This window comes from Nitrosomonas sp., from assembly GCF_019752095.1.
Classification (GTDB): Bacteria; Pseudomonadota; Gammaproteobacteria; order Burkholderiales; family Nitrosomonadaceae; genus Nitrosomonas.
In genome coordinates, this window is the sequence record NZ_JAIEMO010000029.1 from 1 (window position 1) to 50,960 (window position 50,960).

Below are 50,960 nucleotides of genomic sequence, written 5' to 3' on the forward strand. Positions count from 1 at the left end.
CGGTGCGCGCATTGGTGGAATCGTCCTCAATGCTGTAATTCTCGAGATTGGATAAGGTAGTAACTGCGCCGTTACCGGCGACCGTGATTTGCTCGCCATTTACGCCGCTGCCTGGCGCGGTGATGGTTCCGGTGAAATTCTGGTGTTGAATGGCGGACATTGTGACATTGTTGATTCCCGTAACACCTGTCGCATCAAAAATTAAATTTGGGAAATTGATAACGGTTGCAAGTGCAATATTGGAGCCATCTTGCACACTCAATGTGTTAGTACCTGTGTCGCCATCCAGTACAACTGCCGTCATTACTAGTGGTGTCCAGGCTGGCGCTGTGGAAATTGACAAAATCTCATCCGCAGCGGTACCTGAGAAAGCTGTCGCATTTGTTGCTAAATAGAATATATTTGTAGACGGAGCAGGGGATCCTCCCCCGGAAGATGGCAATAATAAATGTGCATCAGATTTGCCATCACCATTCACATCGCCCACTTTGGATCCAGCCTTTGTAATTGCGTTGCTGAAAAGGGATCCTGTTGTGCTAATAACCGTACTACTGATATTCCCTTTTGCAGCGCCTGATTTCATTTCTGCTTCGATAGTTTCAGCAACAACTTGTACGGCTGCAATACTTGCTAATGCTTTTAATTTACTGGTATTGGCTCGGGAGATATCAATAATTCCTTGGTTTAAATTCGCGATGGTTTGTGTGGCATCGGTTAATAAACTAGAGGCTTTGAGTAATGTCGCATCGTCTGCGCTCGATAAATAAGCAGTTCCTTTAATGAGTTCTGCAACAATACTTTTAGAAGTTAGAGTAATTCTGCCTACGCTGTTTGCAAGCATTGCAGCCAAAGCATCATAAGCCCAGTCAATAGCTGTTGTTTCATCGGGTACAACACCTGCGCCATTCAATAGAGCAGCGGTTTGACTGACTAGTATCTCGATTTGAACAGAGACACCATGAATAGCGAGTGCAGAATTCGTTGCAGTTAAATTGGAATCTTGACGAATTGTTTCTCTGATGGAGTCAAAATGAAGCAAATCAATGCTTGTATTCAAACCTAGTGTCGCCAGCGCCTTTGTAACCGCACTTTGCGCTGAACAAACACCGTCTTGCATAATTTTGTCAACAAGTGTGGTTAATGGCGTGATGACAGTTGCACCAGCCGGTGCAGTCATAATCCCCTCAAAAGGCTTGCCTGTGGCAATATCAATTCCACCGGATGTGATTAGATTGCCAAATCCATCGATGCTGGGGATGAGAAAGTTGCCAAATGCGTCCGTAATTGAGCTTTTCTCGCCGGAATTAAGCAATCGATCGCCATTGAGATCCGCAAATACAAGTGCCTCTTTAACATAACCATCAATGACTTTGCCTGTAGCGCCAGAGGCTAACAATGTTTTAGTTGCGGTCACGGTGGCGATGTTACTGGTGGTCTCTTCTATTACTCGCTGCAAAACGGATAAGCTTGTGGCTGATCCACCTTGGTTGATAGAATAAAAAGCAGCGACTTCTATTTTATGATGGAATTGTTGGGCAGCTAAACCCCAGTTAGCGTTGGTAAAATCAACTGATGCAAGCGCTGTTGTGGCCCAGTGCAGAACATTTCCACGGCTTTCGCCCGCATCCAGCATTTCTTCAATTTCTGAGGCGGCCCACGCTTTGTTTTCGTTGCTTACCAGTAAGCCAACGGTATTGTTTACAAATTGATAGGCAAAATCGGTACTGGATAATGTGTTTGAATAGAGCGATTGTTTAAATACATCGGTTTGTGCAAGAATACCGGCAAGTTCTTTTGTCGAGCTATCAGTATTGTTAAGAAATGAAACAAATTCGTTTAAATAGCGGGCACCTGGCGCTGCATTAAATAGAGCTACAACTATTTGCACCACTTCCAGTTGCTTATCACCCATAGTTTTCCTCAAAATTTACACTGACAGCACTCGGATGCTGCATATAATAGATTGATTCTACTTGAAGAATGAGTAAATAGATTACCCTAATAAGGTAAATAAATTACCTTATATTATCAGAATGGGAGAAGTCGCTTTAGAAAGGCAATTTAATACCAGGTGGTAAACCTAGTCCGCTACTAAGTTCTGCCATGTTTTCCTGAGTTGTTGCCTCTACGCGCCGCACAGCATCATTAAAGGCTGCCGCAACAAGATCTTCGAGCATTTCTTTGTCGTCACCGACAAGACTGTCATCGATGCTGACTCTTTTGACATCATGACGACAAGTCATAATGACCTTAACCATGCCAGCACCTGATTGTCCTTCCACTTCAATGGTGGCGAGTTTTTCCTGCATTTTCTTCATGTTCTCCTGCACCATTTGGGCTTGTTTCATCATGTTGCCCAGGTTACCTTTCATCATTGCTTATCTCCTTTATCTTGAATGAGTTTAATTGAAGGAACGATTAATTTAGCATCAAATTGCTCGATCAGTTCTTGCACAATGGGATCCTTTTCAATTGCGGCAATCGCTTGTGCCTGTTTTTCTTCTTCAACACGTTGTTGTATCGCTACTGGTGTCAGCCCTGTAATGCTACCAACGAAAAAATTAAGATCCACAGGTTTATTAAAAAAAGTATTCAGTGCAGACTGGATTTTATCCTGATATTTCTTTTCCAGCAGGTGCTTATGTGCTTCCGGAACATAGAGTTCAATCTTATCGGCTGAAAGAATCTTGGTTTCACTATGTTGTGCTAGCATTTTAGCCATGCCTGTTAGCTTTAATTGCTGAACCAATTGTGGCCAAGTAAGATGGGAAGCATCTGCTATTTCGCGCTGGGTTGTATGTTTAGAGACTGAGTGCGGCTTATGCTCGGTTTTTGCGGGTTGCTTGATGTTTGTGGGCGGAGCATGTGGTGGTTGGTTTACTGCAAGATTCTCAGGCATGAAGGTGAGCATACGCATTAATGTCATGGTAAAGCCGGCATATTCATCGGGTGCCAGACTCAGATCGCTGCGCCCGTGCAGTGCGATCTGATAAAACAGTTGAATATCATCAGACGTAAGTATCTTCGCCAGTGCGTTTATGCGGGCATGTTCAGGAATATCCTCGCCAATTGCTTGGGGGATGACTTGTGCCAGCGCAATACGATGCAGGATGGCCGCCAGATCCTGTAATGCGGAATCGAATGAAAGACACTGCATCTCCATTTCATCAGCCAATGATAATAATTTCAGGCCATTTTTTTGTACCAAAGTATCCAATAGGTCAAACAGATAACCTTGATCAATGATACCCAGCATATCTCGCACGCTCGCTTCTTCAATTTTACCTGCGCCAAAAGCAATGGCCTGATCCAATAGACTTAATGCGTCGCGCATACTGCCTTGTGCCGCACGGGCGACGAGCTGCAGTGATATTAGGTCGCACGGGATTTCTTCTTGTACCAATATTCTTTTCAAGTGATCGGTAATTTGTGTTTGCGGAATTTGTTTCAAATTAAATTGCAAACAACGCGATAAGACTGTGATCGGAATTTTCTGCTGATCAGTTGTCGCGAGCACAAATTTGACATGCATCGGCGGTTCTTCCAGTGTTTTTAACATGGCATTGAACGCCGATTTGGAGAGCATATGAACTTCGTCGATGATATAAATCTTATAACGACCACTGGTTGGTGCATACAGTGCATTTTCCAGCAGTTCGCGCATATTATCGACTTGGGTATTTGAGGCTGCATCCAATTCAATCAGGTCGATGAAGCTTCCAGAATCAATTTGTAAGCATGTCGGACAAGTGCCGCAGGGTGTCGCAGTTACACCTTTTTCACAGTTAAGCGATTTGGCCAGGATACGGGCGATAGTTGTTTTGCCAACACCACGTGTTCCGGTTAGCAAGTAGGCATGGTGCAGTCTGTTTTGTTCAAGCGCATTAGTCAGGGCTCTGACTACATGTTCCTGTCCAGTCAGCTCGGTGAAATTTCTTGGGCGCCATTTACGCGCAAGGACTTGTGTTTGAGACACTTTTTAGATTTGGAAAGCGAATTACATCCGATTAAACCAGCCAACGATGCATAAATAGACCAGACAAATGACAATTTCAGTTTACATTGGGTGGCGAGCCAGACCCCCGGCACTCGCAATAAATAGCTGTGGCTGCTTCCTTCCGGACCTGACCAGATTCACCACCTTGCAATGCGGGGAGGCCCGCCATAAAACTTATTAAAAGTGCCGGAAGTATACCAGTAGATGATGGGTTACTCCAATTTGATTGCTAAAGTATTCGGTAGGTGCTCGATAAAAGAGATAAACTCCGAATACGATATGGCCGTTATTTAATTTATTTACTACAAGGCTGAGTGCTATGGCTTATCATCGCGACCTGCTGGCTGACTTAAATAAACCCTTGCCCATGAAGGATAGAGTTGTCAGCATTCATCGTTCTATACAAAAGAAATTTTTATTTGTCTCGCGTATCGCTATTACACTTTATGATTCGGAAACTCAGACTCTGAGAACTTACCTGGATAGTGATGAGGATGACAATCCCCTGGCGCATTTTCAATCTTCTTTGGACGATGCGCCGTCATTAAAGGAGATTCTTGCCAGAGGTTTGCCGCGAGTTGTCGACAATCTGGTTACTTTTGAAAATGGTTTGCATGAGCATACACAACGAATCGGTCGCCATGGATATGCCGCAAGCTATACTATGCCGATTTTTCATGCGGGTGTGTTTGTCGGTTTTTTGTTTTTTAATTCGCATGAAAAGGATGTATTCACCGAGAATGTATTAAGTATTCTTGATATCTACGGTCATTTGATAGCGCTGATGATCATCAATGAATTGTCCACAGTAAAAGTCATGGGCGCCGCGCTGAAAACGACCAGCGGCATGGTTCATCTGCGTGATCCTGAAACGGGTAGTCATCTGGATCGCATGTCACGTTATAGCCGTCTGATTGCGGAATCTCTTGCCGATCAGTATCAACTGGATGATACGTATATTGAACATGTTTTTATGTTTTCTCCCCTGCACGATATTGGAAAAATTTCAATTCCAGACAGTGTCTTGCTAAAACCTGGTCCGCTGAATGCGGAAGAAAGATCCATCATGGATACCCATGCGCGAGCAGGCAGAGAATTGATTGATGATATCGTTGATAATTTTGGTTTTGATAGTATTGATCACATTGATATTTTAAGAAATATTGCTGAATTTCATCATGAAGCTGTTAATGGGAGCGGTTATCCATCTGGTAAGATGGATAATGAAATTCCCCTTGAAGCACGTATCGTCGCGGTAGCTGATGTTTTTGACGCACTGACTTCCTGCCGCCCCTACAAGGATGCTTGGAGCAATGAAAAAGCATTCGATAAGCTGAGACAATTGGCCGGTGAGAAACTGGATGCTGATTGTGTGAATGCTTTGATCGATCATCAGCAGGAAGTCATATCGATTCAACAGCAATTCAAGGAAAATACTTACGGCTAGCGCGTTCGTCTGGCGGGATACATAATACTAAAAGTACCATTGGAGGTAGCGCAATGCGCCTGAGCTAAATCCGCTAAAATGGATTGTTTCATTCTGAGGCTTTTGAATAGAGCCATGATCGTCAAAAAATCTACCCAAACGTTAATCAAACCGAGTGATGCCACTGCATGGATTGCATGTCCCCGGCGTGCATGGCTGGATAAGCACCAACCTACTAAGTATGAGCCCGATGCGTTTAATCAACTACTGAGTGATCTTGGCTTGGAGCATGAGGCAACCATGCTGGCCAAGCTGGAAAATCAGTTTCCAGTAATTCAAGCGACATCCTTTGAGCATACACATGCTTTGATGCAACAGGGTACTCCGATTATCTATCAGGGACGGCTTGTGGATGAGCGCCAAGGGTTGGTGGGCTATCCTGATTTCCTGATTCGACATGAAAGTGGCCAATACCAGCCGGCTGATGCAAAACTTTCGCTCAATGAAAACAAAAAAGCAATTCAGATTCAGTTAGGAATTTATCGCCGGCTAATGGGAAATGGATTACCAGCCATGGTTTTTCTTGGGGATGGCCGTACTGCATTGCTGGGTGATGAAGTTGAATTGCTGGTCGACGAATTTATTACCAGCATGAGAGCTTTGCTTGATCTGCAGCAGCAACCAACGGTACGTTATAGTCACAGTAAATGCCGCATTTGTCCTTATGATGCGCATTGTCGCCCGGAATTTGAAGCACGTGAAGATATCTCGTTGCTATACGGAGTTCATAGCAAAGCTGCCGACTGTTTAACCGAAGCAGGTATTTCGACCATTTCACAGCTCGCCGCAAGTACCATCGAAACCGTACCTGATGTACCTCATCTCAAGGGTAGTAAAAGAAAGCATCGAGCTATTTTGCAAGCCAAATCCTATCTAAGTGGGAAAGTGTATTCACTGAATAAAGCTGTTTTGCCGGAAGGAACCTGGATTCATTTTGATATTGAAGACAATCCGTTAACCCCTGCCCGTGAACGTCATGTGTATTTATGGGGTTTTTTGTTGCCACCATACGCTAAGGAGGATTTTGATTATGTCTGGACTGACGATGAAACAAGTGATTATGAAGGTTGGCTAGGCTTCTTGCAGAAAGTTGAAGCGTATCGTTCATTGTATCCTTCAATAGTGCTTGCACATTATTCGAATCACGAGAAGGCTACTATCCGGAAATACGCCGAACGCTATGCCATGGGAGACCACACCACAGTGACGTGGCTGCTGGGTCAAGATAGCCCTCTGTTTGATATACAAACTCCAGTGCTAGATAGCTTGGTTCTGCCGTTGCAAGGCTATGGCCTAAAGGATATTTGTAAACATCCGGATTTAGTTAACTTTCAATGGGAAAATCAAGAATCCGGATCGCAGTGGTCGGTGGTGCAATTCAATCGTTTTCGCTCAGAAAGCAACTTGCTTGAAAAGCAAAAATTAAAAACGAAAATTCTCGGCTATAATCGTGATGACGTAATCGCCACGCGAAATTTGGAGTTATGGCTGAGAGGCTTATTTTGTTGATTAAAGCCATTTATATTACAGATCAGATTGTTGAGTCCTACTTGTTTGCTTATGAAATGATTCGGCCGTAAGAATCTTCGAATCTTAAGATGTCATCTTCTCCAAGGTAGCTACCTGATTGCACTTCAATTAAATGCAGTGGAATTTTTCCGGGATTCTCGAGGCGGTGCATTTTGCCTAGTGGTATGTAAGTCGATTGGTTTTCGGTAAACAAAGTTTCTGTATCCTCCATTATGACTTTGGCAGTGCCACTGACGACAACCCAGTGTTCCGCACGATGGTGGTGCATTTGCAATGATAGCTTTTCACCGGGCTTGACCATGATTCGTTTGACTTGAAAACGTTCGCCCTTATCAATACCTTCATACCAGCCCCACGGGCGATGGATCCGCAAATGCTCAAGATGTTCCTTGCGTTGATTGAATTCAAGCTGTTGTATCGCTGTCTTTAATTGTTGCGTTTTGCTTTTGTGCATTACCAGTACAGCGTCGGCTGTTTCGATCACAATGATTTCATCGAGTCCGATTACAGTAACCAGACGATTTTCTGCGCGAATATAGCTTTTTTGAGTATCCAGTACGAGTGTATCGCCACTGGTGAAATTGCCATCGTCATCCTTAGGCGCAATTTTCCACAGCGAATCCCAGGAACCGACGTCGTTCCAGCCGAACTGAGCAGGTACAACAATTGCACGGTCGGTTACTTGCATAATGGCATAGTCAATTGAATCTGAAGGTGAAGCCGTAAATGCATCCTTATCAGGCAAGATAAAACCAAGATCCGTGGTTCTTTCTTGCCAGGCTTGATGAACCGCAGTGAAGATGTGCGGCTGATGTCGTTGCAGCTCTTGTAAATAATTTTTAGCTGTAAAAACAAACATACCGCTATTCCACATATAGCCACCTTCCTGCAGATAGGCTGTTGCAGTTTCTAGGTTAGGCTTTTCAAAAAAAGATTGGATGCGGTAAGCGGGTAGAGCAACAGGTGCTGAGAATGTAATCGCATCACCCGTTTTAATATAACCGTAGCCGGTTTCAGGTGCAGAAGGCGTGATGCCAAAAGTCACCAGATAATCTTCCTGAGCTGCTACTTTCGCTGTTTCTACAGCTTGTGCAAAAGCATCCTGATCATCGATGACATGATCGGCAGGAAGAATGAGCATCAAAGCATTCTCGTCAATCTGAGTCAAATGAAATGCAGCGAGTGCAATAGCCGGCGCGGTGTTACGTCCGATCGATTCTAGGTAAACTGCTTCTGGTCTGATATTGATCGTTTCACATTGCTCCTGGATCAGGAATCGATGTTCTGAATTACACACCAATATGGGCGCTTGCGCATTCAGCAATTTTGCAGCTCGACCAAGAGTGACTTGCAGCATGGTCTCTTTACCTACAAGCGGGAGTAGTTGTTTAGGGTAATTGGCCCGTGATAACGGCCACAGTCGGGTGCCGCTACCGCCGGAGAGGATTACGGGGTGAATGTTTGCATTCATTTTTTAGGTTTTTTAGTGTTGAGGTTTGAAAAGATTAAGCCAATATAGATAAAACCGCTGGTTCCCGGTTATTGCAACTCGCCTGTTAAGTTGGTAACAAGTAAAAATCGTAACACGATTACCTATGGGCATGGCATTTTTGGCAAGTAATATATCGATTGTTTCGGCGTTATACTAAAATCTGATTTGCGAAACGTTACAGAATGTCAGTTTAAGCTGAATTTGGAAATCTATTTCTGACAGACTTGGATCTGAGCTATCACAGATCATCAAATATTATTAGTTTAGTTTAGATTCCTGGAAAAATAGTGCATGTTCTGATGAAATCTCTTGCTTAGGTTAAAATATATGCTGTTTTCTTGCTCGGCATGATTTGTCACAAAATGAAACCTCACCCTCAAATAGCTATAAGTCACAGAAAAGGATTTTTCTATGAAATACCAGACCGATGATTTGCGCATTATCGGCGTTCACGAGCTTACCCCACCCGTAGAACTGCATCGCGAATATCCCATGACGGAAATGGCAACTGAAACCGTTTACGCAGCGAGGCAGACGACGCATCAGATTTTGCATGGTGAGGATGATCGGCTACTGGTCGTTGTCGGTCCTTGTTCCATTCACGATGTCGATGCAGCGTTGGAATATGCAGCGCGTTTGAAGCATTTGCGCGAGGTACTGAAGCAGCAGTTGCACATCGTGATGCGAGTGTATTTCGAAAAGCCACGCACAACCATCGGTTGGAAAGGGTTAATCAATGACCCTGATTTAGATAACAGTTTTCATATCAATAAGGGACTTAGGATGGCGCGCCGCTTGTTGTTGGATCTAAACACGATTGGCATGCCTTCAGCAACCGAGTATCTTGATCTTATCAGCCCGCAATATTTATCCGATCTGATCAGTTGGGCAGCCATTGGCGCACGTACCACCGAGAGTCAGGGGCATCGCGAATTGGCTTCCGGTGTATCCTGTCCGATCGGTTTTAAAAATGGCACGTATGGTAATTTAAATATTGCAATTGATGCAATCAGCGCGGCTTCTCGTCCTCATCATTTTCTTTCGGTTACCAAAGAAGGGCACACAGCTATTTTTGCTACCAAGGGCAATGAAGATTGTCATATTATCCTGCGCGGTGGGCGTAAACCAAATTATGATGCAGATAGTCTTGCTTCTGCAGTGGAAGAGTTGCAAAAAGCCAAATTATCTCCACAATTAATGATTGATTTCAGTCACGCGAATAGTCACAAAGATTTCCATCGCCAAACAGAAGTGGCAGCTAATGTAGCAGGGCAAATTGCAGGTGGGAACCGTGCTATTTGCGGTGTGATGATCGAGAGTCATTTGGTTGAAGGCTACCAAAAAGTGGATGGCAAGAAACGCGAAGAATTGATTTATGGGCAAAGTATTACGGATGGTTGCATCAGTTTTGATACGACCGAACAAGTGCTGCATCAGCTTGCCGCAGCGGTAGAAATGCGCAGAAAATAATTGTCGATTTATAGCCTGGTGCTATCGCAAGCAGCTGGCGTTGACTATCAGCTTTTTAGGTGCGATCCAACGATATGGATTTTCTCAATTCATCACTTCAAAGCCCGCATCAACGATAGCTGCTTTAATTTGATCAATATTGATATTGTTCGAATCATATTGGATGATTGCCTGAGCAGGTTCGAGTGTTACTTCTGCTTGAACTACTCCCGATAGATTCTTGAAAACTGCTTTGACGCTGTTAACACAGCCCATGCAGGTCATGCCTTTTATTATGATGGTAACGGTTTGCATCGTACTGTTTCCTAATGAAGATTATTCATGATGGGGCTGCCAGCGTTTCAATAGCAGCGAGTTGCTGACAACCGAAACAGAGCTCATAGCCATGGCGGCGCCGGCAATGACCGGATTGAGCATGCCAATGGCTGCCAATGGAATTCCCAGGATGTTGTAGATAAAAGCAAAAAATAGATTCTGGCGGATTTTTCGAAGTGTGGCACGTGATAGGGAAATGGCGTCGACGACACTCATCAGATCATTGCGAATCAAAGTGATATCAGCTGCTTCGATCGCCACATCCGAACCGGCGCCAATGGCAAAACTAACATCCGCAGCAGCTAGCGCGGGTGCGTCATTAATACCATCGCCGACCATTGCTATAAACTTTCCACTGGTTTTTATTTTGTCTACTTCTGCGGCTTTATCCTGTGGCGATACTTCAGCACGAAATTGCGTAATGCCAGTACGTTTGGCAATTGTCTCTGCGGTTACAGTATTGTCGCCGGTTAACATAATGACTTCAATCCCCAACGACTGCAACTGTTTGATTGCTTCAAGGGAGGTGTCGCGCAGTTGATCTGCAATAGCTAAATAACCAAGTACTTTACCAGCGTTTTGAGCAACGGAGGCAATACCAATAACGGTTTTTCCTTCGGTTTGCAAGCTGGAGATTTGTTGCTCATCAATGGCGATGTCGTACTGTGCTAGAAATTTTGGAGAGCCGAGCAGATATTTTATATCATGTAATCGAGCTGTAATTCCGCTGCCAGTAATCGCGGTAAAGTTGTTGATTGGTTGAAGCTGCAATTGTTCTTTTTGTGCACAATCAAGCACAGCCCGTGCCAGCGGGTGTTCGGAACCTTGCTCCAGGGAAGCTGCAATTTGCAACAAATCCTTCTTGCTAACGGATCCCACCGCTACGATGTCTGTAACTTCCGGTCTGCCCTCGGTAAGCGTGCCGGTTTTGTCAATTATGAGTGTTTGAATTTTCTCGGCATGCTCTAATGCTGCTGCATTTTTCACCAGGACGCCAATCTGCGCACCGCGCCCTGTGCCGACCATAATAGCAGTTGGCGTTGCTAAACCCAATGCGCATGGACAAGCGATGACCAAGACTGCGACTGCATTGATAAGAGCCGTCACAAAGCTGCCAGTTAACCACCAAGTTATTCCCAAAGTTGCGATGCTGATCACCACGACAACAGGTACAAAGATTCCCGAGATGGTATCGGCCATGCGTTGTATCGGTGCTTTAGATCCTTGGGCTTCTTCGACCAGATGGATGATCGCGGCGAGTTGGGTCTGCGTGCCGACACTAGTTGCGCGACATTTAAGCAGACCTTGTTGATTCATCGTGGCGGCAAAAACTTTTGCGCCAACCTGCTTGTCAACGGGCAAACTTTCGCCAGTTAACATGGATTCGTTAATGCTGGAAGATCCTTCGATCACAATCCCATCGACGGGTAAGTTTTCACCGGGGCGTACAATAAAGATATCATTAACCCGCAAGCTGCTTGCGGGGACTTCGAGGATTTCTCCATTGCGTTCAATGCGAGCTGTTTTAGGCTGCAACTTGATCAATGCTTCGATGGCCTCAGATGTCTTTCCTTTGGCGCGCACTTCCATTAATTTACCCAGTAAAACAAGGGTGATTATGGCCGCACTGGCTTCAAAATAAACATGTTGATCCAATCGAAATAGGGTGACTGCAGCGCTAAAAAAATAAGCCATGCTAGTGCCTAATGCCACCAATACATCCATATTGGCGCCGCCGCTACGCAGGGAATGCCAGGCACCGATATAAAAACGGCGTCCAATCCAGAACTGTACCGGAGTAGCCAATAGCCATTGTAGCTCGTGTGGAAGCATGTCCATTTCATGACCTGTAAACATAGCACCCATTTGAAGCACTAATGGCAATGTGAGGATGGCTGAAATCCAGAATAAGCGTAATTCAGCTTGATAGGCAGTCTGGCGTCGTGCTTTTTCTTCGGCATGGCCGGAATCACTGATTTCGTTGGCTTCATAACCTGCTTTGATGACCGCATCAATTAAGTTGTCGACAGTTACCAAGCCTGAGATGAAATTGACTTTGGCGGTTTCTGTTGCGACATTGACAGTGGCCGTGACGCCGGGCAGTTTGTGCAATGCCTTCTCAATATGCCCGGCACAGGCTGCACAGGTCATTTTGTGCAATTGCAGTTGCACCGATCTTGGCGCGATATGAAAACCGGCATGCTCAATAGTATTAATCAGCGTGCCGGCGTTTACTTGGTTTGCATCATAATTTACATGTGCTTTTTCATTGGCAAAATTGACTGAGGCCTGAACTCCCGAGAGTTTATTTAGATTTTTCTCTATACGCGCGGCGCAGGCAGCACATGTCATGCCTTCGATAGGCAATTCAATTTGTCTTGAGGTGGATGTATTCAATATTTTTCCCAGTGAGTTTTGCTATTGGCGATCTAGCACTAATGTTCCGTCAACCCATTTCACTCTATCCCCTTGCTGAAAGCTTACTCCTTCAGGAAGCGCGATAATTGCTTGTCTGCCATCATCTAGAGTGATCCCAATCTGGTACTGATTCTCGGGGTAAGCGATATTTCCTTCATGATTGCTACCGATGACTTGCGGATGATCTGTACCATGCGGATGAGAATGAGGGGTTTGGCGAATGATCTCCCGAGCGATAGTTCCGGCAACAATTCCACCTGCTATCGCATTCATGCTAGATCCTTGTCCGATTTTATTGATGGAATTGATAATTCCGCAATTGATGCACCCCGATACTGGCGGTTGTCGGCGAATAACTCCAGCATCCGTGCTTTTAATACTAATGCTGTTGCGCGGTGCGCTAATTGCTGTGCCAATTCGATGAATAGTTTTTGGCGGTTTGTTTAAATCCGGCGGAGCTGTTGGTAAAGATTGGAGCGTCAGATTTTGAGTTCTTGGTGGCAATGGATAGTTATGCTCAGTATTTGTTGGTTGTGAGAAGACAAAACTAGGGTAGGATGCGCCAGCAACAAGACTCATCGCAATAACCAATGCTTTTAAATCGGCAGCATGGTGTTTGTTTGACATCGCCAATCTCCTTCAAGATGCAGATCACAATCAATTTACAATTTTTAGATTAAACGAGATCGGGATGGTTTCATTTTATTATGATTTCTGTCAGCACATAATGTTTGCTGACATGTGCATTGTCAACCTAATCTTTTGAGCTGTCTTTTTGCTCTGAAGCGGCTTGCTTAGATTCAGGTGAAGTGTCTGAATGAATTACCTTGTTACGCTTCTTGATCATCAATGCTGCGATGAATATTCCTACTTCATAGAGAAGGCACAAGGGTATCGCTAGCATAAATTGTGAAATAACATCAGGGGGGGTGAAAATAGCTGCAATGATAAATGCGCCGACAATTACGTAAGGGCGTATTTCTTTGAGTTTCTCAATAGTGATTACGCCTGCTCTGACTAAAACAATGACAAATACGGGTACTTCAAAGGTGACCCCAAAAGCCATGAACATGGACAAAACAAAACTTAGGTATTTGCTGATGTCTGTCATTACCGCCACACCTTCCGGTGCAAAATAAGTAATAAACTCAAATACCACCGGCAACGCGGCAAAATATGCGAATGCCATACCAGTAAAGAACAATAGACTGGTGCCAATAACTAACGGCAGCGCCATGCGTTTTTCGTTGGAATAGAGCCCAGGAGCAACGAAAGCCCATATTTGATATAAGGTATGCGGCAATGTAATGACAAAGGCCATCATCATGGCAACTTTCATGGGTACAAAAAAAGGTGTTGCTACATCCGTAGCTATCATTTGCCCGCCTTGCGGAAGTTTTTCCAGCAATGGCTGTGCCAGCACGGTATACAGTTCCCGCGCAAAAAAAGCACAGGGGATAAAGCCAATCAAAAGTACACCCAGAATACGTATCATCCTGGTACGTAATTCCACTAAATGAGATAGGAATGAACCTTCAAGCATGGCTTTATATTAAAAATTGTGGAATCAACAATGTGAAAAAGTATCGATGAGTTTCCAATCAATACACTGCAGGTTACTATTTCTTTTTTTGTGCATCAGCAGTGCGCGAAGTTTTATTGTCGTCTAGTTTTGACTGCCGGGATTTTAACTGCGATTGAGGCGCAGCCATGTCTTTGGGTGATTCTTCCTCTGTCTGGACATCATTCGTAATAGTAGTTTTCAGTTGTTCTACGCTTTGTTGAACTGAGCTTTCAAGTGAGTCTACTGTGTCTTGCACAGAGGATTGCATTTTCTTGAGTTCTTCCATGCGCATTTCATTATGAATATCAGTTCTGATGCCATACATAAAATTACGGCAACGGCCGTACAAATGGCCTATTGTTCGAGCAACAACTGGCAGCCGTTCAGGTCCGATCACGATCAATGCAATCATAGAAATGATCAGTAACTCCATGAAGCTAATATCAAACATGTTGTCTCGTTGATAGAAATTGAATGAATAGAAGTTCGATCAAAACCAGACACAGTAGTTAATATACAATTGATTCTTAGGTTTTGGTTTGAGTTTTTTCCTTGAATTCTGCGTCGTCGGTCTGACTATTAACACTCGTTGGCTGCGATGCGTTGCTGCCCATTTCAGCGCCTGATTTATTGTCTTTCATGTTGTTGGAAGCAGTTTCTTTGTTGGTAGTAACCTCTAAAATTGTCTGATTGGCGGATGTGGCTGGATTCTCGGTTTCCGATTCTTTCATTCCTTCTTTGAAGCCTTTCAGGGCGCTTCCCAAATCACCACCCAGATTCCGTAATTTCTTTGTTCCGAATACCAGAACGACAATAGCCAGTACAATAATCCAATGCCAAATGCTAAATGTACCCATTGCTTCCTCCTATTAAATGGAATGGAACTGGTTCAACCTGAGTGAATCATTCCAGGCAAACGATCCCGGCCACCGATGATATGGAAATGTAAATGAAATATTTCTTGCCCACCTGCCGGGCCAGTATTAATGATAGTGCGGAAACCATTTTCACATCCCCGTTCTTTTGCCAGTTGTGGAGCTAATAATAGCATTTTTCCAAGCAAAGTCTGATGAATGTCTTGAACATCGCTGAGCGAGTCTATATGCAGTTTAGGAATTAATAAGAAATGGATAGGAGCAGCAGGGTTGATGTCATTAAAGGCAAGAAGATTTTCGTCTTCGTAGATTTTATCTGAAGGTATTTCTCTTCTTGCAATCTTGCAGAAAATACAATTTTCCATAATTTAGTCCGATGTTCTTGAAGCTTTTTCTTGTATGCCTGATACGCCTTCACGCCTTTCCAATTCTTTTAATACATCGTCGGGTGAGAGTTTGTGGAAAGAGAGTAGTATCATACAATGAAACCATAAATCTGCGGTTTCATAAATAATCTGATCAGTATTGCCATCCTTAGATGCCATGATAGTCTCAGCAGATTCTTCAGCAATTTTCTTGAGTATTTTATCTTGTCCGCCCTGAAACAGCTTAGCTACATAAGAGCTGTTTGTCTCAGCCAATTTGCGCGATTCAATAGTTTGTGCCAAGCGGCTAAGAATAGTTATGTCATTCATTTATTATAAATTTTATCAGGATCTTTGATAACAAGCGCATTAGAAATCCAGCTATTGCCTTCTAATTTCTGAAAGAAACAGCTGTGTCTGCCAGTGTGACAGGCGATTCCGCCGATTTGTTCTACGATAAGAAGTAATACATCTTCGTCACAATCAAGAAAAATATCTTTTATTTTCTGGATGTGACCAGATTCTTCGCCTTTATGCCAGAGTTTTTTGCGTGAACGTGACCAGTATACCGCTTCACCTTTTTCTACCGTCAACTTAAGTGCTTCTCGATTCATCCATGCAACCATAAGAACGGTGCCGCTCTCTACCTCTTGCGCAATGACTGGTATCAATCCGTCCTCGGACCAGTTAATTCTGCTAAGCCAAATATCAGGAGGCATAAAATATGCAATACTTATAATGTTAAATTTATCAAGTCTTTATAATTCTAACATTATAATCGTACTTCTATGCCATGCTGTGCCATATATTGTTTCGCTTGTTGCACGGTGAATTCGCCATAATGAAAAATGCTGGCTGCCAATACGGCATCTGCGTGTCCTTGTAGAATGCCAGCAACCAGATGATCCAGATTGCCGACGCCACCACTGGCGATCACGGGTATATCGATAGCATCGGATACTGCGCGGGTTAAAGAAAGGTCAAAACCGCCACGTGTACCATCATTATCCATGCTAGTAAGTAAAATTTCACCGGCACCGAGAGATTGCATTTTTATGGCCCATTCCACGGCGTCAATGCCTGTTGCTTTGCGTCCTCCATGGCTGAAAACTTCCCAGCGCGGTGGATTATCGGGCAAATTCACTTGTTTGGCGTCAATTGCCACTACGATACATTGAGCGCCGTAATGCTCGGTTGCATCAGCTATCAGTTGCGGATTTAGAATCGCCGATGTATTAATGCTTACTTTATCAGCACCGGCATTTAGCAAGCGGCGCACATCTTCAACCTGTCGTACGCCGCCACCAACTGTCAAAGGAATAAATACTTGCGTGGCGACATCTTCAATAATGTGTAGAATTAGGTCACGATTATCCGAGCTGGCTGTAATATCTAGAAAAGTGAGTTCATCAGCACCTTGCTCATCATAGCGGCGCGAAATTTCCACTGGATCACCTGCGTCACGCAGTTCAACGAAATTAACACCTTTAACCACACGTCCATTGGTTACATCCAAACATGGAATAATACGTTTTGCGAGACTCATCAGTGTAAAAAGCCGATTGTAGGTAAAGAGGTGAAATGCGCGGTATTAATTTTCTAAAGGAGGTTTTTTATGAGATACCGTTATCTTTACTCAATTGGTCAGCCAAAACTTGAGCTTCCTTGAAATTCAGAGAGCCTTCATAGATGGCTCGCCCAGTAATGGCTCCGGTGATTCCTTCGGATTCGATTTCACACAGTTTATGAACATCACTTATATTGGTAATTCCGCCGCTGGCAATAACCGGTATGGTGAGTTCTCTGGCTAATTCGATAGTTGCTTCAATGTTAATGCCGGTGAGCATGCCATCTCTGCCGATATCTGTGTAAATAATTGCTTCTACTCCATAACCTTCAAACTTTTTGGCTAAGTCAATGACGTCATGGCCGGTAATTTTGGACCAGCCATCAACCGCCACTTTGCCATCTCTTGCATCCAGTCCAGCCATAATCTGCCCCGGGAAGGCGTTACAGGCGTCTTGCAGGAAACCGGGTATTTTGATGGCTGCAGTGCCGATAATAATATAGGAGATGCCATCGTCAAGATAACGTTCGATTGTATCAAGATCGCGAATGCCACCGCCCAATTGAATAGGTATTCGACCATCGAGAGACTGAACAATTTCAAGGATCACGGCTTCATTTCTTGGTTTTCCGGCGAATGCACCGTTTAAATCGACAAGATGGAGTCTACGTGCACCTTGGCTTAACCAATGTGCGGCCATTTCGCCAGGTTCTTTGGAAAATACTGTTGCATCTTCCATAACCCCTTGTTTTAGTCGCACACAGTGGCCGTCTTTAAGATCTATTGCAGGAATAATCAGCATAACTTAATCAGAATTAATAGTTGATTAAAAAGGTAAGTTTACTACTTTTGATTTTAGAAATTCGGTGTCCATTTGGTAAAATTACTCAATAGAGTTAATCCCGCTGATTGACTTTTCTCCGGATGAAACTGTACCGCGAAAATATTATCTTGTGCAATGGCACAAGTAAATGGAAACGGATAATTGCTTTGCGCAGCGATTGATGCACCAACAGAGGTGTCGACATAATAACTGTGTACAAAATAAAAACGTGCATCTTCTGCAATACCTTCCCATAATGGATGTTTAATGGCTTGATAAACTTGATTCCACCCCATGTGAGGTACTTTCAGTTTCTGTCCTTTCGATGACGCCATAGCTGCGGCAGGGAAGTGCACGACTTTTCCCGGTAGAATGTTTAAGCCTTTGACATTTCCTTCTTCGCTTTCTTCAAATAGCATTTGTAAACCGAGGCAAATACCGAGGTAGGGTTTATGGGTGGCCGCTTCTATTACAGCTTCTCGTATCCCACGGGCCTCGAGTTCATGGATGCAATTACGCATCGCGCCTTGTCCGGGCACTACGACACGCTTTGCTTTTCGCACGATATCCGGATCGCCCGTTACTGTAATCGATAAAGTAGGAGCAACATGTTCTAATGCTTTGTGAACGGAACGCAGATTCCCCATTCCATAATCTACAATTGCGATATCAGTCATACAATGATTTAGTTGAAAAAAATGCTTACAAAGTGCCTTTGGTGGATGGGATAATTCCGACCGCTGCTGGGTCAAGCTCAATGGCCATACGTAATGCCCGTCCGAACGCTTTAAATGCAGTTTCAGCTTGGTGATGCGCATTTCTTCCAGATATATTGTCGATATGCAAAGTTATCAAGGCATGATTCACTAGTCCTTGGAAAAATTCATGAATCAGATCGACATCAAAATCACCAATATGCGCACGGGTAAAATCAACATTAAATACCAATCCTGGCCGACCTGATAAATCCACTACTACGCGTGTTAATGCCTCATCAAGTGGCACATAGGCGTGACCATAGCGGCGCAACCCTTTTTTATCTCCGATTACTTTTGTCAGTGCCTGGCCTAAAGTAATGCCGATATCTTCAACGGTATGATGTGCATCAATATGTAAATCGCCTTTAGCGACCACTTCAAGGTCGATCATGCCGTGACGAGCTATTTGATCAAGCATATGATCGAGAAATGGCACCCCGGTTTCCAGAGTAGATTTGCCTGTTCCATCCAAATTCAGATTAATGTTGATCTGAGTCTCTAGTGTGTTACGAATAACTTGTGCTCTGCGCATAGGGAGAAAACTTGAGTAAGATAGCGAATTTAAAGTTAATTTTAAACTGTTTTACTCAGTATAGTTTGTAATGTTGAACAAAACTGAGAATTTTCATCTGGTGTACCTATAGTCACACGTAAACAGTTTTCTAATGAAGGATGAGTGCCATCTAAATTTTTGATTAATATTTTGTGTTGTTTTAGTGCTTGAAAAATTTGAGTGGCTGCATGGATTCGAAACAAAATAAAATTAGCTTTCGAAGGATACACCTTAACATTTTCTATTGTAGCGAGAAAAGTACTCATTTTTGTGCGTTCTAATTTGATGGCTTGTGCTTGTTCTGATAAAACTAAAGTATGGTGTAATACTTTTTCAGCGATTATTTGCGTCATTATGCCAATGTTATAAGGTAAGCGCATCTTTTCCAGTTGTATCAACCACTCAGATCTTCCCAGTAATAATCCTAGTCTTAAGCCTGCTAATCCTGATTTGGATAACGTACGCATCAATAATAAATTGGGATAATGGTCTAATTCATTGATAAAGCTTGCGTCAGCAAAAGCTTGATAGGCTTCGTCAATCACTACAATGCCAGAAGTCGCCTGTAGTATGCTTAAGATCTCTGCATAATCAAAAAGATTCCCTGTTGGATTATTAGGATAAGCCAGAAAGATGACAGCAGGCTTATACTTAACAATCGCAGCCAACATGGCATCCATATCTAACGAGAAGTCCTGTTTTAAAGGTACTCCAACATATTGAATATTTGCCAATGTGGCGATCATCCGGAACATCACAAATGAGGGTTCCACGCTGATTAATACCGCACCGGGCTTGGCGACTGCCATCGCAATTATTTGAATGATTTCATCTGATCCATTGCCCAGCAGAATATCGATGTCATCGGAAATCGCCAGAGTCTGACGTAATTTTTCTTTAAGCAAAGCTGCACTAGCGTCGGGATAACGATTTACTGGTGCATTTGCTGTCAGTTGTGCAATCTCGTCACGCAGTTCCGCCGATAATGGGTAAGGGTTTTCCATCGCATCCAATTTAATCATGCCCGCAGCCGGTGGAACATGATAAGCGGAGAGTGCAAGAATTTCCGGTCGGATAATATGTTCGGGAAGATGTGAATTACTCATGGGTGCTTATTTTAACTCAATCTAACGGTAAGATGTGGGAACAACGCGGAATGCAGACAGATCGTTTTTTTAAACGACCAAGTTCTGCATTGGTTTGTGAAACTCACTTTGATATTTACTTAATCGGTTTGGTGCAATTAATGCTTCTAACTCATTCATTTCTTTACTTTTCTCTTGTAATAGGACGTCAGTATAAGAGCAATCATCAGCCGTTCTTTATCGGATTTTCATAACAAGCGGCTCATATCTCTGGTATTAAACCCGATCAGCGGTTCTGTAAATTCTTTTCCAAAAGAGATGACCTTGAATAATTCGCCCATTTCGGCAGGGTTGACCAGTTTCTGCAATTGATTGGATTGTGGCAGGTAGCGAATAGTATCTTCGGCGGATGTTTGTGCAAGAATTTTGGTAATGCCAGAATTGATCAGAAAAGAAGCTTGGGTCGTGTAACCCAGAAGTGTCAGGCCACTATCAACCGCTGCATGTGTGATTGCACTAAAATCAACGTGACTGGTGATATCTTGCAGGCCGGGGAGATAAAATGGATCGTTATGGGCGCGGTGGCGATAATGACACATTAATGTGCCTTGGTTGCGCTGTGGGTGATAGTATTCGTTACGTCCGAATCCATAGTCGATCAATAGAATAACGCCTTGGTGAAGGCATTTTGCTAAGCTGCGCATAAACCCGGTGGCGGCAAGATTAAATTCGCTGACATATTCAAAGTCTGAATGGCTGTCTGGGTTAATTTGTGGCGCTATTTGACTGGAAATTGCATGAAGGTCAGTATTCTGTAAGGGGCGATCTTGCCAGGCGAGTTGATTGTTTTGCCAGACCACGCCACGTTCGAATATGACACCATCATGCCAAGCGACCAAATGCACCGGCATTGCATCCAGTACTTCGTTGGCAAGTATAACGCCATTAAATTGATCGGGTAACTGCTCCAGCCATTCCACACGATGCATGAGGTGAGGTATCTTGCTAGCAAGAAGCATTTGTTGTCGCTGGCGCAGCTCAGCGCTTACTTCCAGAATCAAATATTTTTCCGGTAACTCAGCGGCTTTTTCCAGTTCAATTAATATATCGAGTGCTAGCTTGCCTGATCCTGCGCCGAACTCAAGAATTTCAGCATGTTTAAGATGTTGAGAAATTTGCAATAACTGTAGTGCTAGTGTGCGACCAAATAGCGAAGAAATTTCTGGTGCGGTGACAAAATCTCCGGCACTGCCTAATTTAGTCGCACCACTGCTGTAGTAGCCCATACCAGGTGCATACAGCGCCAGATTCATAAATCGTTCGAAGGAAATCCAACTGCCTGAAGCAAGAATCTGTTCTTTGATCAATGACAATACTGAGTGACTGTGAGCCAGTGCGATTTCATTGGGAGATGGAAAAGCGGTATGTAAAGACATAAGCAAGAAAATTTCTTTGTGGTAAATTGCAAAAGCAAATAGTTTAGCAGTACTTTGAGGGAGGCGTGTGTGCGGGAGAAAGTGATTTTGGTTACCGGAGGGGCGAAGCGGGTAGGCGCTGCCATTTGCCGCAGGTTACATGCACAGGGCGCAAGATTGATTGTACATTATCGGTCATCATTCGAAGAAGCCAAGCTATTGCACGATGAATTGAATCAAGAGCGCACTGATTCAGTAGCTTTGGTGCAGGCCAATTTGCTGGATATTGCAATATTCTCCGAATTGGTAAAAAAAGCAGTTAATCGTTTTGGACAATTGGATGTGCTGATTAACAATGCTTCAAGCTTTTTTCCAACCCTACTCTCTCAATGCACATTGGAAGATTGGAATGATCTTGTCGGCAGTAATCTTCAGGCGCCTCTTTTCTTGACCCAAGCAGTAGCGCCATACTTAAAAGAGCGGCGGGGTTGTGTTGTGAACATTGTGGATATCCATACCGAGCGACCGTTGAAGAATTATGTGATTTATAATGCTGCCAAAGGTGGGTTATTAGCGCTGACCAAGTCGCTGGCGGTGGAAATGGCCCCCGAGGTGCGAGTTAATGGGGTTTCTCCAGGGCCGATTTTATGGCCGCAAGATGGTGAATGGGCGGATGAAGCAGAGCGCCAACAGATAATTGCCAGCACCTTGCTCAAACGCTGTGGTGAGCCGGATGATGTTGCCAAAACCGTACAATTTTTAATTGCTGATGCACCTTATATTACCGGGCAAATTATTGCAGTGGATGGCGGACGCAGTATCTATCTATAGTTCATGAAATGCCTGTAAGTTTAGCCGACAAAATCAAAATTTTTTATCACAGCGCTTAATAATTGTATTTCCCAAATCGGTTGTTAATAACTCTAACTCTTTTTAGCGTTAGTTCAGATGAGCTGACTCGTCCCAAAGGTTTTCATGGGTTATATCATACTGGCATTGAGACTATTGTATAATCCCGTACCAACAATTCTTAGAGCGGCTTTGCCTGATTCCAGTAGTAGTGCAAAATTACTCATCATGCAATTATCCCAATTATTTGTCTTGCCACAATGAATAAAGCCCATCCACTGGCATGGCGTGCTGCATTGACATCTATTCCATATCATTACCGCGTTTGGTTGCAGGATAGTGGATCTTTGACGCGTCGTATCCAGGATCGTTGCGTGAAGTTTTGTGTCAAGCGTGTTTTTCAGTCACTCGGCAGGATTTATGGGGGGGAGCAGAGAGTGATGGGATTGCGTGCCAGTGAATGGGCTATGGTGCGAGAAGTGTATCTCTATTGTGGTAACACGCCAGTGGTGTTTGCGCATTCGGTGGTGGCGCATAAAGACCTGCGTGGTGCATGGCGAGGATTGAGTGGTTTGGGTAATAAATCTTTAGGGACAGTGTTATTTACCAATCCTAAAATCAAACGCACACCGCTGGAATTTAAAAAAATAAGCCGCAGTCATTTTTTGTATGATCGAGCTTGCGCTCGTTTGCCAGAAAAACCCCATAATCTATGGGCAAGACGCTCGTTGTTTACGTTACACGGTCAGTCGATTTTAGTAACGGAGGTGTTTTTGCCAGCTATTTTGGATTTGCCATTGTGAATATTGCTGATCGAATTATAACTTACGCACAATTGATGCGACTCGACAAACCGATTGGAATTTTGCTGTTGTTGTGGCCGATGCTTTGGGGGCTATGGTTTGCAGCAAGAGGGTTACCCGATTGGTATATTTTGTTTGTTTTTGTTCTGGGTGCTGTGCTGATGCGCTCGGCGGGTTGTGTTATCAATGATTTTGCTGATCGTGAAATTGACCCGCATGTCGAACGCACCAAGAATCGCCCGATGGCGACAGGCCGCGTCAATTCAAAAGAAGCTTTGGTGCTGGCGGCAGGACTAAGCTTATGCGCGCTCATACTGATTTTGCCTTTGAATCAACTAACCATCCTGCTGTCTGTGCCGGCGCTTTTTTTGGCCGGATCGTATCCATTTACTAAACGTTTTTTTGCAATGCCGCAGGCTTTTTTAGGAATCGCATTCAGCTTTGGTATTCCAATGGCTTTTGCGGCGCAAACGGATAGCCTGCCTCCGCTTGCCGGAATCTTGATGCTGGCCAATCTATTTTGGGTAATTGCCTATGACACGGCGTACGCGATGGTCGATAAACCGGATGATTTGAGAATAGGAATCAAGACTTCGGCGATTACTTTTGGTCAGTTTGATGTGCTGGGAGTGATGGGGTGCCATGTCTGTTTTATTGCAATTATGGTTGTGATCGGTCAGTGGCAACAGATGAACCTGGCATATTATGCTGGATTACTGGTTGCAGCGGGGTTGATTGCCTATCAATACACGTTGATTCGTAGCCGCGAACGAGCATTGTGTTTTAAAGCATTCTTGCACAATAACTGGGTCGGCATAGTTGTGTTTTCCGGAATCGCACTCGACTTCTTGATTTTTCAGCATTGAGGATTTTTTATGCAATATAAAGACTTGCGCGATTTTCTGGCGCAGCTGGAAGTGATGGGCGAACTGAAACGTATTCAAACTGAAATTGATCCCGTGCTGGAAATGACGGAAATCTGCGATCGTATCCTGAAAGCGCAAGGTCCGGCAATCCTCTTTGAACATCCTAAAGGACATAGCATGCCGGTGCTGGGCAATTTATTCGGTACACCAAAGCGGGTTGCGCTCGGCATGGGGCAAGAATCAGTCGAGGCGTTGCGCGAAGTGGGCAAGTTACTAGCTTACTTAAAAGAACCTGATCCGCCAAAAGGTTTGAAAGACGCTTGGGATAAATTGCCGGTACTTAGGCAAGTGCTGAATATGGCGCCAAAAGAATTGAGTAGCGCACCGTGTCAGGAAATTGTGTGGGAGGGGAATGACGTCGATCTGAGTCGAATACCGATTCAAACTTGTTGGCCGGGCGATGTCGCGCCGCTCATTACCTGGGGCCTGACGGTGACCCGAGGGCCGAACAAAACACGACAGAATCTAGGCATTTACCGCCAGCAGATCATTGGTCGCAACAAAGTCATTATGCGCTGGCTGGCGCACCGGGGAGGCGCCCTGGATTATCGTGAATTCAGCATGCTGTATCCGGATAAGCCCTATCCCTTAGCCGTAGCTTTGGGCGCCGATCCTGCGACCATTTTAGGTGCAGTAACGCCTGTGCCGGATACCTTAAGCGAATATCAATTCGCTGGATTATTGCGCGGTGCTAAAACCGAAGTGATCAAATGTGTCGGCAATACTTTGCAGGTGCCGGCTACTGCAGAAATTGTACTGGAAGGCGCGATTCATCCCGGCGAGATCGCTTTGGAAGGCCCTTACGGTGATCATACCGGTTACTATAACGAACAGGAAACTTTTCCGGTATTCACTATCGATCGCATCACGATGCGGCGCAATCCGATATATCACTCCACATATACCGGAAAACCACCTGATGAACCCGCGATTCTTGGTGTGGCATTGAATGAGGTATTCGTGCCGTTATTGCAAAAACAATTCCCGGAAATCACCGATTTTTACCTGCCGCCTGAAGGATGCTCATATCGCATGGCGGTAGTCAGTATGAAAAAGCAATATGCAGGGCATAGCAAGCGCGTGATGTTTGGTATCTGGAGCTTTTTGCGTCAGTTTATGTATACCAAATTCATTATTGTCACCGACGAAGATATTAACGTGCGTGATTGGAAAGAAGTGATATGGGCGATTACCACTCGGGTTGATCCTGTGCGCGATACTTTGCTGGTTGAAAATACCCCGATCGATTATTTGGATTTTGCCAGCCCGATCTCGGGGTTAGGCGGTAAGATGGGGTTGGATGCGACGAATAAATTTCCTGGCGAGACAAACCGGGAGTGGGGTACGCCGATTGTGATGGATGTTGCGACCAAGAAGCGAGTTGATAAGATATGGCAAGAACTGGGAATTTGACTCGCTGTGAAAAAATTGACAAATCATTCTGTCATTGGCCGTGAGCATGTATTTCTGGCGATTGCCTGAAATGCACATAAAAGATATTGGTTGCAACTGTAGATAATAGTTGCGTTGACAATTTTTGTGCCATTTTTGCTATTGTATTTGAAGGCTATGTCACAACTGATTATTGAAAATGGCTTATAGAATCACATGATTTTTTTGTAAACAATTGGTCATGTCGTTTCATGGTAATTAAAAAATCATTTGTCATCAGAGTACTGTAAAAATCAACAGTTAATTGTTACATAGCCTATTTGAAAGAATTGCTGAAACCGAATTATTTGCAGGTTATATTGTGAAAGACGGGGGTGGTTTATTTTGGGTTTCATGAATCATAATTGCGATTTGACTATCTCGCTGAATTATTATTCTGTTTTTTGATGGATTACCTGTTAAAAGAAATAGTACAATGCCTAGTAATTCAAATAACCATTTTTGCTAAATATTGAGATGATTCTGGTGCATGAATCAAGACAAAAGGAAAAACGAGCAATTGAATCAACTCCACCAGGATTTCCTAAACTAACAGCAGAATGATGAGACGAATTATTCGAAGCATACTTTTTCTGATCTTGCTTAGTTTGCCGCTGACGTGTTGGAGTAATGAATTATCCATCGTCAAATTAGAAAGCGAACAAAAAACGATCATAAAGCCGCAGAAAAAACCGGTATTGATTGAAGCTGACAAAATTACTGGCTATTACAAGCAGGAAATTGAAGCGACTGGAAATGCAGAATTGCATCACGGTGATAATGTTCTCACTGCAGACCGAATGAAATATTATCAGCAAACGGAAGATGCTGAAGTTGAAGGTAATGTGCGCTTGGAACGACCTACTGATATCCTGCAAGGCCAACAACTTGAAATTAATCTGCAGACCGAAGTGGGTCATTTAACCGAACCCCGTTATTCAATGAAAGAAGGTAAGGGGCGTGGTGCAGGTGATATTTTGTTGTTCGAAGGTAAAGATAATTACCGGATTAAAGATACCAATTATACTGCTTGCCCGGAAGGGAACCATGATTGGTATCTGCGCGCCAAAGAACTAAGGATTGATAACAAGAAAGAGGTCGGCACTGCACGACATGTCAGTGTGGTATTTAAAGATGTGCCAATTTTGTATTCACCCTGGTTAGATTTTTCCTATAGCGGTAAACGTAAAACCGGCTTACTGGCGCCTGTTGCGGGCTATAACGTCAGAACCGGCTTTGATGTAGGTTTGCCAGTTTATCTGAATATTGCGCCGAATATTGATGCCACAGTAACACCACGAATTATGACTGAGCGTGGTTTTCTGTTAAGTAATGAATTTCGGTATATCGGCAATAACAATCTGAATGGGCATTTGTTGTTTGATATTTTGCCGCAGGACATCGACAGAAATCGAACCCGCTGGGGTGTTTTATTTACACACACGCAGAATCTTGGAAAAGGCTGGCAGGGTTTTATGAATTACAACGCGGTTTCGGATGATCGTTATTTTCGTGAGCTGACACCCAATTTGGCGCAGACCAGTTTGGTTAACTTGTCACAACAGGGCGGGGTTAACTATAACGGTAGATTGGGAACAGATGGTGTTCTGAATTTCACCGGATTTGCGCAACGGTTTCAGACCATTCAGGATCCCTTTGCGTTAATTGTGTCGCCTTATGAGAGGCTACCGCATTTTGCTGTGAATGCGGCTAAATATAATGTTGGAAAACTGGATTTTGAACTGCAAAGTAGCTGGACGAATTTTTATCACCCAACCCTTGTCGACGGAAATCGTTCCATTTTTTATCCTAGTGTCAGCGCGCCACTACGTAATGAATATGGCTATATCACGCCCAAGTTTGGCCTGCATTACACGCATTACAATCTAGCCGCGCCAGTGGATACCAAAGGTGAAAACGTGGATCGCATGGTTCCTATTGTGAGTTTGGATAGTGGGATTGCATTTGATCGTCAATTCAATTTTGGCGACAGGAATATGATTCAAACGCTTGAGCCGCGTTTATTCTATGTTTATGCACCGTACCGCAATCAAGATTATTTGCCGAATTTTGATTCGGCAATCAATGACTTCAGTTTTGCGCAGATATTGACTGAAAATAGATTCAGCGGTGGCGATCGTATTAACGATGCTAACCGCGCTGTAGCAGCACTTACATCACGTTTTGTTGATAAAGAGACAGGCGTTGAATTTTTGCGGCTGGCTGTCGGTCAGATGGTGAACTTCACTGATCCCAGAATTCAGTTATTGCCGCCGCAGGTGACCAGTGGAAAATCAGATTTTATTGCTGCAATATCAGGCCGCTTAACACAGGATATCAGTACAGATTCTAATATTCAGATAGATCAATCCGGAGGAATCGTTGAAAAGGTCCGCAGCGGTGTTAGCTATCAACCGGAGCCTGGGAAAGTATTGAATTTTGGTTATCGTTTTACACGTGATGTACGTGAACAAGTCGATACGTCGATTGAACAGGTTGATACGTCGGTACAGTGGCCGATTTATGGAGGTTGGCGTGGTGTTTCACGGGTCAATTACTCGTTAAACGACGATAAAATTTTGGCGGGTTTGGCGGGACTTGAATACAGTTCTTGCTGCTGGGCTTTAAGGGTTGTATTGCAACGACTGACGACGGCAACACAAACAACAACTACAGCATTCTTTCTGCAGCTGGAGCTTAAAGGATTGATGGGACTTGGTAACAATCCGCTGCAAGTGTTACAACAGACAATTCCTGGATACACCAGCGTTCACTAATTATTGGTTTTGCATATCGCATTCATCACGTATCATCATTCTATGCTTCAAAGAAAAGATTTTTGGATACTTCTGATACTGTTTGTTTTCTTGCCAGCCCAAATTACCGCACAAGAATTGGCGTTTGCTCCGGTAGCTAAACCGATTAATCATATCGTTGCTGTTGTAAATGAAGACGCCATTACTCGACATGAGCTTGATGAAGCAATAAAAACAGCTATCGGCCGGATGCAGCAACAAGGAATGCAAATGCCGGATCAACATACTTTAGAAGAGCAGGTGCTGGAGTCCATTATTACAAAACGCATACAGATTCAACATGCCCAGGAAGTCGGTTTATCGGTCGCTGAAACTGAATTGGATGAAACTATTAACCGCATTGCCGTAGATAACCAACTGACTTTACCTGAATTTCATACTGTGCTGGAGAATGATGGTATCAGCTATAACAAGTTTCGCGAAGAAATCCGGGAAGAAATGATTATAGCGCGACTTAAAGAGCGAGAAGTTAACCATCAGGTCAATGTTACAGAAGGAGAGGTGGATAATTTTCTGCAGACGCAGAAAGCATCAGCGGAGGGTGATGATGAATATCGACTCGGGCATATTTTAGTCCTGGTGCCGGAAAATATGAACTCAGATCAGATCCAGCAAAGAGCAGAACGTGCTGAGATGGCATTGACAAAACTGAGAGAAGGTGTCGAATTTCCTCAGGTAGTTGCAGAATTTTCTGATGCAGCGGATGCAAAGAATGGTGGAATCATAGAATGGCGCCCAATTTCTCAAATGGGGCCGGATTTTGCTCAAATGCTAGAAACGCTGCAACCAGGTGATATGACATCTATCGTGCAAAGCCCAAATGGTTTTCATATCTTCAAATTACTGGGCAGGCGTACTCAAGAAACGCCGACAGTCATTATAGACCAAACGCATGCACGCCATATATTAATAAAAATTAATGAATTGATTTCTGAAAGTGATGGGAAGCTGAAGATTCTCGCGCTTAAAGAGCGATTAGGTAGAGGAGAGAGTTTTGAAGAAGTTGCCAGGCTCTATTCCGAGGATGCCAGCGCATCATCCGGTGGCGATCTTGGTTGGCTCTCGCCTGGTGATACCGTACCGGATTTCGAGCGCGTGATGAATGCGCTTTTACCGGGTGAAATCAGCGATCCGGTAAGATCTCAATTTGGCTGGCATTTAATTCAAGTTATGGAACGTCGTACGCAGGATATCAGTCTTGACCGACACAGACAATCGGCACGCCAAGCAATACGGACTCGCAAGGCTGACGTGGTTATTCAGGATTGGCTACAGCAATTGCGTGATCAAGCCTATGTAGAATATCGTCTGGATCATGAATTATGAATCATAAATTGATTCCGACATTAGCGTTGACTGCAGGAGAGCCGGCAGGAATCGGTCCTGATTTATGTGTGCAGCTTGCACAACACCCATTGTCATGCAAGCTGGTAGTGATTGCGGATGGCGATGTATTACTGGAACGTGCAAAACAACTTAGACTTCCCTTAAATTTGGTTGATGTTTCTACGATTTCTCCGATTCAACACACCGCAGGAAGTTTGCAGATTTTTCATATTCCAGTTGCGGAACCGGTAATAGCAGGGAGGCTCAACCCAGCGAACGCACAATATGTTTTGACTACGTTGGATCGGGCTGTTGAGGCCTGTAAATCAGGACAAATTAACGGCATGGTGACTGCGCCGGTGCATAAGGGAGTGATTAATGATGCCGGTTTTCCTTTTACTGGTCATACGGAATACTTGTCGGAATTGATGCATAGCCCGGTTGTTATGATGCTGGTGGGCGGGGATATGCGGGTCACGCTGGCGACAACTCATTTGCCGCTCAAAGACGTGGCAAAGGCGATTACAACAAATAGCATTGAAAGTAAATTGCGCATTATTCAGCATGATTTAATTTCCCGCTTCATGCTCGAGAAGCCACACATCGCAGTCGCGGGACTCAATCCGCACGCGGGTGAATCTGGTCATCTGGGACGCGAAGAAATTGATATCATTATTCCCGTTTTGAATAAACTACGGGTTGAAGGTATGCAATTAACCGGCCCTATTCCCGCGGATACGTTATTCAGCCCCGCACAACTTAGGCAATATGATTGTATTTTTACGATGTACCACGATCAGGGCTTGCCTGTTTTAAAGCATGCCAGTTTTGGCGGTGGTGTAAACATTACATTAGGATTGCCGATTATTCGAACCTCCGTTGATCATGGCACCGCTCTGGAACTGGCTGCAACGGGAAAGGCAAATGCTGGAAGTCTATTGACAGCCATTGACATGGCAGCACAACTGGCCAATAACCAGGTAGTTTTTTGTGATCATGCGACATAATCCTCGCAAGCGTTTTGGTCAGAACTTTCTTTCTGATCAGTATATTATATCAAAAATTATCACTGAATTTTATCCGCAAAAAGATGATCGTATCATTGAAATAGGACCAGGTTTGGGGGCGTTGACACGGCCTCTATTGCAAGTGATTGATCATTTGGATGTGGTAGAAATCGACCGTGACATTGTGGACAGGCTGAACAATGAATTCTCGCATGAAAAACTGACTGTTCATGCAGCTGATGCATTGAAGTTTGATTTTTCTATTTTTGGCAGCCAACTACGCATCATCGGCAATTTGCCTTACAACATTTCCACGCCGTTATTGTTTCACCTGAGTCAATTTTCTGGTCAAATTTTGGATATGCACTTCATGTTGCAGAAGGAAGTGGTGGAACGCATGGTGGGCGTGCCGGGGACATCCGATTATGGACGACTTTCCGTGATGTTGCAGTACCGATTCGACATGGAATATGTATTCGACGTGCCAGCGGAATCTTTTCGTCCGCAGCCGAAGGTTGAATCGGCTATTGTGCGTATGACTCCTCGGCCAGCGTCGTCGTTGGCGGCTGTTGATGAAACATTATTCTCACAAGTTGTGTTGGCTGCATTTTCGAAACGCCGTAAAACCCTGCGTAATGCACTGCAGCAATATCTAATTGCGGAGGATTTTTGCACGCTGGATATTGATTCTGGGTTACGCGCTGAAAATTTACCTGTGGAGAAGTTTGTTGCGATCGCCAATTTTTTAACCTGATTTATTCCAGCCGCTAGAATTATTTTGCTATTCTAGCGACAACAGACTTTTACAAAGTGAATTGAGCAAGTATCTGTTTGTGGCATGACGCCACTAATTTCTGGAGGGAATGCATGATTCGCTATGGGTATTTTTTGCTTGCGCTATTTATACTGTTCTCGCTTTCTGCCTGTGCCAGTAAATCCAAAGAACAAAAGGTGGTCAATGCAACGGATAAAGTACAGATTCCGACATCTTTTGAACAATTGACCTTCAAATCAGAGGGAAAAACGGTTTTTGAGGATGAAGGGAAATTCATCCTGATTGAGGGAAGCAAATGCGCTCAGCGCAGCAGTGGTGAAGAGACAGCCACTGTGCTTCAATGGCTCGAACTACCTAGTTACGTGGATAGCGGCACAGTGATATTGAATGGCTGGGATCTGCGATTTCTGCATGGCGACCGAGAAATCAATTCGATGCGTGCAGACATCACACACAGCAAGGTGGTAAAGAATGAAGGTTCTACTTTTTTAGTATTTGAAGCGCAAGGTAAGCTGGATGATCAGAATCGTAAAGATGCTTATGAATTTTGTGTGTTTTATACTGGTTTTGGCTATCGCTCAGTTCATTTTGATGCCGTGATTGAAGGTGATTACAACGGGATTGAAGTTTCAACATTGCAGCATAAAAATCAGGGTGCACTTGCTACGCTGGAGAATGCTGGAAGCAGAGGCATGCTAAAAGGTAATGCCGAGATTACGATCATTCCAAGGGGATTTGATTTTCAGTTCGATGATACGTTTGAATGTGAATGGCGGTTTCCACCCTGCAAGTGGGGAGATCGTGCGGATTATCGCTTGCTGCAAGTGGCCTACAATCTCTCTCAATCCAGCGCATCGCCCAGTTTAGATGGTAGCCTGCACTGGGCCGCACAAACTGTATTTAAGGACAATGGCACGCGCACGTACCGAGTGAAAACACGCGCTGCAATGATTCGCGGCAGTAGCGTCAAGTTGCGCGCAGATTTTCTGGCGTTGAATCCTCGCGCAGGAAAAACCACTGATACTTGCCGCAAAAATGTCGACGGTGTTGTTCGCACCCACACATTCCGTATCAACGATTTACCTTTTGACTATGCCGTGCCATTGCTGACTGGCTGGGATCTTTCGCATGAGTGTGAACATCAGCGAGTGCAGCGTGCCGGAATCTGGTTACACAATATCCGTTTTGACCCAGATTCAAACAGCCTGGAATATAAAGTATCATCTATTTTTCGGGATAAAGACGGCGCTCCCAGTTTCAACGCCGCACAGCGCATTACAGTATTGGGGCTAAATCGAATTCGCTCACCAATTCAGAACCGTGCACCTGTAAATATTAGGATCAGGAAGTACTGATGGGAAGCTGATCGATAAAATTGTCGAGTCTATCTTATAGATAATTTCTCGTTATACCAGTAATTTGCAGTTTCCTGGTTGAGCAACACAGCAGGATTAGTTAATTCTATTTTTGCTTTGCTTTTCAGATTTTAGCGTGAGCTTAATGGCATTATTTAATTGGCGATTCGTGAATATTTTATGGAAACTTGGTTCGTTTGCTTTTACTAACAGATTGAAAAGTTGATGATTGGTTAGATCACGCTTTAATTGTAATAGTAAGGCAGTAAGGCCTGAAACATGCGCTGTGGCCAAAGAATTACCAGAAACAAAGTCATAGGTTCCTCTGGGTAAGGTCGTTAATATTTCCTCACCCGGTGCGTATACGGTAAGAAGATGATTTTCGTATAACGATTGCATGATATTGTGGGTGTTAATACTGCTAACACCGATAACGCCCGGCTGCTGAGCCGGGAAACCAGATTCATCATCATCTTTATCAGCTTTCGATGCAACGATGATGATGCCACGTTGAACGGCTTTCTCGATCAATCTAGCCAAGAGAGGATCATAAGGACCAGTTAGGCTCAAATTAAGAATATCCGCCCGCATCTCGATAGCTGTATTGATTGCTAGTGCTAAGGTAAAACTATTGCAGATTGCTTCTAAGCTGCCTGCCTTAACTTCCCAGCAAGCTTTTAGGGCGATAACATTGCTATCCGGTGCAATGCCGACTATGCCTTCTCCATTATTCGCTTTAGCTGCTATAACGCCAGCAACCGCTGTACCATGAAGTTCGCTGGATGGTTGTTGTTCGATAGATTTCTGTGTAACAAAATTCTTACTGTGCTGAATTTGGCCCTCTAAGTCAGGATGTCTTGTGTCAACACCGGTATCAATGATTGCGATAGTTACATTCTTGCCTGTAGTCCGTTTGTGTATTTCATTTATATTCATTGACTGGATGTTGGTTTGCAAGCGGTAATAAGGATCAGTGTATGCACTTGCCATAACTTGGAATGTGCTCATTGTTTGAACGCTACTGACGCGATTATCATTTGTTAATGCATTAATGACGTCCTCGATAGAGCGATCCTCATCAACCACGTATACAACACAGTGTTCACCAATTTCACTGATTGACCACTGGGTAAGAATTTTTAACTTATAGTCATCTCCAATATTGGATGCTATTCTTTTGCTCCAGGTCGAATTGCTATAGTCTCCCCTTTGGCGATATGTCAGATTGGACATCCCAATGGGAATACTATTGATATGCATATCGGTGTAGGTCACTAATATGGTGCGATTTGTTTGTTTACTATCATAAACCTCGGGATCGATATATAAATCCCGCACGGCTTTTGCCGGGAAAGCAATAACCATTAACAACAAAACAAAAACTAGATAAATTTTTATATGATTACTTGACATCAAAGTATGAGCCTATTCAGAAACGGATAGCCCTTGAGCCAGCTCCGCAAAAATAACAGATGCGTGGTCTCGCAAGCGGAAAATTGCATCATTTACTTGTTGAGTATCCGTTTGATGATTGCCAATTTGAACTTCATAAACGCCATTCGGAGATGGTCCTTTAATAATATGTCCTGAAACGCTATTCACTATAACTTCAATCTGCTCTGAATCAGGTTGATCTGCAAAAACAATTCGAACGATGTTGTTTGTGTTGTCTGTACTTTCACTTGAGTTGGCTAGCGTTCTGTACGCGCCTTCCATTTCAGGCTGGATAACCCACGAATTTAGCATAAACGGCGCTGCTAACAAAAGTAAGCTAGCTGCTAAGGCAGTGTATTTTACAAAGCCAAGAAACTGAAGCTGAAATGGAAAAAATATAAGATCTTTATTTGAAACCGTACATTTATTCGAAATACTAACCTCAGGGTGTGTTTCAATTCGTTTTTTTAATTGAGCAAACGAAGCATGCGATACCTGTTGTAATAGATCGGTTTGTTGTATCTTTTTAAACAATCGCTCTTGCAGATTTAATTCAATTCTACACGTGATACAGGTTCTAATATGATTTTTTACAATAGCATGCTCAACGGGACCCAACGATCGATTTATATACCAAGGTAAAAGATCCCATGCCTTTTGATGTTCACTTTGATTGGTCAATTTGATCTGTGTAGATAACATCCGTTAACTCCTGCTATTAAGCTCTAGAAAAAATTTAGCTAAAATTTTGCGTGCATGAAACATTCTGGTTTTTACTGTATTTTCGGGACATTGCATAATTTCTGAAATTTCGCTGTAGTGTAATCCTTGAAAATATGTCATTTCCACAACGGCACGTTGCTCCGCCGATAGCTTTTCAAGCGCAGCTTCGAGCCAATTACTATCCTCTACTTGCGAAACCCAACGGGCCCCTCGATCAGGAAAGTAATCCAACTCATCATTAAACTCGACTGACTCATCCTCTCTTTTAGTGTTTTTTTTGGCACTTTTTAATGATTTTAAGTAAGCGATGCCTAAAATCCATGTTGAAGGTCGACACGTTTGATCATACGTGGCGGCTTTTTCCCAAACTACATACATCACGTCATTAATGATTTCTTCAATACAATCATGATGTCTATTAATGCGAAAGATAAATTGATATAGCCGATTAAAATAGAGTTGATATAGTTGTTCGAAAGCCTTTCCATTGCCAGCTGCGGCTTCTGAGATCAAATGCCGTTCCTTAGCCTGTTGTTCCTGCGAGCTAAAGGGTTTTTGCATCATTTTTAAGTCAGGTACTTCCACATATTGCTGCCTGTTAAATTTACTCGTATATTACTTAAATTGAACTAAAGGTTCATTAGAGTACGCGGTTTTGAAAAATTAATATCCCACTGTGAAAGAGAATAATACACGATCATCAACGGCATGTGGATGAAAACCCCAGTGTGGCGATGACGGTACATAATTTCTTGTCGCAGTATGTGTGGCCCCATAATAACGAACATCGACGCCTATATTGCGAGCGAGATGCCAAGTTAATCCGGCAGTCCAATAAAGATAATTATACTCTAGTATTTTTTTCTGATTATTATAGCCTAGGGTGCTGGATATTTGGATTGAATTAGTAATTGGATAACGTCCGATAATCTCATACCCGAAACCCATATGATTTTGTTGATAACTATCTTCAGAAAAAAATAAGTTGGATGTCAGTATGTCACGAAAATGGCCTGAAATATAAAATTCGTTATAGTCAACTTTTTGATTAAATATTTTTCCATTAAAAATATAACGTGTCCATTCAACATTAAATCGCCAATCATTAGATAACTTATAAGCCCAGCCTAGATAAGGACGGAATTCCAAATTAGAGCGGTTCTCGAATCCATAATCAGCAAAATTGACCGTTGAAATATTAGTGCCCAGATATATGCCAGATCGGGACTCAAAATCAATACTGGCTTGTGCGGCGGGTTTGCTATCACTCTTTGAGTAACCTCGCCAAAAATAATCTGTTGTTCCAGTAATACTTCCACTTAGTTGAGCATAGCAATCTGGCAGATTAGTGAGACATAACGCTAATCCAAAAAAAACACTGTTTAAATGTATAGAACGCATTGTTATTTTATTTGATTAGAGTCGCTAACACTTGAAACTGATTCGGAGGCCATGATTGATTCTCTTTGCAAATAAATAATCGGGATATGTCGGTGTGTTTTACTAAAAAACTGGCTGCGCAAAATTTCAATTAAGCGATTCAATTCTTGCTGATTTTATTTTGTCATTTAATTCTGCAGCAGAGTATATGGTTTTCAATACGGAGCATGTGGAAAGAAGCATTGCAAAATTAACTTATTTCTTTCTTCAATAATATAAGCGAAGGTAATGATAAGCGAAGGTAATGATAAGCGAAGGTAATGAGAAATTTTCATTACGATTTGAACTTTTTTGATTCTGACAGAATAAACATTATCGATGAGAGGGACTTGGATTGTTAAAAGGAGATTGTTATATTCCCTTGGTTATATCTTCTTAATCCATATTAAGTGCGTATTTTTATTGGGAGATTGTAAGATTGAATACACTTTGCATAATAACAGCCTCAGTAACATTATTTTTTTTGACACCGATTGCATTTGAACGAGGAATGGGAGGGACAGGCTGAAATATACGAATACAAATAACAAGGCTATTTGAGTGCGGTCTGTAAAATTAATGTTATACACGACTATTATGACTAACCGCTAATTTGTTTCAGAGTATTAATGAGCTTTGATTGTTTTGAATTAATCAGTTTTTTATTTATCGCTGCGGCGAAAATGGAGATATTTTTCTAACGGTATGCTATATAGATCTGTCGATTGAATGCAGGTTCACGCATTAGGTACAGTTTGATGTTGATGCTTTCAAGGAAGCGCTAAATTGTGATGTGAATATTGTGGCAATTGCTCAAAGTCCGTAAGGATTTAAAAAATTAATTTGATATGATTTTTTTGTATTTGAGTGTATATCATGGTTGACCCTGAAGCTTCAAAACGTTAACATGCGCATCTCACCAATTCCCTGATAGCTCAGTTGGTAGAGCGACGGACTGTTAATCCGCAGGTCCCAGGTTCGAGCCCTGGTCGGGGAGCCAATTAGATATAAATCCGGGTCTTTAAATCTAATGTGCCCGTTTTTGATTCTTATCCGCATGAGTAAACGCTAAATTTTTGCTCGAATATCCTGTTTAATCGCCATTCTGCGAGCTTTACTCGCTGCAGTTTTAAATTATTCCTTGTGGAAACATTTGAGTCTTTGTCATTTCGGGCTTAATACCTTTGTGTCGCTGCTATTGCACTAAGAATAGGCTCAAAATTCTTATTTATTGAACTTGCAATTCTCCCTGGTTTGCCATGGGGAGCATTATAGATAGTGTTTTTGAAGTTAGCGCAGCGCGCCATTTTTGGTTTTCTGTACCGTGATATCGCGTGGTCTTGCCATGGGGATAGGAGCAAGGCGCGCGACGCAAATTTATTCAGTTCCGATCTTTTAACTTTAGTAGAAGGAAATGGTATATGAGAATTATTATGCAAACTTTATTGGGAAGGAATGTCAGAAAATCGATCACTAACAAGAAAAATGATCAGGCATATATTCTGCTGGCCGTACTATTGCTTTGCATTGGTGTGATTTTGGTCCCGTTGGGAGCCGTAGCAGCACCATCAGATTCCACGGCAGTAAAATGGCATCCTGGCCACTATTACATAATAAAAGGTTCGAGAAAAAACAATACTACATACTTATCGCAAGTATATAGTGAACTTGATGCAACACCGGCATTGAATGGAATGATGATCCGGTATTTTTGGGCAGATTTGGAAGATTCAAAAGGTGTGTATGATTTTTCATCAATTGATGAGCGTCTTGCCGAACTAGCTGCGAGAGGGAAGCGTCTTGTTATTCAGGTGCAAACGAAATCATTTAATGGCAGGCAAGTTGTACCCAATTACTTGAAGACAGCTGAATATGAAGGTGGTGAATTTACTATTAGTGATTTTGGTAGCACAGTAGTAGGCGGACGTAATATTAAATTATGGAATTTCCAAGTACGCGATCGCCTGATTGCCTTATTCAAGGCAATGGGTGAACGCTACAACTCGCACCCATACTTTGAGGGTATCAGCATGATAGAAAGCGCGATGGGGAATCCTATAGAACCGCTGACAAGTTACCAAGTATCTGGATTTTATGATAATAAAATTATTGTACATCAGAAAATGCGTTTGTTTTTTCCTAATACAATGACGATTCAGGAAGTGAATTATCCGCGTTCAATTCTCGCATCATTCGTAAGTAGTCTCAAAGATGTTGGGGCGGCACTGAGTAGTCCAGATACTTTTATTGAGGAAGAAGGTTTGCTCTATCCAGCAACGAAATATGATCCCAATAAGGGAATCTATAATTACTATTCAGATTTTGCTGGCGTGATACCTATGGTTCCCACGATTATGCCAAAAAATTATGAAAATACGAAAGGTGACGGAACGGGTTATGTACCAACTATTTCTCAGATCTTGGCTTTTGCGCGAAATACCTTAAATGCCAACTATATCTTCTGGACACGGGAAGAGCATTACGAGCAAGTATTGGAAGTATTAAACATGAATGCACAAAAGAATGCTCCTGCGGGAGGATTGAATCCCACCTGTCCAGCTGCTTATCCATCTTGTGCTGATTAGAAGTTTTCTTGACATTTCGTAGTAATCAGAAGATTTCTGAAAGATGGTATATACAGGGGAATAATTTCCAAATGAAACTTGTTACATGTTTTTTAGGAGATTCTTTTCCTTGTTCAGCATCAGACAAACTATGTTACTGCCCAGCAGGATTGTTTTGAACATCAGCAGCGCACCTGCGATTCCTGTTTTATAACCATTTGTGGCGTACCCGAGGATTTCTCGATCCAACTTGATGAGGCATAGTTCTTTTATTAACAGATGACTAAATCAGATTTTTATAAATATTGGATATTAATCATGAAACTTATAATCTAAGAAGAATTTATAGCCTAGCTTAATGTTGTAATGTAAAAGAGTGATGTCTGCAACAGCTGAAAGATGAATAAAGACACTGATCTGGCGGGCAGATGAAAGGCTTTTGTGTTGCCGCTGTTGCTTTAAGTACAGGCTTAAAATGCTCATTTATCAGTAACTGCACCTTCGATTTGTTTTTACCTTGTATAGACATCTTAGAACATTTTTTCAATAACCTATTGAGAGTCTGTCTGGCTCCTAGAGAATGGGTAAATTCAAATCACAGAACTGTTAGATCGCTCTACTCGTTTTACTTTCAAATAAGAATGTAAGAATCTCGAGCAAAAAAATTCGAAGCGTATTCTCTCAGTTCCTGTCTTTTAACTTTAGAGAGGAATTTTTTCTATGAGAATCAATACTCATATTAGTCTTTTAACACCGACTACAAACAAGATAAATAACAAAATATATAAACTACTGGTCGCAATATTATTTTGCATTAGTATGATTTTTGCCCCGCTAGGAGCCGTGGCCGCGATGATAGACCCCACTGCTGTCAAATGGCATCCAGGTCACTATTACATAATAAAAGGTTCGCAAAAGAACAATGCCACCTACTTATCACAGGTATATAGTGAACTCAAAGCGACACCTGCATTGAAAGGAATGATGATAAGGTATTTCTGGAATGATCTGGAGAAAGCAAAAGGTGTGTATGATTTTTCATCCATTGATAAACGCCTTGCTGAACTATCCGCCAGAGGAAAACGTCTTGTCATTCAGGTGCAAACAAAATCATTTAATGGCAGGCAAGTTGTGCCAAGTTACATGAAGACAGCTGAATATGAAGGCGGTGAATTTGATATTAGTGATTATGGAAATAAAGTAGTTACTGGACGTAATATTAAATTATGGAATTTACAAGTACAGAATCGTCTGATTGCCTTATTTAAGGCAATGGGAAAGCGTTATAACTCGCACCCTCACTTCGAGGGTATCGGCATGATAGAAACCGCTATGGGGGAGCCTATCAAACCACTAACCAATACTCAGGTAACTAAATTTTATGACAATAAGATCAATGTGCAAAAACAAATGCGCTTGTCTTTTCCTAATACGATGACGATTCAGGAAGCAAATTATCCGCGTCCCATTCTTGCATCATTCGTGGGCAGACTCAAAAATATTGGTACGGCTTTGAGTAGTCCGGATACTTTTCTCGAGGAAAAAGGCTTGCTATTTGAAGCAACAAAATATGATCCTAACCAAGGCATTTATAACTACTATTCTGATTTTTCTGGCGCCATTCCGATGGTTCCCACGGTTATGCCAAATAATTATAAAAATACGAAGGGCGACGGAACGGGTTATGTACCAACTATTTCTCAGATTCTTGTTTTCGCGCGAGATACCTTAAAGGCTAATTATATTTTCTGGACTCGAGAAAAACATTATAAGCAAGTATTGGAAGTTTTAAACTGGAACGGGCAAAAAAATGCTCGTGCGGGTGGATTAAATGCAGTCTGTCCCAGAGTTTACTCTTCTTGTGTTAATTAGGGTTTATTTTTCGTAATAACCAAAAGAACTTCGCGCAGCCGTGAAAATTTTGTTGTGGTAACGGGGAATAATTTCTAGATGACACTCATTACGCATTTTTAGGAGATTTCCCCCTTATGCTACATCCGAAAACTATGTCATTGTCCAAGAAAGATCGTTTTGAACATCAGTAGCGTATCAAATGATTCCTGTCCATCATCATTCTGGCGAGCCATAGTCTTTACAAATTCATACATTGGGTACCTATTTCCAGGTTCTCAGCCGAGATGATGACGAAATAGACTCCGTCGATATAAGTCTTGGCGAGTATCTCGGGTGGTTTTGTTCACATATTTTTGTCTATTTTATTGCTCAATAATCGTAATTCATTTTTTTATCAATGCCACGATTTAGCTGGTAAATTGCCTTGCCTAATAGTTTCCTTTAAGAAAAAACAATGGTTTCCTTAATAGGCACGGAGTGTCGACTATATTAAGATTGTATCATTCCTTATTTTTTGAGAGGGACAACTGAAAGCACAATCGGGTATTGAGCGTATCAATGTGTAGCGCTATGCTTTATGACAAGCCTGATTGCCATTGTTTTACTGACACAAATCGGGTATTTCATAAAAAATCTCTTATAAGTACTTCTCATTTACTTCACGCATTAGCATATCATTTTGCTCCATGATAGATAAAATATATTAATAACATATAGTTGCGGAAATGAGATGGCTATTAAGTCTCTGGGTGAGTTAGTGATATTTATTGCGTTGAAACTTTATCGCAAACGGAATCAGTAAGCCAGAACTCGTTTTAAGCTTGTCGAGATACCTAATCAGAGTTTCTAAAATAACTCGATGATTAACTTTTTGGGAGATAGTAATGGATAGTTCAATAGTAATGAAAAAATTTGAGATTGTTGTCGAGATAGAACACCATGAGCAGTTGATTGAATTGCTAGAAAGCTCCGGTGTGCGTGGATATACTGTTATCAAGAATGCGGGAGGTCGGGGAGTCAAGGGCATAAGAAATCCGCACGATGTACTTTTACCATACGAGAATAGTGTCACAATTTTTGCTTGCAAAGAAGAGCTAGCACAGATAGTACTTGAGGAGTTGCGACCCGCGATGAAAGGTTTCGGTGGTATGTGCTTGATCTCAGATTGCCTCGCACAAATGAATTCCGATAACCGAGAATACGCTTTAAAATAATGCGAATTAAAAATGCTGTGGCTATATCTAAAGACTTGCAGTTGTTTATAAAGAGGCGAGATCAGAATTCAATGGTTGCATTCCACGCCACAGCTCGTACTTTCAAGATAAGGAAATATTTTTTTGATACTTTTTATTTACATCAGCTATCCAATTATTTGTTTAGGTATCAAGTATTTGAGATCTTTCCAGATTCCTGAAGATCGAGCAAAGTTACATCAGAATGGACCGGTTATTTCAAACGTTACACCATCCGCGCTACTTCCGGTTTTGCCTCGCTGAGAACTGAAATATAACCGTGATCCATCAGGACTTAGAGCAGGGCCGGCTATTTCCGATCGGTCATGGCCAACTAATTGTAATAACGGCAGAACGTTGTCTCCAGATAGCACCACAATTTGCATGCTACCGCCATCCTCAGCCACTAGCAATTCACCTGCGGCATTGCCGGTGATGTTGTCAACCCCGGTTAACACCGGCGATAGATATGATGCTGCACTATAGAGAATGTTGAGGCGCTGCTGTAGCACGTCAAAAACCCACACGCGATCATCCCCTTTAGTCGTGAAATAGACGAAACCCTGATGATACCAAATGCCTTCACCGCCATTGAACGCGGTGCTGCCGGGAACTTGTTTGCGTGTCGGCACAGTGGTCGCTGAAGGATCGGTCAACGCGTGCCAGCGAACTGCGCCAGTGTTGTCGTCAATCACCTCGGCAACTTCCAGAATGCCATCGTCTAGATTGGGATTGCCGGCAGTATCGAATGTATGGGCGCTGTAGCGATAAAACCGGCCTTCCGGTTTGTCTTCGGTCAAATACAATTGTTTGTTACGGGTATCCACTGCCACCGCTTCATGCCGGAATAGACCCAGGGAGTTTCTGGCTTGAGCGGGTTTGTTGCCAAACGGATCGCATTCCCACACTTTACCTTTATCGATTTCTTCGCACGATAGCCACGTTTGCCACGGTGTATGCCCGCCCGCGCAATTGCGGTTAGTTTGACTCAGAATCGAATACGCATCAACCAACTCTCCCTGTGCATTGAATTTTAATGCCCCGACGCCGCCGGCTTGGCCCTCCAGTTCGCAATTGGAAACATAAATCCAGCCGCCATCCGGAGAAGCAAATGTGGCACCGCCATCCGGTGCCGCGTGCCAAGTATAGCTAAACAGTTTCTGACCTGAGTGAGCCACGATGCGGGAAGTAAATCCTGCTGGTAATCGCACGCCATTATGATCCGGCGGCAGAAGCCCGCTGCGTGTAGTTAGCGATAATGACAAAGCGGCAGCTTTAGCTGGAGCTGGTAGCAATGTGTTACCGACAAATGCTCCTAAGCTTATAAATCCATACTGTAATAATTTACGCCGTTTTAGATCTGATGCCTTCATTTTACATGTCGCCTTATGCATCAAACCTCACGATGAACTCAAGGCTTTATGATGCGAGATAGTTTACAATGCTGCGTCGTTTTATATCTATTGGATGAAAGTAATCAAACTATGATTCAAATATTAAAACCAATTGTATCTCTTTTAATGTTTTTAACTGTGCTGTTTTTTGTCAACACGATGCTCACAATCACGACCAGCTTTTCAGTCTGGTTTAGCACGATTTTTTCATTGATTTGCGCGAGTCTAGGCGCTTGGTTTACCTGGGAACTGATTTCTGGCGAAAAAATAAATACTCTTATCGCTGTCATTGGTGGTGCATTAATCCTTGGTGGATTATTTTTTACGGTAAGCTTTTTAGGACCTATGGTTATCGCCAAAGACACCAGTCAGGGACCCATGATTGGAGTCTTTATAGCAGCGCCGTTAGGGATGATTTTGGGTGGAATGGGGGGGTATGTTCATGCTTCGAGACAGAGAATGGAGACGGAGGATTGACGGGAATTCTGGTAGATATGGCTATCAAATAGCTTGTATGTTAGCAGTTTGAGTATTGTATTATAACGAGTGTAAAGATTGAATGTATGCCATTAATTAAAAAAGATTATGTGAATATGAGTAAATTTTTCTTGGCAATAAGCTTAGTATTATCAATGCTCTTTGTTGGAATGTCAGTTTCAGCGGCTGCTAAGCCAAATTTTATTTTTATTCTTACAGATGATATGACGCCTGATGACTTTCGTTTTATGCCGAGAACACAGGAGTATTTTTCTGTTAATGGAGTCCGCTTTACAAATGCGTTTGTATCGTATGCTGCTTGCTGTCCATCACGCGCATCTATTCTGACTGGAAGATATTCGAAGAATCACGGCGTAAGATCCAATAATCGACCATCTGGTGGCTTTGATGCGTTCTATAACAGCGGGTTGGAGTCACAGACAATCGCGACAAAATTGCAAGCAGACGGTTATAGTACGGCATACTTTGGCAAGTATTTCAATGAATATGGAACAACTACGCTGGTAGAGCCGGAAAGCTATATTCCCCCTGGCTGGAATTACTGGTACACATTTGTGAGTACGAAGTATTTTAACTACAAACTTAACGAAAATGGGCAAGCTAAAAATTATGGCGATACTTTGGAAGATTATGGTACAGATGTTATAGCCAAGCACGCTAGTAATCATCTTGATGCTGCGCTATCAAGTAGTTCACCTTTTTTTATGATGATCGCACCTTATGCTGCGCATGCATCAACTGAATCAACAGAATTACCCCGTCAGCCGATACCCGCTTCGCGGCACGAGAATCTATTTAATGGTATGAAGGCGCCTAGGTTTGCATCATTCAATCAAGAGGATGTGTCGAATAAAAGCTTTGGTGTCCGCGACAACCCCTTACTGCTACCCGACGACATTGAGTGGATTGACAATAATTTTCGTGCGCGAATACGGACTTTGCAGTCTGTAGATGAAATGATGGGTAAATTAATAGATCAGCTAGAAAATTCTCTCAAGGGTAAAGAAACCTATATCATCTTTACGTCTGATAACGGATACTGGTTTGGTGAGCACCGATTCAAGGTCGGCAAGGCCGATTTGTATGATCAATCCCATCGCATTCCATTAGCAATTACTGGACCAAACGTTCAGCGTGGTTTTGTTCGCAACGACCTGGTTGTCAACACAGATTTTTTCCCGACGATATTAAGTCTTGCTTCTGTTCCGATCTCTGGGAGTATCCATGATGGTCGATCATTCCGATCATTGATAGAGGCGTCAACAAGAACAACGGAATTTAACAGAAATTCTTTTTTGCTCGAGACGGGCCGAGATCAGAAAGCTGGAATTCGATTCAGAAATTATACCTATTTTGAAACGCCGACAGCCCAAGGATTGCCTTTTAAAGAGCTATACGATACTCAACTCGATCCAGATCTTGTTTATAATATTGCACAGAAATTGACAAATGAATCTTCTGCTTTCTTACAAAGCGCGCTAGCTGAATTACTTAGTTGTAGCGATGATACATGTAGGGTACTCGAGAATGAACTTTCAGATTTACTTGTAAAATTAATTGACTGAGCTAAATTTTCTCCAGAAAGTTCGGAGGTAATTTATTCATTACGAGCGAGTTTTTTTACGTTATTGCTTTTATGAGCAGATATTCACTGACACTGGTTTAACGTGATAGATGATGGATCAAGCGGCGTTGGCAAGCTGCGTGACTTGCTTGGCAATAGCCTCAACCTCTTCTGCAATTGTACCCACTTCTCTGGGGTCAATGCCTAGCTTGATCCATTCCTGCTCGGTAATTTCTTGTGCCGAGTGTTCAGTCACCGCTAGGTCAGGCAGCATTTTTTCCGCAACATTGACGAGTCTGGCTAGGGATTGATTTATTTCCGGATCCATTTTGTCTGGCATGTGATGGTGGCGTATCACGGCGATAATTTCTGCAGGTAATTCCCAATGGATACCAAGCTGGGCACCGATCTCACCATGATCTGTGCCCAGTAGTTCGTGTTCTATTTCTAATAGTGATGCTTCGGGGGTGGTTCTCAATCTTTCGTGAAGTGCATCGCTGATATCCTTGGCGATGAAGTTTAGAACGTTATAACCAATATCATGCAAAAGGCCAGCGAGAAAGATCTGATCCTCCATCGGACGAATTCTTGCAGGCATATGTTTAGCCATAGTGCGCATTGCAGAAGCAATGGTAATACTGTGAGTCCATAGATCCTTTGCTTTCAGCTTTCCTTCGGGCGGTTTAGTGAATGCTGAAACGGTTGCCATGCCGATGGCGACAGATTTAATTTGTGTCAATCCTAATCGCATGGCAGCATCGCTGATGGAAGAGATCATACCTGGAGAACCAAATAAAGAAGCATTTGACAGTCCGATAATGCGTGCAGAAATGTGCGGGTCTTGAGCGATGAGCTTGAGTAATTGAGCTTCACCTTCGTCAGTATTCAATGCCAACGTAAGCATTTTTTTGGCAATAGCTGGCATGGCGGGCAGTGTGTGAATGCGCTCAAGGGATTGTTTTAAATTTATATGGTTAGCCATACTATGCTCCTTTAGCGAATTGCCTACTTCTTTTAATACAGTTTTATTCATCCTTATTGCTCATAATCGATGTAAAAGTAATACACGAATGCATAACATTGTTTTGAGCATTTTATAAAACGCTCAAAACAATCAATTACCCAGATACCTAGTTGAGATACATTGAATCTCAGATGACTGAGTAGAATCTATAGGTGTCATTATAGAAAGCAAAAGTGATGAGGAAGGGATGAATAGAAATGTAAAAGGTTATCTTTTCCAAGAATTCTTTGTTTAAAATAAGATCGATAAAAGAACGAATTTATAGTCTGGCATGACGGTAATTTCAGGTTTGACGATGAGTAAAGTTACAATGCAATGTCATAATATCTTCGGTATGCCGCAAATGTTTGACGGGGAGAACAGTGCATGCTTGTTCCAAAAAAGACGAAATTCAATCTCCGGTTATCCGTTAATGCACTCTTTCTTTTGCTAGTAAGTAAAAATAGCAATTATTTAGGCTTTAGTTCATGAAAAATACTTTGGCTCGAGTTCGGGTCTTCTTTCAGAAAAGGCAGCTGGTTTTTTTACCTGCCATTCTTGTGGGTACTTGCCTGATCGCGACTGGATTTTATGCTGATTATCTACATTCACAAAATATGTATCGTGAACTACGGGATTCGGTATTTACTCGATCGAGCTTGTTGCGTGCAGATTTGGAAGGAAAAATCACCAGCAATGCTCGATTGGTACAAGGTTTGGTGGCGTCCATTTCTGCAGAGCCGGATTTGTCAATGGAAAAATTTGCCAAGCTAGCGCAGTATTTGTTTAATGATAAGTCAGAGCTACGCAATATTGGTGCTGCGCCAGATTTGATAATACGTTACCTATACCCGTTAGAAGGCAATGAGTCAGCGATAGGGCTTAATTTCAGGGAGCATCCTCAGCAGCTTGAATCGGTGCTACGTGCACGTGATAGCGGGAATCTTATTATTGCCGGACCCGTTGATTTGGTTCAGGGCGGACAAGGCTTTATCGCTCGGATTCCGGTATTTTTTGATGATATTGAAGGGAATGAGAGAGTTTTTTGGGGCATGATTTCAGCCGTTATCGATGTGAATCAGTTATATCAAACAAGTGGTTTGTTGGATCTTGCAGAAAAAATTAATATTTCGATCCGAGGCAAAGATGCGTTGGGTAAGGCGGGTGAGGTGTTTTTCGGTAATGAGCAAATATTTGAACAGAATCCTGTGTTACTAGATGTTTCCTTGCCTAATGGTTCCTGGCAGATGGCTGCTGTGCCTAAAGAGGGATGGATTGCTGCAGGCAATGACAGTGCTGTTTTCCGTTTTGGCTTGATACTCATTGGCATTTTAATCTTGCTGCCAATTATTTTGATGGGTAAGTTTCAACAAAATAAACGAGACAGTGAAGCCCGGCTTAGGGCTCTGTTCATGATGTCGCCGGTCGGTATCGCATTGAACGAATACGAGACTGGGAGATTTATCGAGATCAATGAGTCGTTGTTAGCTCCAACTGGTTATTCTCGGGAAGAGTTGTTAAATCTCACCTATTGGGACATTACCCCCAAAGGCTACATGATGCAGGAAACTCAACAGGTTGAGAGTATGCAAGCAACAGGCACCTTTGGCCCATACAAAAAAGAGTATATTCGTAAAAATGGTAGTTGCTATCCGGTTCAACTGAATGGCGTAATAATTCACGATGCATCTGGCCGAAAATTAATCTGGTCGATGGTTGAGGATATTACTGAACATAAAGCCGCGGAACAGGCGCTTATTACGGCTCGGTATGAGGCTGAACGGGCAAACAAGGCTAAATCCGAATTTCTTTCTAGCATGAGTCATGAGTTACGTACACCTATGAACGCGATTCTTGGCTTTAGTCGGTTACTTGAGCTGGGGGGGCTTGATGATCGGCGACTAAAATACACCAAAGAAATCAAGACTGCGGGTATACATTTATTAGCATTGATTGATGAAGTGCTTGATTTGGCGAAAATTGAGTCAGGACGTATTGATTCTCGACTGGAGTGGGTTGAGGTTTGTCTTGTTATTGAGGAGTGTATCAGCTTAGTAAGAATACAAGCAGATAGGCAGGATATCAAACTGACGCATAGCGGCATGGTGGATAAGGTTTTATATACTGATCGTATTCGACTCAAACAAGTCGTCCTTAATTTGATTAACAATGCGATCAAGTACAACCGCAAAGGCGGTTGGGTACATATCGAACTCAGGGAATCCGTCCGTCCAGGTTACATAAAAATTATTATTGCTGATTCTGGGATCGGTATTGCTGCAAATAAACTGACGGAATTATTTCAACCTTTTAATCGTCTTGATGCTGCAGCTAGCGCTATTGAAGGTACCGGGATAGGATTATCGCTTACGCGTCGAATCGTTGAAAAGATGGGGGGATATGTTGGTGTAGACAGCGAACTGGGGATTGGAAGTACTTTTTGGTTTGAATTACCGGCAAAAGGGATTGCAGATGACGATACCGTAACGAGTAGCACCGCCCAGGATCTGGTTCCTTGAGTCGAAGCAAACTACATATCGTCTAATCATTATGTCGATAAAAATCAGATGTGGTAGTTCCGATCTAGTCTGGCATCACTTCGTTAAATCAGGTGATTGTCAGATCAGGTTACTGCTACAACGAATTAAAGCATTCAATCAAATCAGCCGGTACTTTTCTTTCATCTCTTCGGGTTATATTCCCCGCCGCTTGCGGCGAGGTTCTATATTAATGGAAAATAAATACCTTCGATGTTGCTGGCGGTAATTTACCTGTTGGATACTTTCTCTAAGGTCACCACATTACCATTCAACTTTGCCTGCAAGTGCCCAAGTCAAACCACCATCGGTTGAAATATAAGCGCTCGCTCGTGCAATACCTAGAATGGTGGCATCAATCGCAAAATTAGGAGATAAGCGGAATTCTGTAAATTGAATATTTTGTTGCAGTAGGCTAGCACCGATATTCTCCGAGGATATTATATGTCCTTTATTATTCAGAGTAATTCGATACATACCTTTTCCATGAGCGATGACAAAGATAAGATTATCATTTGAGAAATTTGGAGAAAACTCAACTTGTTGGATGGCGGTCCCTGGAGCCACATCGTTTTGAGTCATTGTAGCCCAATAATTGCCTCCATTTTTTGAACGATATAAACCATTGCTTGTACCAATGAAGACTAATTTATCCGTGTCGAATTGGGGAGACACAGCAATTGACAAATGCTGTTGACCCGGTAGACCGCGCAGTGTGATTGAATCGAATCTTTTCGATTGTAACCAACTGTTACCGCCGTTAGTTGTGCGCCAAATTTGCCCAGAGCGAGTTGCAGCAAAAGCAGTCCGGTCATTTGCATAGTTAGGGGAAATAGCCAAGCCTACAATATGTGATGTGGTGGGGACGCCTCGCAGCCAACGCCAGCTGGTTCCGCCATCAAGTGTTTGCAGAACTCCGTGTGACCTTGTACCAACATAAATTTCTCGGTCGCTTTCATACGTGGGTGACAAAACAAAGGAATTAATATATACAGAAAATGGTGAGATTTCAGGGATTTTTGGAATAGGCTTTGTAGTCCAATTTTGTCCGAAGTCGCTGGAAAATCCAATATGCGTAGTATTTCGTGAGGCGACAGCCGTTGGTGGGCCTGACTGATTCTGAGCGAAATTGATATCGAAAGCACTCATTGGAAGATCTATACTACTCGGGACTGGCCACCCGGCTCTTTCTATAGTCCATGTTGTACCATGATTGGTTGAAGCGTATATGCCTCCACCGAAGTATGATGTTGCAATCATGCTTTGATCATTAATAAAATTTGGCGACAAAGCTACGCCAGTGAGCAGGTTTTTCCGGGTTTGTTTCTGAGTCCATGTAATGCCACCGTCTTTCGAGATAAAGAACCCATCATACGCAGAGAGAAAAACTGTTCGGTCTATCAAAAATGTGTTAGATACCTGCAATTCATTGAATTCTTTTAATGGACTTGTTTGTCCGGTGACTGCCGCCCCAGACGCATGAAGCACCCAACTGTCGCCGCCATTCGTTGATTTATATGCGGATTTTGTTAAGCTGGTACAGAAAACTGTGCGATCAATTAAATAATTCGGTGAGAGTGATACATTATTGATGGGTTCCAAAGGTAAATTGGCTGGTTTGTTGTTAAATGTTATACCCGTGTCATTGCTATAAAAAATCCCATTGCTAGTGGCTAGAAATATCTCTTTAGGACTTCCTCCCGAAATTGCTATATCGTAAACGATTGAACCGCTAAC

The 50,960-nt window shown here is 42.8% G+C and carries 43 protein-coding genes, 1 tRNA gene, 1 other RNA gene and 1 pseudogene; 19 read left to right on the forward strand and 27 right to left on the reverse strand.

Translation table 11 applies throughout. The features are described 5' to 3' along the window. The 4 genes and pseudogenes from K2Q13_RS09085 to ffs form a co-directional block, all read right to left on the reverse strand. A pseudogene (locus K2Q13_RS09085) lies at window positions 1-1,912 on the reverse strand (calcium-binding protein); the annotation flags it as partial. 136 nt (window positions 1,913-2,048) lie between these two features. Then, window positions 2,049-2,372 (reverse strand): YbaB/EbfC family nucleoid-associated protein, encoded by a 324-nt coding sequence (locus K2Q13_RS09090; protein ID WP_292920788.1) that lies wholly within the window; start codon window positions 2,370-2,372, stop codon window positions 2,049-2,051. Then, the gene (dnaX, locus tag K2Q13_RS09095) at window positions 2,372-3,976 is read right to left on the reverse strand and encodes a DNA polymerase III subunit gamma/tau (protein ID WP_292920746.1); all 1,605 of its coding nucleotides are present in this window, start codon (window positions 3,974-3,976) and stop codon (window positions 2,372-2,374) included. The genes K2Q13_RS09090 and dnaX overlap by 1 nt, the downstream gene beginning before the upstream one ends. Window positions 3,977-4,065: 89 nt before the next feature. Continuing rightward, an RNA gene (ffs, locus tag K2Q13_RS09100) (signal recognition particle sRNA small type) lies at window positions 4,066-4,164 on the reverse strand. A 152-nt stretch (window positions 4,165-4,316) separates the two neighbouring features. Between ffs and K2Q13_RS09105 the strand changes: the two genes are divergently transcribed. Further along, a complete protein-coding gene (locus tag K2Q13_RS09105) occupies window positions 4,317-5,444 on the forward strand; it encodes an HD domain-containing phosphohydrolase (protein ID WP_292920747.1) in 1,128 nt (375 codons plus the stop codon). A 114-nt stretch (window positions 5,445-5,558) separates the two neighbouring features. Then, window positions 5,559-6,992: a TM0106 family RecB-like putative nuclease gene (locus K2Q13_RS09110; RefSeq protein ID WP_292920748.1), complete on the forward strand. Its 1,434-nt coding sequence runs from the start codon at window positions 5,559-5,561 to the stop codon at window positions 6,990-6,992. Window positions 6,993-7,041: 49 nt separating this feature from the next. On the opposite strand, the gene K2Q13_RS09115 is transcribed toward K2Q13_RS09110, so the two are convergent. Next, a complete protein-coding gene (locus tag K2Q13_RS09115; RefSeq protein WP_292920749.1) occupies window positions 7,042-8,484 on the reverse strand; it encodes a mannose-1-phosphate guanylyltransferase/mannose-6-phosphate isomerase in 1,443 nt (480 codons plus the stop codon). Window positions 8,485-8,916: 432 nt separating this feature from the next. Here K2Q13_RS09115 and aroG point away from each other — a divergent pair, with 432 nt between their 5' ends. After that, on the forward strand, window positions 8,917-9,975 hold the full coding sequence (aroG, locus tag K2Q13_RS09120) for a 3-deoxy-7-phosphoheptulonate synthase AroG (protein ID WP_292920750.1): 1,059 nt from the start codon (window positions 8,917-8,919) through the stop codon (window positions 9,973-9,975). A gap of 84 nt (window positions 9,976-10,059) precedes the next feature. Here aroG and K2Q13_RS09125 read toward each other — a convergent pair whose 3' ends face one another. The 15 genes from K2Q13_RS09125 to K2Q13_RS09195 all read right to left on the reverse strand — a co-directional run bounded on the left by K2Q13_RS09125 (window position 10,060) and on the right by K2Q13_RS09195 (window position 21,734). Beyond that, window positions 10,060-10,269: a heavy-metal-associated domain-containing protein gene (locus K2Q13_RS09125; protein ID WP_292920751.1), complete on the reverse strand. Its 210-nt coding sequence runs from the start codon at window positions 10,267-10,269 to the stop codon at window positions 10,060-10,062. Between the two features lie 21 nt (window positions 10,270-10,290). Continuing rightward, window positions 10,291-12,687, reverse strand: a complete 2,397-nt coding sequence (locus K2Q13_RS09130) for a heavy metal translocating P-type ATPase (protein WP_292920752.1) — start codon at window positions 12,685-12,687, stop codon at window positions 10,291-10,293. Between the two features lie 21 nt (window positions 12,688-12,708). Further along, entirely contained in the window at window positions 12,709-13,335 is a 627-nt protein-coding gene (locus tag K2Q13_RS09135; RefSeq protein ID WP_292920753.1) for a hypothetical protein, read from the reverse strand. Window positions 13,336-13,462: 127 nt separating this feature from the next. Then, a complete protein-coding gene (gene tatC, locus K2Q13_RS09140) occupies window positions 13,463-14,251 on the reverse strand; it encodes a twin-arginine translocase subunit TatC (RefSeq protein WP_292920754.1) in 789 nt (262 codons plus the stop codon). A 76-nt stretch (window positions 14,252-14,327) separates the two neighbouring features. After that, entirely contained in the window at window positions 14,328-14,723 is a 396-nt protein-coding gene (gene tatB, locus K2Q13_RS09145) for a Sec-independent protein translocase protein TatB (RefSeq protein WP_292920755.1), read from the reverse strand. 76 nt (window positions 14,724-14,799) lie between these two features. Continuing rightward, complete coding sequence (gene tatA, locus K2Q13_RS09150; RefSeq protein ID WP_292920756.1) at window positions 14,800-15,129, reverse strand: Sec-independent protein translocase subunit TatA; 330 nt, start codon at window positions 15,127-15,129, stop codon at window positions 14,800-14,802. A gap of 32 nt (window positions 15,130-15,161) precedes the next feature. Next, on the reverse strand, window positions 15,162-15,512 hold the full coding sequence (locus K2Q13_RS09155; RefSeq protein WP_292920757.1) for a histidine triad nucleotide-binding protein: 351 nt from the start codon (window positions 15,510-15,512) through the stop codon (window positions 15,162-15,164). A 3-nt stretch (window positions 15,513-15,515) separates the two neighbouring features. Next, entirely contained in the window at window positions 15,516-15,842 is a 327-nt protein-coding gene (locus tag K2Q13_RS09160) for a phosphoribosyl-ATP diphosphatase (protein WP_292920758.1), read from the reverse strand. After that, window positions 15,839-16,231, reverse strand: a complete 393-nt coding sequence (gene hisI, locus K2Q13_RS09165; protein WP_292920759.1) for a phosphoribosyl-AMP cyclohydrolase — start codon at window positions 16,229-16,231, stop codon at window positions 15,839-15,841. The genes K2Q13_RS09160 and hisI overlap by 4 nt, the downstream gene beginning before the upstream one ends. 53 nt (window positions 16,232-16,284) lie before the next feature. Beyond that, on the reverse strand, window positions 16,285-17,058 hold the full coding sequence (gene hisF / locus K2Q13_RS09170; RefSeq protein ID WP_292920760.1) for an imidazole glycerol phosphate synthase subunit HisF: 774 nt from the start codon (window positions 17,056-17,058) through the stop codon (window positions 16,285-16,287). Window positions 17,059-17,125: 67 nt separating this feature from the next. After that, a complete protein-coding gene (gene hisA, locus K2Q13_RS09175) occupies window positions 17,126-17,881 on the reverse strand; it encodes a 1-(5-phosphoribosyl)-5-[(5-phosphoribosylamino)methylideneamino]imidazole-4-carboxamide isomerase (RefSeq protein WP_292920761.1) in 756 nt (251 codons plus the stop codon). Window positions 17,882-17,934: 53 nt separating this feature from the next. Beyond that, window positions 17,935-18,579 carry an imidazole glycerol phosphate synthase subunit HisH gene (gene hisH / locus K2Q13_RS09180; protein WP_292920762.1) on the reverse strand — a complete coding sequence of 215 codons (645 nt, stop codon included), beginning with the start codon at window positions 18,577-18,579 and terminating at the stop codon, window positions 17,935-17,937. A 25-nt stretch (window positions 18,580-18,604) separates the two neighbouring features. Then, entirely contained in the window at window positions 18,605-19,192 is a 588-nt protein-coding gene (gene hisB, locus K2Q13_RS09185; protein ID WP_292920763.1) for an imidazoleglycerol-phosphate dehydratase HisB, read from the reverse strand. A gap of 41 nt (window positions 19,193-19,233) precedes the next feature. Further along, a complete protein-coding gene (gene hisC, locus K2Q13_RS09190; protein ID WP_292920764.1) occupies window positions 19,234-20,319 on the reverse strand; it encodes a histidinol-phosphate transaminase in 1,086 nt (361 codons plus the stop codon). Between the two features lie 227 nt (window positions 20,320-20,546). Continuing rightward, window positions 20,547-21,734, reverse strand: a complete 1,188-nt coding sequence (locus K2Q13_RS09195) for an SAM-dependent methyltransferase (RefSeq protein WP_292920765.1) — start codon at window positions 21,732-21,734, stop codon at window positions 20,547-20,549. A gap of 69 nt (window positions 21,735-21,803) precedes the next feature. Between K2Q13_RS09195 and K2Q13_RS09200 the strand changes: the two genes are divergently transcribed. From K2Q13_RS09200 to K2Q13_RS09240, 9 genes are all read left to right on the forward strand, one after another. Continuing rightward, a complete protein-coding gene (locus K2Q13_RS09200; protein ID WP_292920766.1) occupies window positions 21,804-22,544 on the forward strand; it encodes a pteridine reductase in 741 nt (246 codons plus the stop codon). Window positions 22,545-22,822: 278 nt separating this feature from the next. Beyond that, on the forward strand, window positions 22,823-23,365 hold the full coding sequence (locus K2Q13_RS09205; protein WP_292920767.1) for a chorismate lyase: 543 nt from the start codon (window positions 22,823-22,825) through the stop codon (window positions 23,363-23,365). Then, the gene (gene ubiA / locus K2Q13_RS09210) at window positions 23,362-24,231 is read left to right on the forward strand and encodes a 4-hydroxybenzoate octaprenyltransferase (RefSeq protein WP_292920768.1); all 870 of its coding nucleotides are present in this window, start codon (window positions 23,362-23,364) and stop codon (window positions 24,229-24,231) included. Before K2Q13_RS09205 ends, ubiA begins: the two co-directional genes overlap by 4 nt. A 9-nt stretch (window positions 24,232-24,240) precedes the next feature. Next, window positions 24,241-25,704: a 4-hydroxy-3-polyprenylbenzoate decarboxylase gene (ubiD, locus tag K2Q13_RS09215; RefSeq protein ID WP_292920769.1), complete on the forward strand. Its 1,464-nt coding sequence runs from the start codon at window positions 24,241-24,243 to the stop codon at window positions 25,702-25,704. 578 nt (window positions 25,705-26,282) lie between these two features. Then, window positions 26,283-28,499: an LPS-assembly protein LptD gene (locus tag K2Q13_RS09220; RefSeq protein ID WP_292920770.1), complete on the forward strand. Its 2,217-nt coding sequence runs from the start codon at window positions 26,283-26,285 to the stop codon at window positions 28,497-28,499. 42 nt (window positions 28,500-28,541) lie between these two features. After that, on the forward strand, window positions 28,542-29,864 hold the full coding sequence (locus tag K2Q13_RS09225) for a peptidylprolyl isomerase (protein WP_292920771.1): 1,323 nt from the start codon (window positions 28,542-28,544) through the stop codon (window positions 29,862-29,864). Next, window positions 29,861-30,871, forward strand: a complete 1,011-nt coding sequence (pdxA, locus tag K2Q13_RS09230) for a 4-hydroxythreonine-4-phosphate dehydrogenase PdxA (protein WP_292920772.1) — start codon at window positions 29,861-29,863, stop codon at window positions 30,869-30,871. Before K2Q13_RS09225 ends, pdxA begins: the two co-directional genes overlap by 4 nt. Continuing rightward, window positions 30,861-31,625, forward strand: coding sequence for a 16S rRNA (adenine(1518)-N(6)/adenine(1519)-N(6))-dimethyltransferase RsmA (gene rsmA / locus K2Q13_RS09235; protein ID WP_292920773.1), 765 nt, complete (start codon window positions 30,861-30,863; stop codon window positions 31,623-31,625). The genes pdxA and rsmA overlap by 11 nt, the downstream gene beginning before the upstream one ends. Window positions 31,626-31,738: 113 nt before the next feature. Beyond that, window positions 31,739-33,001 carry a hypothetical protein gene (locus tag K2Q13_RS09240; RefSeq protein WP_292920774.1) on the forward strand — a complete coding sequence of 421 codons (1,263 nt, stop codon included), beginning with the start codon at window positions 31,739-31,741 and terminating at the stop codon, window positions 32,999-33,001. A gap of 96 nt (window positions 33,002-33,097) precedes the next feature. Here the strand turns inward: K2Q13_RS09240 and K2Q13_RS09245 are convergent, their stop codons facing one another. The 4 genes from K2Q13_RS09245 to K2Q13_RS09260 all read right to left on the reverse strand — a co-directional run bounded on the left by K2Q13_RS09245 (window position 33,098) and on the right by K2Q13_RS09260 (window position 36,559). Continuing rightward, entirely contained in the window at window positions 33,098-34,414 is a 1,317-nt protein-coding gene (locus tag K2Q13_RS09245) for a S8 family serine peptidase (protein ID WP_292920775.1), read from the reverse strand. A 12-nt stretch (window positions 34,415-34,426) separates the two neighbouring features. Continuing rightward, complete coding sequence (locus K2Q13_RS09250) at window positions 34,427-35,137, reverse strand: zf-HC2 domain-containing protein (protein ID WP_292920776.1); 711 nt, start codon at window positions 35,135-35,137, stop codon at window positions 34,427-34,429. A 3-nt stretch (window positions 35,138-35,140) separates the two neighbouring features. Next, window positions 35,141-35,743: an RNA polymerase sigma factor gene (locus K2Q13_RS09255; RefSeq protein ID WP_292920777.1), complete on the reverse strand. Its 603-nt coding sequence runs from the start codon at window positions 35,741-35,743 to the stop codon at window positions 35,141-35,143. 78 nt (window positions 35,744-35,821) lie between these two features. After that, window positions 35,822-36,559, reverse strand: a complete 738-nt coding sequence (locus tag K2Q13_RS09260; protein WP_292920778.1) for a TorF family putative porin — start codon at window positions 36,557-36,559, stop codon at window positions 35,822-35,824. A gap of 942 nt (window positions 36,560-37,501) precedes the next feature. On the opposite strand from K2Q13_RS09260, the gene K2Q13_RS09265 reads away from it, so the two are divergent. From K2Q13_RS09265 to K2Q13_RS09280, 4 genes are all read left to right on the forward strand, one after another. Next, window positions 37,502-37,577 (forward strand) — tRNA-Asn (locus tag K2Q13_RS09265). 433 nt (window positions 37,578-38,010) lie between these two features. Continuing rightward, window positions 38,011-39,162: a glycoside hydrolase gene (locus tag K2Q13_RS09270; RefSeq protein ID WP_292920779.1), complete on the forward strand. Its 1,152-nt coding sequence runs from the start codon at window positions 38,011-38,013 to the stop codon at window positions 39,160-39,162. A 699-nt stretch (window positions 39,163-39,861) separates the two neighbouring features. Then, entirely contained in the window at window positions 39,862-41,013 is a 1,152-nt protein-coding gene (locus tag K2Q13_RS09275; protein WP_292920780.1) for a glycoside hydrolase, read from the forward strand. 866 nt (window positions 41,014-41,879) lie between these two features. Continuing rightward, window positions 41,880-42,209: a transcriptional regulator gene (locus tag K2Q13_RS09280; protein WP_292920781.1), complete on the forward strand. Its 330-nt coding sequence runs from the start codon at window positions 41,880-41,882 to the stop codon at window positions 42,207-42,209. Between the two features lie 218 nt (window positions 42,210-42,427). Here the strand turns inward: K2Q13_RS09280 and K2Q13_RS09285 are convergent, their stop codons facing one another. Further along, on the reverse strand, window positions 42,428-43,600 hold the full coding sequence (locus K2Q13_RS09285; RefSeq protein WP_292920782.1) for an alkaline phosphatase PhoX: 1,173 nt from the start codon (window positions 43,598-43,600) through the stop codon (window positions 42,428-42,430). Window positions 43,601-43,711: 111 nt separating this feature from the next. Between K2Q13_RS09285 and K2Q13_RS09290 the strand changes: the two genes are divergently transcribed. Together K2Q13_RS09290 and K2Q13_RS09295 are read left to right on the forward strand one after the other, a co-directional pair. After that, a complete protein-coding gene (locus K2Q13_RS09290) occupies window positions 43,712-44,098 on the forward strand; it encodes a multidrug ABC transporter permease (protein WP_292920783.1) in 387 nt (128 codons plus the stop codon). A gap of 116 nt (window positions 44,099-44,214) precedes the next feature. Continuing rightward, on the forward strand, window positions 44,215-45,684 hold the full coding sequence (locus K2Q13_RS09295; protein WP_292920784.1) for a sulfatase: 1,470 nt from the start codon (window positions 44,215-44,217) through the stop codon (window positions 45,682-45,684). A gap of 117 nt (window positions 45,685-45,801) precedes the next feature. Here the strand turns inward: K2Q13_RS09295 and K2Q13_RS09300 are convergent, their stop codons facing one another. Continuing rightward, the gene (locus K2Q13_RS09300) at window positions 45,802-46,665 is read right to left on the reverse strand and encodes an HDOD domain-containing protein (RefSeq protein WP_292920785.1); all 864 of its coding nucleotides are present in this window, start codon (window positions 46,663-46,665) and stop codon (window positions 45,802-45,804) included. Between the two features lie 509 nt (window positions 46,666-47,174). On the opposite strand from K2Q13_RS09300, the gene K2Q13_RS09305 reads away from it, so the two are divergent. Further along, window positions 47,175-49,205 (forward strand): ATP-binding protein, encoded by a 2,031-nt coding sequence (locus K2Q13_RS09305; RefSeq protein WP_292920786.1) that lies wholly within the window; start codon window positions 47,175-47,177, stop codon window positions 49,203-49,205. Between the two features lie 282 nt (window positions 49,206-49,487). Here K2Q13_RS09305 and K2Q13_RS09310 read toward each other — a convergent pair. Next, window positions 49,488-50,960, reverse strand: a 1,473-nt coding sequence (locus K2Q13_RS09310) for a hypothetical protein (protein ID WP_292920787.1), incomplete at its 5' end; no start/stop codon positions are given.

What these genes read in the sequence shown, in the direction of transcription:
- tatB (WP_292920755.1), bottom strand. Translation starts at nt 14,723, where the DNA reads ATGTTTGATATTAGCTTCATGGAGTTACTGATCATTTCTATGATTGCA.
- K2Q13_RS09295 (WP_292920784.1), top strand. Translation starts at nt 44,215, where the DNA reads ATGAGTAAATTTTTCTTGGCAATAAGCTTAGTATTATCAATGCTCTTT.
- K2Q13_RS09225 (WP_292920771.1), top strand. Translation starts at nt 28,542, where the DNA reads ATGCTTCAAAGAAAAGATTTTTGGATACTTCTGATACTGTTTGTTTTC.
- K2Q13_RS09160 (WP_292920758.1), bottom strand. Translation starts at nt 15,842, where the DNA reads ATGAATGACATAACTATTCTTAGCCGCTTGGCACAAACTATTGAATCG.
- hisB (WP_292920763.1), bottom strand. Translation starts at nt 19,192, where the DNA reads ATGCGCAGAGCACAAGTTATTCGTAACACACTAGAGACTCAGATCAAC.
- tatA (WP_292920756.1), bottom strand. Translation starts at nt 15,129, where the DNA reads ATGGGTACATTTAGCATTTGGCATTGGATTATTGTACTGGCTATTGTC.
- K2Q13_RS09260 (WP_292920778.1), bottom strand. Translation starts at nt 36,559, where the DNA reads ATGCGTTCTATACATTTAAACAGTGTTTTTTTTGGATTAGCGTTATGT.
- K2Q13_RS09290 (WP_292920783.1), top strand. Translation starts at nt 43,712, where the DNA reads ATGATTCAAATATTAAAACCAATTGTATCTCTTTTAATGTTTTTAACT.
- hisF (WP_292920760.1), bottom strand. Translation starts at nt 17,058, where the DNA reads ATGAGTCTCGCAAAACGTATTATTCCATGTTTGGATGTAACCAATGGA.
- K2Q13_RS09280 (WP_292920781.1), top strand. Translation starts at nt 41,880, where the DNA reads ATGGATAGTTCAATAGTAATGAAAAAATTTGAGATTGTTGTCGAGATA.
- K2Q13_RS09245 (WP_292920775.1), bottom strand. Translation starts at nt 34,414, where the DNA reads ATGTCAAGTAATCATATAAAAATTTATCTAGTTTTTGTTTTGTTGTTA.
- K2Q13_RS09090 (WP_292920788.1), bottom strand. Translation starts at nt 2,372, where the DNA reads ATGAAAGGTAACCTGGGCAACATGATGAAACAAGCCCAAATGGTGCAG.
- tatC (WP_292920754.1), bottom strand. Translation starts at nt 14,251, where the DNA reads ATGCTTGAAGGTTCATTCCTATCTCATTTAGTGGAATTACGTACCAGG.
- ubiD (WP_292920769.1), top strand. Translation starts at nt 24,241, where the DNA reads ATGCAATATAAAGACTTGCGCGATTTTCTGGCGCAGCTGGAAGTGATG.
- K2Q13_RS09125 (WP_292920751.1), bottom strand. Translation starts at nt 10,269, where the DNA reads ATGCAAACCGTTACCATCATAATAAAAGGCATGACCTGCATGGGCTGT.
- K2Q13_RS09305 (WP_292920786.1), top strand. Translation starts at nt 47,175, where the DNA reads ATGAAAAATACTTTGGCTCGAGTTCGGGTCTTCTTTCAGAAAAGGCAG.
- K2Q13_RS09115 (WP_292920749.1), bottom strand. Translation starts at nt 8,484, where the DNA reads ATGAATGCAAACATTCACCCCGTAATCCTCTCCGGCGGTAGCGGCACC.
- hisI (WP_292920759.1), bottom strand. Translation starts at nt 16,231, where the DNA reads ATGCCTCCTGATATTTGGCTTAGCAGAATTAACTGGTCCGAGGACGGA.
- hisC (WP_292920764.1), bottom strand. Translation starts at nt 20,319, where the DNA reads ATGAGTAATTCACATCTTCCCGAACATATTATCCGACCGGAAATTCTT.
- K2Q13_RS09135 (WP_292920753.1), bottom strand. Translation starts at nt 13,335, where the DNA reads ATGTCAAACAAACACCATGCTGCCGATTTAAAAGCATTGGTTATTGCG.
- hisA (WP_292920761.1), bottom strand. Translation starts at nt 17,881, where the DNA reads ATGCTGATTATTCCTGCAATAGATCTTAAAGACGGCCACTGTGTGCGA.
- rsmA (WP_292920773.1), top strand. Translation starts at nt 30,861, where the DNA reads ATGCGACATAATCCTCGCAAGCGTTTTGGTCAGAACTTTCTTTCTGAT.
- K2Q13_RS09250 (WP_292920776.1), bottom strand. Translation starts at nt 35,137, where the DNA reads ATGTTATCTACACAGATCAAATTGACCAATCAAAGTGAACATCAAAAG.
- K2Q13_RS09110 (WP_292920748.1), top strand. Translation starts at nt 5,559, where the DNA reads ATGATCGTCAAAAAATCTACCCAAACGTTAATCAAACCGAGTGATGCC.
- K2Q13_RS09240 (WP_292920774.1), top strand. Translation starts at nt 31,739, where the DNA reads ATGATTCGCTATGGGTATTTTTTGCTTGCGCTATTTATACTGTTCTCG.
- aroG (WP_292920750.1), top strand. Translation starts at nt 8,917, where the DNA reads ATGAAATACCAGACCGATGATTTGCGCATTATCGGCGTTCACGAGCTT.
- K2Q13_RS09195 (WP_292920765.1), bottom strand. Translation starts at nt 21,734, where the DNA reads ATGTCTTTACATACCGCTTTTCCATCTCCCAATGAAATCGCACTGGCT.
- K2Q13_RS09270 (WP_292920779.1), top strand. Translation starts at nt 38,011, where the DNA reads ATGCAAACTTTATTGGGAAGGAATGTCAGAAAATCGATCACTAACAAG.
- pdxA (WP_292920772.1), top strand. Translation starts at nt 29,861, where the DNA reads ATGAATCATAAATTGATTCCGACATTAGCGTTGACTGCAGGAGAGCCG.
- K2Q13_RS09300 (WP_292920785.1), bottom strand. Translation starts at nt 46,665, where the DNA reads ATGGCTAACCATATAAATTTAAAACAATCCCTTGAGCGCATTCACACA.
- K2Q13_RS09155 (WP_292920757.1), bottom strand. Translation starts at nt 15,512, where the DNA reads ATGGAAAATTGTATTTTCTGCAAGATTGCAAGAAGAGAAATACCTTCA.
- hisH (WP_292920762.1), bottom strand. Translation starts at nt 18,579, where the DNA reads ATGACTGATATCGCAATTGTAGATTATGGAATGGGGAATCTGCGTTCC.
- K2Q13_RS09220 (WP_292920770.1), top strand. Translation starts at nt 26,283, where the DNA reads ATGATGAGACGAATTATTCGAAGCATACTTTTTCTGATCTTGCTTAGT.
- K2Q13_RS09285 (WP_292920782.1), bottom strand. Translation starts at nt 43,600, where the DNA reads ATGAAGGCATCAGATCTAAAACGGCGTAAATTATTACAGTATGGATTT.
- K2Q13_RS09275 (WP_292920780.1), top strand. Translation starts at nt 39,862, where the DNA reads ATGAGAATCAATACTCATATTAGTCTTTTAACACCGACTACAAACAAG.
- K2Q13_RS09105 (WP_292920747.1), top strand. Translation starts at nt 4,317, where the DNA reads ATGGCTTATCATCGCGACCTGCTGGCTGACTTAAATAAACCCTTGCCC.
- K2Q13_RS09205 (WP_292920767.1), top strand. Translation starts at nt 22,823, where the DNA reads ATGAATAAAGCCCATCCACTGGCATGGCGTGCTGCATTGACATCTATT.